The organism is Pseudomonas sp. TZ252 (assembly GCF_056110345.1).
In genome coordinates, this window is sequence record NZ_CM148566.1 from 1,565,618 (window position 1) to 1,621,438 (window position 55,821).

The following is a 55,821-nucleotide window of genomic DNA, read 5'->3' on the forward strand; positions in this document are numbered from 1 at the left end:
TGGAGACGCTTCAAACCCGCGTTTCCTCTTGCCTTTCATCCGGCGCTGAGCTTGGATGTGAACTCTGACTGGAGAAAAACCATGATCCGCCGAATCCTGCTGCTCGGCCTGCTCCTCAGCCTCGCAGCCTGCGAAACCACCCAGCTCGACCGCGACTTCGACAGCTCCCGCGACTTCGCCGCCTACCGTAGCTGGAGCTGGTCGCAACCCGCCTTCGAATACCGCCCCGACGACCCACGCATCAAGAGCGACCTCACCGAGCAACGCATCCGCGAAGCCGTCGCCCAGCAGCTCGACCAGCGCGGCCTGCGTCCGGCCCAGGGCAACGCCAGGGGCGACGTCACGGTGCGCGCCTACCTGATCGTCGACGATCGCCAGGACCAGATCACCACCAACTACGGCGGCGGTTACTGGGGCGGCTACTGGGGAGGATACTGGGGCGGCCCGGCGATGGCCGAGACGCGCACCGTGAATTACAAGGTTGCCACCCTCCAGGTCGACCTGTTCGACGGCAAGGACGGCAAGCTGGTCTGGCGCGGCAGCGGCGAGCAGATCATGCGCACCAGCCCGCCGAGCCCGGCCGAGCGCGAGCAGGCGATCCGCGAGACGGTGCAGAAAGTCATGTCGCAATACCCGCCGCGCTGACATGCAGCTCAGCCACCGCCCGGCGGAGACCGGCGACCTGGAGACGGTCGCCGGCTTCCCCCAGGACCGCGACGAACTCTTCTATTGCTACCCCAAGGCGATCTGGCCGTTCAGCGTCGCCCAGCTGGCCGCTGCCATCGCCGAACGCCGCGGCAGCACCGTGGCCGTGCACGACGGACAGGTGCTCGGCTTCGCCAACTTCTACCAGTGGCAGCACGGCGACTTCTGCGCCCTCGGCAACATGATGGTGGCGCCCGCCGCGCGCGGTCTGGGCGTGGCCCGCTACCTGATCGGGGTCATGGAAAACCTCGCCCGCGAACAGTACAAAGCGCGCCTGATGAAGATTTCCTGCTTCAACGCCAACGCCGCCGGGCTGCTGCTCTATACCCAGCTCGGCTACCAGCCGCGCGCCATCGCCGAACGCCACGATCCGGACGGCCGGCGCGTGGCGCTGATCCAGATGGACAAGCCCCTTGAACCCTGACACCCACGCCCAGCGCGTCCTCATCATCGTCTCCAGCGGCCCGAGCACCCCGGCCCGCTGCGCCGCGCCCTTCCACACCGCCACCCTGCTGGCCTGCATGGACGCCGAGGTGACCCTGTTCCTCAGCGGCGAAGGCGTGCAGTTGGCCCGCCGCGCCGTCGCCGACCAGTTGCGCGCGCTGGACGGCGGCGAGCCGCTGCGCCACTTCATCCGCCAGGCCCGCGAGGCCGGCGCGCGCCTGCTGATGTGCCGCCAACCCGGGGTGAACATCGACGAAAGCGAACTGATCGAGGAACTCGACGAAATCTCCAGCGGCGGCGAACTGGCACGGCTGATCCTCGAATCCGAGCGGGTGCTGACCCTATGAGCGCGAACCTGCACGGCCTGGAGTTCCCCGACGGGCTGTTCTACGCCCCGGACTACAACCTGTGGCTGCGCGAGGAAGTCGACGGCAGCCTGACCCTGGGCCTGAGCGCCTACGGCTGCGCGCTGTATGGCGAAATCTTCGCCTTCACCCCCAAGCGCGACGGCTGGCACATCGAACGCGACCGCAGCTTCGGCGTGGTCGAGTTCGCCAAGGCTGCCTCCTCGGCCCGCAGCCCGTTGGCCGGGACCCTGCTGGCGAGCAACCCGGCGGTGGTCAAGCGCCCGGCGCTGATCAACCGGGATTGCTACGGCGAGGGCTGGATGGTACGGCTGCAACCGGACGACTGGGCCTCGGCGCGGAGCGCGTTTCTCCAGGGAGACGCGGCGCGGGAGGCATTCGCCGAGCGCATGCGCCTGGATGGGTTCGATCCGCAGCATCCAGGGGTGCAGGCGCTGGACGTCTGAGACTCCCGGGTTTTACCCGCACCCCGCTCGCGGAAGGCGGATAACGCCGCTGGCGTTATTCGCCCTACCCCAGCTCTCCATCGCCGCCAATCTCCCGCATATCCCCGGAGTCCGCCATGTCCTCACCCCAACCGCCCCGCTTCGACGGCCAACGCTGGAGCAACGCCGACGACGACCGCATCGAGGTGCTGCCTGCCGACCCCGCCTGGCCACAACACTTCGCCGCCGAAGCCGAGGCCATCCGCACGGCGCTGGCGCTGCCCGGGCTGGGCATCGAGCATGTCGGCAGCACCGCGGTGCCCGGGCTCGACGCCAAGCCGATCATCGACATCCTCCTGCTGCCGCCGCCCGGCCACGATCCGCAGCGGCTGGTAGCCCCGCTGGAGGGCCTCGGCTACCAGTTCTGGCGCGAGAACCCGAACACCCAGCGGATGTTCTTCGTCAAAGGCATGCCGCCCTTCGGCCATGGCCGCACCCACCATGTCCATGTCATGCCCCTGGCCCAGGCCGACCGCTACCTGCTGTTCCGCGACTGGCTGCGCAACCACCCCGACGACGCCCGCCTCTACGCCGAAACCAAGCACGCCCTGGCCCGCCGCTACCCCACCGACCGCGAGGCCTATACCCGTGGCAAGGACGAGGTCGTCGCAAGGATTCTCGGCCGGGCGCTGGCGGCGACGCGGCACCCAATGATACAGGGTGGCCTGGTAAGGGGAGAACGCGAAATGCACGCCAGGGAACTGCGTGAAACGCTGGTCGCCGGCGCGGAATCGACGCCAGGCGGCCCCGCCGATACAGCCTATTTCGAGTCGCTGCGCAGCCGGGTAAGCAAGCCCCAGGACTGAGGCGGATAGCGTGCTTCGCTCACTACTGCGACTGTGCGAGCGCGGCTTCCACCAACCTCTCGATCACCTCCCCCACCCTCCCCGGCTCGCCAACCTCCACCCAGCGCAAATGCGCGAACCGCGGATCCTCGCGCAGGCCGGTGTATTTGCGGCGGTTGCCTGCGAAGGTGGTCCATGACCAGAGCAGGATCGAATCCCTGGAGCAGAACGCCATCCGCAGCGATTCACGGTTGCCGTGGGACAGGCGGGTGCGCAGCAGGCCCCGGGCCAGGGTGCGGCGAAGGACCCGGGAGAACACCGTCCAGCGCCCGAAATTCAGCCATACCACGTGGGTGGCGCGGCCCCAGAGCAACTCGCGGACGGCGCTGTAGTTGCCGTCGGCGACCCAGCGCGGCGCCGTCGTCGCCCGCTCCACGGCGTGCTCGAAGCGTTCGTGGGGCACGGCTTGCCAGCCGGGGCCCCAGTAGAGTCGGTCGAGTTCGACATGCGTACAACCCAGCCTGGCGGCCAGCGCGGCGGAGAAGGTCGTCTTCCCGGCCCCGCTGGTGCCGACCACCACCACACGCAGCGGCGCGCCTCGCTCGGCCTCGACGCAGGTCATGCCTTGACCGCGACCAGCGTGTAGCACATCGGGATCGCCAGCGGTCCGTCCTCGTAGAGGTCGTAGAGTTCCTCGCGGTTCGAGTGCGGGTACTCCTTGAAGTGACTCAGGCGCAGGCCGGCGCCGAGCAGCCCGCCGAGGATGTCGCCGAGCGGGTGGACGTACCAGTAGCTGGCGATGCCGGTATCGCTGCCGCTGCCTTCGTAGACGATGGCCTCCCGGGATACGTGGGGCGTGTCGGTGAAGTAGTCGTTGCGCAGTTCGAACGGTCGCTCCGACTCGGGTTCGAGCATCTCCAGGAACGGGTGGGTCTCATAGATCGCCAATTGCCCGCCCGGCTTCAGCAGGCCGCTCACCGAGGCGAAGAAGCGCGCGATGTCGGGCATCCAGTTGAGCACACCGATGGTGATCAGCAGCAGGTCGAACTGACCGTTCAGCTCGGCCGGCAGCTCGTAGGCATTGGCTTCGACGAAACGCGGCTGATGCGGCGAGCGCTCGGCCAGTTGCCGCGCCTGGGCGAGGAAGGCGGCGGACTGGTCGATCCCCACCGCCCGCGCGACGCCGAAGGCGTACAGCGAAAGCACTTCCCGGCCGTTGTTGCAGCCGACCTGGACCGCCGCCTTGCCGGCCAGGTCCAGATTGCGCAGCACGCCAGCCAGGGTCTCGTCCAGGCAACTGAAGCCGGTTTCCTGTACCGCCAGCGACAATTCCTGCCAGCCGCTGCCACGCAGGTGGCTGTCGGCAGACGCGTCCCAGGCGCGTCGGTTGCTTTCCACCGCGTGTTCAAGATCCGTCATGCGAAAACCTCAGAAGTGTTCCCAGGAAGGCCAGCCGAGTCGCGAACCCGCAGCCCACTCAATCGCGGAATTGCAGCCCGATATGGGCTCGGCAGTCGCGTCGTTCCAGGCTGCCTTCCTGGAAAGCGCCGCAGGCGCGGTTTCTCAGAGGCAGCGTCTGTTCCACCACGGTCACCCGCACCTCGTTCGCCGGTTGGCGCTGCTCGGCGGGTCGCGGCGCCTGACGCCGGCCGTTCAGGTTGTCGGCCCCGCCTGGCGGGATGGGCCGGCGCGTCGCGGCGATCCGCCTGCATGCTCAATAGAGACCGGTGGCGCTGCCCCGCTCGAACAGCGGCACCTGGTTGGCCAGGATCATGTTGTAGCTGAGCATGAACGGCACCCCGCCGCCGCTTTCGGCGATCTGGCTTACCCAGCCGATGGGGTTGTTGAACAGCGATTCGTCGGGGCTGAGCACGCCGACGGCGGCGCTGTCCGGGTCGCCGTCCCAGGTCACGTCGCCCCAGTGCCAGCCGAGGCCACGCACGTACTGCGCGCCGATCAGCGCGCCGAGGGCGAAGACCGCCTCGTCGTCGAGGCTGCGCCCCTGCTCCCTCGCATCGCGCACGTAGTCGGTGACGGCGGCGACGATCTGCGCCGGCGTCTCGTCCGCGGCGACGCCAAGCAAGGCGAGCCCCTGTGCCTGCAGCTCCGCCAGTTGCTGTTGCAGGTCCGTTGAAAGCGGATTGATCTCGGCCATCCCTGTTCTCCCGAGGCAAGCGTGCGCACCCGTCCGTCGGGCGCGCCATGAAGCGCGTTATCTTACGGCTTCGCGGCGACGAAAGCGCCCTCCCCAGCCAAACGTAGCGCAGCCGCTAATCGCCTCTTCCCGGAAATGCTGCCTTCGGCTCTACTGGCGAATTTGAGCCATCCATACCCGAGACAGCCCCATGACGCTGATCGCCGCCGCCCAGAGCTGCGCCCACCCCGCCGACCTGCCACGCAACCTCGACGACCACCTGCGCCTGATGCGTATCGCCCAGGCACGGGGCGTGCGCCTGCTGGTGTTTCCCGAACTGTCGCTCACCGGCTACGAACCCAGCGCTGCCGCCGCCCTCGCCCAGCCGGCGGACACGCCCCTGCTGCAACCGCTGCGCCAGCTCGCCGAGCAGGCACGGATGACCACGGTGGTCGGCCTGCCGCTGCGCTCGCCGAAGCATGCCAAGCCGCTGATCGCCGCCCTGATCCTCGGCGCCGACGGCAGCCTCGGCGTCTATGCCAAGCAGCACCTGCACGCGGGCGAGGAACGCCACTTCTCAGCCGGCGACGGCGGCCCCCCTGCTGGAGATCGACGGCCTGCCGATGGCGTTGGCGGTCTGCGCCGACTTCAGCCAACCCAGCCACCCGGCCCACGCCGCCCGTGCCGGCGCTCGCCTCTACATCGCCAGCGCGCTGATCGGAGAAAACGGCTACCCGGCCGACTCGGCCCTACTGGCCGGTTATGCCCGCGAGCACGGAATGGGCGTGCTGCTGGCCAACCATGGCGGGCCGACGGGTGGCTGGAAGGCGGCGGGCAGGAGTGCGTTTTGGAATGAGCGGGGAGCGCTGGTCAGGGAGACGACGGGGACGGGTGAGACGCTGCTTCTGCTGGAACGGACCGAGATAGACGCTTGATCCTGTGAGACACGATGGCCGCCGAAAGCGAGCGGAGAATTGGCGGAAGGCAGTGGGAGTCGAACCCACCCAGGAACGGCTGCCGTCCCCCACCGGATTTGAAGTCCGGCCACGCCACCGGGCGTGATTGCCTTCCTCTTTGATTTGCAAGAGGTTTTCCTCGAGACGGGAGCTTATCAGGCCGGGGTCCGAAGAAGAAATGCCGGATGTCATGGAAAGTCGTTCGCATGGCCGGGCGAGCAGAGCGTAGCCCAGCCTCGGAGCACTTCACAGGCGTTTCAGGCAATGGCAGTAGACGAAGTGCTGGACCCGGCCGGCGGGAGTGACGTGGTGTTCGTCGCGGTGCTCGGTGAGCTGGAAGGCGGAGCCGAACTCGGCGTGCAGTTCGTCGGCGTCGTAGCGCATGACTGGCAGGCCGCTGCATTCGGTCGGGCCGTCGGCGGCGAAGGTGGCGACGATCACGTGGCCGCCGTGGCGGACCGCCTTCATCACCTGGCGCACGTAGGCGCGGCGGGCTTCGGCAGTGGTAAGGAAGTGGAACACGGCGCGGTCATGCCAGACATCGTAGGTGGCTTCCGGCAGGTCGACGCCGGTAATGTCGCCGGCGATCCAGCGCACCTCTTCGCCGCGCGCGCCGAGGCGGTTGCGGGCGACACGCAGGGCGGCGTCGGAAAGGTCGAGCACCGTCAGGTCGCCGAAGCCTTCGGCGAGCAGGCCGTCGACCAGGGTCGAGGCGCCGCCGCCGACATCGATGATCGCCGCCTCGCGGGGCGCGCCGATGCGTCGGATCAGGTCGAGAGACAGCGTGGCCTCGGCCTGGAACCAGCTCACCGCGTCGGACGGCTTGCTCTCGTATACCCGTTGCCAGTGCTCTCGTTCGGACATGACGACCTTCTCCGTGTTGCGCTGCGACCCATTACCCACCAAGGGCGTTAACGGCACATTAACGCCATAGGCGGTGTTGCGACAGGGCCGCTCCTCAACCGTAGGCACCGCGCAGTGACATCACGCCGCGCCTTCGCGCCGCCTGGCGGATCAGCAGTTCGCCCACGGCCAGGGCCAGCGCCACGCCGCCGACGATCTTGCCGGCGTAGGCCCAGTCCATCGGCGCGCCGGGGGTGACGACGAACAGGCAGATGCCGGCCAGCACATGCAGCGCGACGAACAGCGCCCAGAGACTGGCCAGGCGGTCGCCCAGCGGCATCCGGTAGGGCCGTGGACGCGGGTCGGCGCGGCGCAGGCGGACGAAGGCCAGGCACATCAGCACATAGGGCATCATGAAAACCATGGCGAAGATCGACAGCAGGGTCCAGAACAGTTCCTCGGCAGTGTGCGCCACCAGGCCGTAGAGCAGCAGCAGGACGATGCTCACCGCCGAGGCCAGCACCGCCGAGCCGATCGGCGTGCCGTGGCGCGAATGGACCACGCCGAACAGCGCCGGCAGCTCGCCGGCCTTGGCCGCTTCCACCGCGGCACGGTTGGTGCCCATGCTCCAGGTGACCATGTTGGTGAAGAGGGTGAACAGGACGAAGGCGCCGACCAGGTCGGCGAGCATCCCGCCGGCGCCGTCGTGGCCGTAGATGTTGTAGAGGGTATGGGCGAAGATCCGGGTGACGTCGGTTTCCTCGGCCGGTACCGCGGCCAGCACGCCGAGGGTGCCGAAGATGTTGAAGGCGCCGACGATCAGCCCGGAGATCAGCACCGCGCGCGGGATGTCGCGGCGCGCGTTGCGCATCTCCGCGGCGCTGCAACAGGCCAGCTCGGTCCCCATGATGCCATAGACCATCACTCCCAGCGCGGCCATCTGGCCCGGCGAGGACGGGACGATGGAGTCCAGGCTGAAGTCGTTGGCGAAGCCATGGTTCCAGCCGAAGTGCAGGCCGCCGACGCCCAGGGCGAGCACCGCGAGCAGCTTGAGCAGCGCGCCGAGGTTCGGCAGCCACTTGCCCAGGCGCAGCGCGACCACGTTGAACGCCGCGGTGAGCAGCGCCAGGGCTATGCCGATAGCGATCTTGCCCCAGAGGCTCAGCTCGGGGAAATAGAAGGCGCCGAGCATGCTGCCGAACAGGGTGTAGACCGAAGGCATCCACAGTGCGTTGTTGACCCAGTACATCCATGACACCCGGGCCCCCCAGCGGAAGCCGAAGGCGCTGCGCACCCAGTGGTAGACGCCGCCGTTGGCGGGGAAGGCGGTGCCCAGCTCGGAGGTCATCATGGCCATCGGCAGGAACAGCAGGACCAGCACGTAGAGCCACCAGAACAGGCTCGACGGACCGAGGGAGGAAGCCAGGGCGATCTGGTCCATGAAGAGCATCGCCGAGACCGTGTAGAGCACCACATCGCGCAACCGCAGGACCTTGTTCTTGTTGTCGTCCATTGGGGTTCTCCTGAATGTTCGGGTGGGGCGCCGGCGGCGCCCCGGCGCTTACCGGTGACCGGCGCGGACAAGATCCTCCACGGTTTCCTCGATGCTCTCGCGCAGCACCCGGACCACGGTATCGACCTGTTCGCGGGTGAGGATCAGCGGCGGCGACATCACGTTCAGGTGGACGATCGGACGAACCAGCAGGCCGCGCTTCTGCGCCCGCAGGTGGACCCACTCGCCGATGTTCAGGCTTTCCGGAAACAGCGCCTTGCTCGCCTTGTCGGCGACGAACTCGACACAGGCCATGAAGCGCATCCCGCGCACGTCGCCGACGATGGGCAGGTCGCGGAGACTTTGCAGGCGCTCCTCGAAGTAGCGGCCGACCTCGTCGGCGTGGGCGAGCAAGCCCTCGCGCTCGATGATCTCGATGTTCTTCAGCGCCGCCGCGCAGGCCACCGGGTGGCCGGAGTAGGTGAAACCATGGCTGAAGCAGCGGCCCTTGTCCGGCTCGGCGATCACCTCCCAGATGCGCCGGGAGAAGATGCACGCGCCCAGCGGCTGGTAGCCGGAGGTGAGGCCCTTGGCGGTGAGGATGATGTCCGGCTGTACGCCGAACACCGCCTGGCTGGCGAAGAAGTGGCCGAGGCGGCCGAAGGAGGTCACCACTTCGTCGGAGATGTACAGCACGTCGTAGCGCTGGCACAGATCCCACATCCGCCGGTGGTAGCCCGCGGGCGGGACGATCACGCCGCCGGAGCCGAACACCGGCTCGGAGATGAACGCCCCCACCCGGTCGGCGCCCAGTTCGAGGATCTTGCGTTCGAACTCCGCCACCAGGCCATCGAGGAACTCGGCCTCGCCCACTCCTTCCGGAGCGCGGTAGTAGTAGGGACAGGCAAGGTGGTGGATGCGCTCGTCGAGGAAGTCGAACTCGGCCGGCCGGTCGGCGCTCTTGCCGCCCAGCGACATGCCGAGGAAGGTCGAGCCGTGGTAGGCGTTGATCCGCGTGATGACGTGCTTCTTGGCGCGCTTGCCGCGGCAGTTCTGGTAGTAGTGCATGAGGCGGATCGCGGTGTCCACGGCGGTGGAACCGCCGGTGGTGAGGAACACGTGGTCGAGGTCGCCGGGGGCCAGCTCGGCGAGCTTGCGGCAGAGTTCGATGGCGCGCGGGTTGGCCATGTCGCAGAAGGGATTGGAATAGGCCAGCAGGCGGGTCTGCTCGGCCACGGTGCGAGCCATTTCCTCGCGCCCCAGGCCGATGTTGGTGCACCACATGCCGCCCACCGCGTCGAGGTAGCGGTTGCCGGCGGTGTCGTAGATATAGGCGCCGTCGCCGGCGGCGATGTTCAGCGAGCCGTTGACGCGGTGGTCGTCGAACACGTGGTAGCCGTGCATGTAGTGGGCCTGGTCGGCACGGACCAGGTCGGCGTCGCCGAGGGGGGACGTGGCGTGCATTCTTGCGTTCATCGGGCTGTCGCTCTTCTCGGATGGATGCTCCGAGGGTGCAAGAGCACCGCGCGGCGGGCCATACCCCATTTTGGGGTAAGCGCTGGGTGCGGCCGACGCGGCTTGCTATCCTGCGGCGACAACGACAAGAACGAGCCGTACCGTCCATGCAGGCCATCGCCCCGAACGCGCTCGACCGCTGGCACGAACACCTGGCGCTGGCGATCCGGCGCCTGCGCCAACCCGACTTCCTCGCCGCGCTGGTCGACGCCATCCACCAACTGGTGCCGATCGAGTCGAGCATGATCAGCCTGGAACGCAAGGGCCACGCGCCCACCCTGCTCTACGAGCGCGGCATCGCCGAGCGCTTCCGCGAGGCGATCATCCGCCGCTACTTCTCCCGCGGCTACCTGCTCGACCCTTTCTGCCTGGCGGTGGAGGAAGGCCTTCCGGAAGGCTTCTACACCCTCGGCGAGATCGCCCCCGACGACTTCTTCCAGAGCGCCTACTACCAGACCTACTACCTCGGCGCCGGAGCGGTGGAGGACGTCTACTACATCCTCGACCTAGGCCCTACCGAGAAGCTCTCGATCTGTCTCTACAACGGCCTTTCGGCGAGCCGCTACAGCGACGCCCAGGTCGCCGCCCTCGCCGGCCTGGCGCCGCCGGTGCTGGAGCTGGCCCGGCAGTTCTGCGCCGGGCGCGCCGACCTCTCGCCGAACCCGCAGGCCGACCTCGCCCCGCGCCTTCAGGAAGTGCTGCGCGGCTTCGGTCGCGACGTGCTCACCGACCGCGAACGCGAGGCCTGCCACCTGCTGCTCAGCGGCCACTCGGCGAAATCCAGCGCGCGGCTGATGGACATCTCCCCGGAGACCGTGCGCATGCACCGGAAGAATCTCTACACCAAGCTGGAAGTCGGCTCGCAGTCGGAACTGTTCGCGCTGTTCATCGAGTGCCTGAGCCAGGGGCAGCGCGTCGGCCCCTGAGACTCAGGGCGAGACGCCGCCGAGCAACTGTTCGGCCAGCGCCGAACCCTCGCGCAGGCGACGGTCGTTGCCGATGCGGCGGGTCAGGCCGATGCGGTCGAAGTGCTCGAGGATCTGGATGCTGCGCTTGCGGCCGATGCCCAGGCGGTCGCGGAATTCCGCCGGGCGGATCAGCCCGGCGGGGTCGCGCACCTGCACGGCGATCTCGGCCAATTGACGCAGGGTGGCTTCCGGGTAGAACAGGTCGCGCACCACCTGCTGCAACTGGCCCAGGCGTGCCAGCTTGCGCAGCAGGTTGCGCATGACGGCTTCATCCTGGCGCAGCTCGCGGGCCAGGTCGCGGACCCAGGGCGGGTCGTAGCGGCCGGCTTCGAGCAGCGGCCAGAGGCGCGCGCGCAGTTGCTCCTCGCTATCGCTCAGGCGCACTTCGTGGCCGGGCAGGTGCAGCCAGGGCCCGCTGCTGTGCACATCGCCGCCGGCCAGGGCGGCGTCGAGCAGGGCGATGAACACCGGCCGCTCCAGCTGCGGCAGGGCGTAGCGACGCAGGCGGTCGCGGTCGGGACCGAGTTCGTCCGGTAGCTCTTCGTGGAAGCGCCGCAGGCCGGCGAGCAGTTGCTCGACCAGGGCGAACCAGCGCTCCCCGGCGAACAACCGGGGGCCGAGGCGGGTCTGCACCTCGACCACCTCTTCCGGCAGCCGCCAGTGCTCGCGCGGGCGGTTGAAGGATTGCACCAGGCGTTGCGGGTCGAGGCCGTTCTCGGCCGCGCCGAGCAAGGTCGGTAGCGCCTCCTCCAGGCTTTCCTGGCGCAGCGCCTGAAGCTGTGCCAGACGTGCCGGCGTTCGTCGGTTGCGCGCCGGCGCGGCGCCGTCGAGCACCCGCCCGCCGCCAAGGGTGCGCTGCGCCGACTGGTCGCGCAGCACCAGGCGGTCGCCATGCAGGGCCTGGATCGGCGCGTTCAGCACCAGTTGGGCGAAGGCGCGGTGGCCAGGCTCCAGTTGTTCGCCTTCGAGCAGGGCCAGGCGCCCGGTGACGTCCTGGGTGCCCAGGTGCAGGTGCACCGGGGTCCAGTGGGTGAAGTCGCGGAGTTCGTCGGGCAACAGGCGGAAGTCGATGTCGACCCGCGTGGTCGGCGCGTGCAGCGCGGCCTGCAGCAGCCAGTCGCCGCGCTGGATCTGTTCCAGCGCGAGGCGCTCGCCGGCGATGTTCAGGGCCACGCGCTGGCCGGCCCAGGCCTGTTGCGCGGGCCGGTTCTGCGCGTGCAGGCCGCGCACCCGCACCGGCCGTCCGGCGTTGCCGAGGAGCAGTTCGTCGCCCACCGCGACCTGTCCGGAGAAGGCCGTGCCGGTGACCACGATGCCGCTGCCGGCGACGCTGAAGGCCCGGTCCACCGCCAGGCGGAAGTATCCCTCGCGGCTACGCTCGCGGACTTCGCCGGCGAGCCCGCCGAGTGCTTCGCGCAACGCCTCGACGCCCTCCCCGGTGCTGCTGGAGAGCGGGAAGATCGGTGAGCGCGCCAGCGGACCGGAGGCCAGCAGGTGTTCGACCTGGGTCCGCACCTGCTGCACCCGCTGCGGCTCGACCCGGTCGATCTTGGTCAGCGCCACCAGCGCCCGGCGGATACCGAGCAGTTCGACGATCGCCAGGTGCTCGCGGGTCTGCGGCATCAAGCCGTCGTCGGCGGCCACCACCAGCAGCACGCAATCGATGCCGCTGGCGCCGGCCAGCATGTTGTGGACGAAGCGCTCGTGGCCGGGCACGTCGATGAAGCCGGTGGGGCTGCCGTCGCCAAGGTCGGCGTAGAGATAGCCCAGGTCGATGGTGATCCCGCGTTGGCGCTCGGCCGGGCGGCGGTCGCCCTCGATGCCGGTGAGGGCGCGCAGCAGCGAGGTCTTGCCGTGGTCGATGTGCCCGGCGGTGCCGACGATCACGACAGCTCGCTCCGCAGTCGCGGCAACTGGGCGAGGAACGCCGGCTCGTCGTCGAGCTGGCGCAGATCGAGCCAGAGGGCGTCGTCGTCGAGCCGACCGATCACCGGCAGCGGCAGCCCGCGCAGGGCTTCCTCGAGGTTGCGCAGGGCGCGTCCGCGCAGGCGCCTGGGCTGCCGCGGACGCAGGCACAGCGCGGCGCTGGCCAGCCGCGCCACCGGCTGCGCGCCGCTGCCGATCATGCCCAGGGCGTCGACCACAGCGACCTCCCAGCCCTCGCCGAGCGCCTCGCCCAGCGCCGGCGCCAGACGCTCGGCCTGGGCGCGGATCTCCGCCGCCGGGCGGCTGAGCAGGCGCAGGGTGGTCAGGCGTTCGGCGAGGCGGTCCGGATCGCGGTACAGGCCGAGCACCGCCTCGAGGGCGGCGAGGGTCAGCTTGTCGACGCGCAGGGCGCGCTTGAGCGGGTTCTTCTTGATCCGCCCGATCAGTTCTCGATTGCCGAGGATCAGCCCGGCCTGGGGCCCGCCGAGCAATTTGTCGCCGCTGAAGGTAACGATGTCGGCGCCGTCGGCCAGGGCTTCCTGCACCGTCGGTTCCTTGGGCAAGCCCCAGCGGGTCAGGTCCACCAGGGTGCCGCTGCCGAGGTCTTCCAGCAGCGGCAGGCCGTGGCCATGGGCGATGGCCGCCAGTTGCGCGGTGGGCACGCTGGCGGTGAAGCCCTGGACGCTGTAGTTGCTGGTATGCACGCGCATCAGCAGGCCGCTGCGCGGGCCGATGGCGGCTTCGTAGTCCCTGGCGTGGGTGCGGTTGGTGGTGCCCACCTCGTGCAAGCGCACGCCGGCGCGGGCCATGATGTCGGGAATGCGGAAGGCACCGCCGATCTCGATCAGCTCGCCGCGCGAGATGATCCCTTCCTTGCGCGCCCCCAGGCTGTTCAGCGCCAGCAGCACCGCCGCCGCGTTGTTGTTGACCACGGTGACTGCCTCAGCGCCGGTGAGTTCGCGGATCAGCCCGGCGATCAGGTCGTCGCGGTCGCCGCGCTTGCCGCTGGCCAGGTCGAACTCCAGGTTCAGCGGGTAGCGCGCGGCCAGGGTGATCGCCTCGATGGCCTCGTCCGGCAGCAGGGCGCGGCCGAGGTTGGTATGCAACACCGTGCCGGTCAGGTTGAACACCCGCCGCACGCGGCTGGCATGCTGCGCGGCGAGGCGTTCGCCGGCGCGCCCGGCGAGCACCGCCTCGCTCAGTTCGATCTCGGCGAGGGCACCGCGTCGGGCCGGTTCGCGCAGTTCGTCGAGCAGGTCGCGGAGGGTCGCCAGCAACGCCTCGCGGCCGTAGCGCTGGTGCAGGGGAGCGGCCGCCGCGCTGCGCAGCAGGCGGTCGACCGAAGGCAAGCGAACGGAACTCATGGAGAAACCTTATCCACAGGGTAGGGTCACCGACACGCCCATCATAGACGCGTCGGCGCATGCCCGCAGCGTCTTCGGCTATTCGCCGCCGGGGGCCAGCAACAGGTTCGGCGAACGCCGCAGGTAGCCGTCCTCGGCCAGGCGCATGTCCAGCGCCAGGCTGGCCAGGTCGTCGGCAAGGGCATCGGCGTGGCGGTCGAACTCCAGGTAGAACTGCTTCAGGTAGCCCTGGCAACTGGGGCAGGTCTCGGCGCGCAGCACGGCTTTTTCCGCCGGCTGCCCGTCATGCTCCAGGGACAGGTAGGCCAGGTGCTTGCTTTCCTCGCAGTGGCTGCACTTGATCCGCACGTAGTGCCATTCGCAGGCGCACAGCGAGCAGCTCAGGTAGCGCAGACCGGTTTCCTTGCCGCCCTGGCGGATCATCCCGGCCATCGGCGGCGAGCCGCAGGCGGGGCACAGGGTCCGGCTCTCGGTCTCGACCACCGCGCCCTCCTCCAGTCCCAGCAGCCAATGGCTCCAGGCTACCTGCAGGGCGGCGCCGAGGAACGGCACCAGGGCCGCCGGCAGGAGGTCGAACTGACCGCTGAGCAAGGCGATGGCCCAGGCCTTGCGCTGGCCTTCGTCGGCTTCGCGCAATTGTTCGAGTGCCGCGCCGACGGCGGCGTTGGCCGGTGCCGGGTAGCCCGCGAGCAGGGCATCCAGCCAGGGCAGCCAGGCGCCTTCGCGCACCAGCAGGTCGTAGGCCAGCGGCGGCATGCCGTGCTCGCGGCTCTTGCGCAGGCGCTCGGGGTCGAGCGGGGCCAGGGCCGGCGGGTTGTCCAGCAGCGCCTGCTGGAGCCGGCAGAGACCGGCGACCAGCCGCAGGTAGTCGCCCATCGGGTGCCCCTCGGCCAGTTGCAGCAGACGCTCGCCGCGGCGGGCGAACAGGTCGCGCGACGGCTGGTGCAGGTGCGGGGGAATGTTGGCGGCGGCTTCGATCTGCCCCGGCTGAAGAATGGTGCGTGACACGGGAACTCCTCGGGTCTGCGCCGGCGGGCCGGTGGGCCGCGCCGCAACGATCGGGCGCCCGGAGGGGCGCGGAATGAATGCAAAGGCCCCATCGCTGGGGCCTCCGGTCGGGCGATGGCGACACTATACGCGTCAGTGCTCCTCGCCCTTGCCGACTTCCTTCAGCCAGCCGTTATGGTGCTTGCGCGCCCAGGCGCGGCTGACCTTGCCGTAGAGCATCGCGCCCATCGAACCCTTGACCCAGATGCCGGCGTAGATATGCACGATGATGCTGGCGATCAGGACGAAGGCGGCGAAGGCGTGCAGGAGCGCCGACAGGCGGATCGCCTCGATGCCGAACCAGGCGCTGAAGTACTGGCGCCAGATCACGATGCCGGTGACCAGCAGGGTCAGCATGCTCAGCAGCAGCACCCAGAACAACAGCTTCTGCCCGGCGTTGTAGCGGCCGACTTCCGGGAGGTTCTCCTCGCGGTTGCTGACCACGTCGCGCCACTGCTTGAGCCACTGGATATCGCTCTTCTGCACCCGGTTGTGGTGGGCGAAGCGCACCACCAGGCCGAGGAAGAAGACGAACATCGCCAGCCCCAGGAAGGGGTGCAGGATACGCGTCCAGGGACCGCCGCCGAACAGGTTGGTCAGCCAGAACAGCGCCGGGTGGAACAGCGCCAGCCCGGACAACCCGGCCATGAAGAACAGGATCGCCACGGCCCAGTGGTTGCTGCGCTCGTTGGCGTTGTAGCGCTGGATTTCATTTTTCATTTCCGACTCCTCGAGAGCGCCGCCGCTGCCGCCGGGTCGCGGAGGACCGGCGGCAACGCCCGCGCGCAGGCTCAACGACGCTCGTGCGGGTCAAAGGTGTGTACCGACGGATCGACCTGGTGCACCGGTGCCTCGGCTTGCCCGTGGTCTTCCTCGTCGTCCGCGCGGTTGGGACCGACGCGCACATAGTGGAAGAACCCGGCGAGCACCGTGGCGCCCATGGCCAGCAGCGCCAGCGGCTTGGTCACGCCCTTCCACAGGCTGACCAGCGGGCTGACGCTCGGCTGGTCGGCCAGGCCGGCATAGAGCGACGGCTTGTCGGCGTGGTGCAGCACGTACATCACGTGGGTGCCGCCCACCCCTTCGGGGTCGTACAGGCCGGCGTTCTCGTAACCGCGGCTCTTCAGGTCGACGATGCGTTCGGCGGCGTGTTCCTTCATGTCCTCCTTGCTGCCGAAGACGATGGCGCCGGTCGGGCAGGTCTTCACGCAGGCCGGCTCCATGCCCACCGAGACGCGGTCGGAACACAGGCTGCACTTGTAGGCCTTGTGGTCCTTCTGCGAGATCCGTGGGATGTCGAACGGGCAACCGGTGATGCAGTAGCCGCAACCGATGCACTTGTCCTGGTTGAAGTCGACGATGCCGTTGGCGTACTTCACGATCGCCCCCGGGCTCGGGCAGGCCTTCAGGCAGCCCGGCTCGGCGCAGTGCATGCAGCCATCCTTGCGGATCAGCCACTCGAGGTTGCCGGCCTCGTTCTCGTGCTCGGTGAAACGCATCACCGTCCACGAGTCGGCCGTCAGGTCCATGGGGTTGTCGTAGGTGCCGTGGTTGTGGCCGACCTCGTCGCGCAGCTCGTTCCATTCCGAGCAGGCGACCTGGCAGGCCTTGCAACCGATGCACTTGGACACGTCGATCAGTTTCGCCACTTCCTCCTGGTTCCGCACCGAGGGCATCGGCGTGGTGGTCGCGGAGCGGGCGTGGATGTCCTGACTACTCATGTTTCACCTCACGCCTTTTCCACGTTGACCAGGAACGACTTGAACTCCGGCGTCTGGGTATTCCCGTCGCCCACGAAGGGGGTCAGGGTGTTGGCCAGGAAGCCGTTGCGCGCCATGCCGGCGAAGCCCCAGTGGATCGGGATGCCGACGTGGTGCACGGTCTTGCCGTCCACCTGCAGCGGGCGGATGCGCTTGGTCACCACCGCCACCGCCTTGATGTAGCCGCGGTTGGAGGAGACCTTGACCTTGTCGCCGGCATTGATGCCCAGCTCCTTGGCCAGCGCCTCGCCGATCTCGACGAACTGCTCGGGCTGGGTGATCGCATTCAGCCGGCAGTGCTTGGTCCAGTAGTGGAAGTGCTCGGTGAGCCGGTAGGTGGTCGCCGCGTAGGGGAACTCGTCGGCCGTGCCGAACAGTTCCATGTCGTTCTTGAACACCCGTGCCGCCGGGTTGCTGATCGCCTTGCGGTTGTCGCGGTGCAAGGGGTTCACCCCGATCGGCGTCTCGAACGGCTCGTAGTGCTCGGGGAACGGGCCTTCGGCCATCTTGTCGACGGCGAACAGGCGAGCCACCCCTTCGGGGTTCATGATGAACGGGTTCATCCCGGCTTCCGGCGGTACGTCGGCCTTGTAGTCGGGCACGTCGGTGCCGCCCCAGGACTTGCCGTTCCACCACACCAGGCGCTTCTTCTCCGGGTCCCACGGCTTGCCGCTGACGTCGGCCGAGGCGCGGTTGTAGAGAATCCGCCGGTTCGCCGGCCAGGCCCAGGCCCAGCCGAGGGTCTGGCCCATGCCGTAGGGGTCGCTGTTGTCGCGGCGGCCCATCTGGTTGCCCTGCTGGGTCCAGGAGCCGGCGAAGATCCAGCAGCCGCTCGCCGTGCTGCCGTCGTCGCGCAGCAGGGCGAAACCCGGCAACTGCTCGCCGGCCTTGGCCAGGATCATGCCGTTGGCCGGGTCGACCAGGTCGCTCAGGGCCTTGCCGTTGAACTCCCGGGCCAGTTCGTCCGGGCCCGGTTCGTCGGGCTTGAGGTAGGACCAGTCGAGGCCGAGGATCGGGTCGGGGAAGGCCCCGCCGTCCTTGCGGTACATCTCGCGCAGGCGGTGGAACAGCCCGGCCATGATGGCGATGTCCGGACGCGCCTGGCCCGGCGGCTCGGCGCCCTTCCAGTGCCACTGCAACCAGCGGCCGCTGTTGACGATCGAGCCGTCTTCCTCGGCGAAGCAGGAGGTGGGCAGGCGGAACACCGTGGTCTTGATGCTGGCGGTGTCGACGTCGTTGTACTCGCCGACGTTGCGCCAGAACTCCGAGGTCTCGGTCACCAGCGGGTCCATCACCACCATCCACTTCAGGCGCGCCAGCGCGGCGCCGACCTTGGCCTTGTTGGGGAACGAGGCGATGGGGTTGAAGCCCTGGCAGAAGTAACCGTTGACCTTGCCCTGGTACATCATGTCGAAGTAGCGCAGCACGTCGTAGCCGGCGCCCGGCATGTCGAGCTTGGGCAGCCAGTCGTAGCACCAGTTGTTTTCCTTGGTCGCCGACTTGCCGAACCAGGCCTTCATCAGGCTGACGTGGAACTTGCCGTAGTTCTGCCAGTAGGACAGCTGTCCCGGGCGCAGCGGCTTGGCCGTGCGCTTGGCGATGTAGGCGTCGTAGTCCTGCTCGGCGTCCATCGCCAGGGTCAGGTAGCCCGGCAGCGAGTTGGACAGCAGGCCGAGGTCAGTCAGGCCCTGGATGTTGGAGTGGCCGCGCAGGGCGTTCATGCCGCCGCCGGGCATGCCGATGTTGCCCAGCAGCAGCTGGACCATCGCGCCGGTGCGGATCATCTGCGCGCCTACCGAGTGCTGGGTCCAGCCCAGGGCGTACATGATGGTCATGACCTTGCCCGGCTTGGAGGTCTCGGCGATTTCCGCCCAGATCTTGAGCATCATGTCCTTCGGCGTACCGCAGATGTTGCTCACCACGTCCGGGGTGTAGCGGCTGTAGTGCTGCTTGAGCAGGTTGAACACGCAGCGCGGGTGGGTCAGGGTCGGGTCGACCTTGGCATAGCCGTCCTCACCGATCTCGTAGCCCCAGGAGGACTTGTCCGGGTAGGTCCGCTTCTCGGCGTCGTAGCCGTTGAACAGGCCGTCCTCGAAGCTGAAGCCTTCCTTCACGATGAACGAGACATCGGTGTAGTTGCGCACGTATTCGTGCTGGATCTTGTCGTTTTCCAGCAGGTAGTTGATCAGGCCGCCGAGGAAGGCGATGTCGGTGCCGGTCCGGATCGGCGCGTAGTAGTCGGCGACCGAGGCGGAACGGGTGAAACGCGGATCGACCACCAGCAGCCGCGCCTTGTTGTGCGCCTTGGCTTCGGTGACCCATTTGAATCCGCACGGGTGGGCTTCGGCGGCGTTGCCGCCCATGATCAGCACCAGATCGGCATTCTTGATGTCGGTCCAGTGGTTGGTCATGGCTCCACGGCCAAACGTCGGGGCAAGACTTGCCACCGTCGGGCCGTGTCAGACACGCGCCTGGTTGTCGAATCCCAGGATGCCGAGGGAGCGCATCACCTTGTGGGTGATGTAGCCGGCCTCGTTGGACGAGGCGGACGCGGCGAGGAAGCCGGTGGTCAACCAGCGGTTGACGGTCTGGCCCTGCTCGTTCTTCTCGACGAAGTTGGCGTCGCGGTCTTCCTTCATCAGCTTGGCGATGCGCTCGAGGGCTTCGTCCCACTCGATGCGCTTCCACTCGCTGGAGCCGGCCTCGCGCACTTCCGGATACTTCAGGCGGTTCGGGCTGTGGATGTAGTCCAGCAGGCCGGCGCCTTTCGGGCAGAGGGTGCCGCGGTTGACCGGATGGTCGGCGTCGCCCTCGATATGGATGATGTTCTGCGCGACGTTCTTGGCGCCGTCGCCCTGGCTGTACATGATCAGGCCGCAACCGACCGAACAGTAGGTACAGGTGTTGCGGGTCTCGACCGTGTGCGCCAGCTTGAAGTGGCGGACCTGGTCGGCGAAGGCCTCCGTGGGGGCCATCCCGAGCGCCGCAAGGCTCGATCCTCCAAGGCCTATACCGCAGACCTTGAAGAATTGCCGACGGTTCATATCCATCGTGCATCTCCTGCATCAGGCAAAGGACACCCGGGACATGGCCGGATGTCTCTGGTTAAAAGATAGCCAGCCTGGCGAGGTACGCCAGCCGGGCATGGCTACGGGGCAGCGAACCCTACACGAACGCTGGTTTTTTCTGCCTTGACCGGAGTCATTACACGGCGGCGCAAACCTTGTCCAGCAAGGTGCGCGGAATCGGGACAGGTCCGAACGCCGCGAGGCGCGCGAACAGGAGGTGATATCCAGGTGCCATTAGACCAAAGACTAATGCCGGGTCGCCTAGGGCTGCGGCGACCCGGCGAGCGGATCAGAGTCCGACGTTCCTGAGGCGATTGGCATGCTGCCGATAGACCTGGGTCGGGTCGCTCTCGAACAGGCTGACCAGGCCGAGCAACTGGTTGACTTCGTCCAGATGGTCCATCCGGTAGTTGTCCTTCACCACGCTGCCCAGGTGGCTGGAGCATTGGCCGACCAGACCGTCGTTGGCCTCGCCGAACAGCAGCCCGGTCACCGCCAGGCCGGCGGAGCTCGGGTCGAGCGCATTGGTCAGGGAGCCGGTGCCGCTCATCGAGTAGTAGCGCACCCCGGCTACCGTCTCCGCGCCCTGGCCACAGGCGCTGGCCGGGATCGCCTGCGGGAAGCGCTGGTTGAACCGCGCGGTGCCGGGAGTGTTGAGACTGTTCAGGGCAGCCAGCGCGTCGCCCTTGACCCACTCGCCGCCGTCGACGATGTCGACCACCGAGAACAGCGCCTCCACCGCCGAGGCGATCACCTCGGTGCCGATCGGCCCGAGGAACTCGCTGAAGCCGGTCACCGCGTCGGCTACCGGCGTGCCCTTGTGCGGCGTGCCCATGGTGGTGACCGAGGCCACCAGTTGCGGCGCCACCCCGGCGACGTAGCGCACGGTCATGCCGCCCTGGCTGTGGCCGATCAGGTTGACTTTCTCCGCGCCGGTCAGGGCCAGGACTTCCTCCACCTGCGCCAGTAGCTGTTCGCCGCGCACCTCGTTGCTGTTCACCGGCGACTGCGAGGTGGCGAAGACCTTCGCGCCGTCCTTCTCCAGGGCCGGCACGATAGCGTGCCAGTAGTCCACCGGGCCGACGCTCTTGAAGCCGAACAGACCGTGGGACAGCACGATGGGATAGCGCGTGCGGGTGTAGTCGGTCGCAGCGTGCACGGGAAGGCTGGCGGCCAGCGCTACCAGCGCCGCCGCGAGGAACGTCTTGTTCTTGTTCATCGTCGAGACTCCGTTCGGATTGGACAGGCAGTTGGCAAGGCACGTGCTGGGCGGGCCGGAACCCCAGCCTGACAGCGCCGCCAAAGGCGTCGAGCCGTGCTTAAGTTGGGCTCCCGGCGCACGCCATTACCCCGGGTAACAGCGCCGCCGTTCCCATTCCGCCCGCCGCGCCGCAAGTGCTGTCGGAGAGCTTTCGATGCCTGTCACCCGGGGCCACAGCGGTGCAGCGCAGCGAGCACCTATCCGATCAGCCAGTCCGCCGGCTTGACCGAAATGCCTGGCGGTTCCGGCAAGCGGGCCGCATTCGGCGGCGGCGCAACTTCCTATGGTGAAGCGTCCCTGGCTACCGGAACCGCGCCATGCGCAACCCCTACCCGCCGCTCGCCGCCGCTCCCTATCCGCACCTGCTGGCCCCGCTGGACCTGGGCTTCACCCGTCTGCGCAACCGCGTGGTGATGGGTTCGATGCACACCGGGCTGGAGGATCGTCTGTGGGACTTCGGCAAGCTCGCTGCCTACTACCGCGAGCGTGCCCGGGGCGGCGTCGGGCTGATCGTCACCGGCGGCTTCGCGCCCTGCCGCGAAGGTTGGCTGCTGCCCTTCGGCAGCAGCCTCACCAGCGCCCTGGAGGTGCCCGCCCATCGTCGCCTGACCCAGGCAGTGCATGCCGAGGGCGGCAAGATCCTGCTGCAGATCCTCCACGCCGGGCGCTATGGCTACCACCCGATGGCGGTGTCCGCCTCGCCGTTGAAGTCGCCGATCAGTTGGTTCACCCCGCGCGAGCTCTCCGAGCGCGGCATCCGCAAGACCATCCGCGCCTTCGTCCGTTGCGCGCGGCTGGCCAAGGCCTCCGCCTACGACGGCGTGGAGGTGATGGGCAGCGAAGGCTACCTGCTCAACCAGTTCCTCTGCCCGCGCACCAATCGCCGCGACGACCAGTGGGGCGGCCCGCTGGAAAACCGCATGCGCCTGGCGCTGGAGATCGTCCGCGGCATCCGGCGGATCGTCGGCCAACGCTTCATCCTCTGCTATCGCCTGTCGCTGCTCGACCTGGTCGAGGGCGGCAATACCTGGGACGAGGTGCGGCGCATCGCCCTGGCCCTGGAGGAAGCCGGAATCACCCTGCTCAACACCGGCATCGGCTGGCACGAGTCGCGCGTGCCGACCATCGTCACCTCGGTGCCGCGCGCGGCCTTCGCCGAGGTCAGCGCACGGCTGCGCCACGAGCTGAAGGTGCCGGTGATCGCCAGTAACCGGATCAACACCCCCGAGGTCGCCGAATCCCTGCTCGCCACCGACAAGGCCGACCTGGTGTCGATGGCCCGGCCGCTGCTGGCCGACCCGCAGTTCGTGGCCAAGGCCGGCGCCGGCCGGGCCGAGGAGATCAACACCTGCATCGCCTGCAACCAGGCCTGCCTCGATCATGCCTTCGCCAACCGCCGCGCCACCTGCCTGGTCAACCCGCGGGCGGCCTTCGAGACCGAATTGCGCTACCGCAAGGCGCGCACGCAGAAGCGCATCGCGGTGATCGGCGCCGGCCCCGCCGGGCTCTCCGCCGCCTGCGTGGCCGCCGAGCGCGGGCATCGGGTCAGCCTGTTCGAGGCGAGCGGGGAAATCGGCGGACAGTTCAACCTGGCCAAGCGGATTCCCGGCAAGGAAGAGTTCCGCGAAACCCTGCGCTACTTCCGCGTGCGCCTGGAACGCCTCGGCGTCGACCTGCGCCTCGGCCACCGGGTGCGCCAGGGCGAGCTGGACGGTCAGTTCGACGACGTGGTGGTGGCCACCGGCATCCAGCCACGCCGGCCAAGGATCGACGGCATCGGCGGACCGACCGTACTCAGCTACGTGGACGTGCTGCGCGGCGCGCCGGTGGGCGCGCGGGTCGCCATCGTCGGCGCCGGCGGCATCGGCTTCGACGTCGCCGCCTTCCTCGTCGCCGCGCCCAGCGACGGCCAGCCGCGGGCGCTCGGCGAATGGCTCGCGGAATGGGGCGTGGACCTCGACAACAGCCAGCCCGGCGGCCTCCGCGAACCCGCTCCGACGCAGCCGGCGCGCCAGGTCTGGCTGCTCCAGCGCAAGCCCGGCGCCCCCGGCGCGCAGCTCGGCAAGACCAGCGGCTGGGTGCACCGCACGCACCTCAGGCACAACGCCGTGCGCATGCTCGGCGGGGTGGAGTACCTGAAGATCGACGAACGCGGCTTGTTGATCCGCGTCGACGGCGAGGAACGCTGGCTGGAGGTGGACAACGTGGTGATCTGCGCCGGCCAGGAGCCGCTGCGCGAGTTGCAGATCAGCCAGGCGGCGGAAAGCCTGCGCTTCCACCTGATCGGCGGGGCGCGGGTGGCGGGGGAACTGGATGCCAAGCGGGCAATTCGCGAGGGGGCCATGCTGGCGGCGCGCTTGTAGGGGGATAACGCCGTTGGCGGCATGGCGGCATGGCGGCCGTAGGGCGAACAACCGCTCGCGATTACCCGCCGGGCGGAATCCGAGGGCGTGCGATGAGGCCCCGCGTTTTCCTCCCCCGCCCCCGCTTGGTGCATACTGTGCGACTCCCCGTACCACTCCGGCCCGTCCCTCGCCATGCGCGGGACGCGCTCGCCGTCATCGTTCCAGGAGTCTTGCATGCCCACTCCACCCTGGTGGCTGTTCGTCCTGCCCCTGCTCGCCGGCGCCTGCCTGCCGCTGCAGGCGGGGATCAACGGCCAGTTGGCCAAGCAGGTGTCCAGCGTCCTCGCCGCGGCACTGATCTCGTTCTTCGTCGGCACCCTCGGGTTGCTCGCCCTGACCCTCTCGCAGCGCGAGTTTCCCGGCCTGGCGGCATTGCGCGGGCTGAGCTGGTGGCACTGGTGCGGCGGTTTCCTCGGCATGTTCTTCATCTTCATCGCCGCCTTCGCCGCACCGCGCATCGGCGCGCTGATGTTCATGGTGCTGGTGCTTGCCGGCCAGCTGGGCATGGCCATGAGCCTCGACCACTTCGGTTGGGCCGGCTTCCGCGAGGCACCGATCAGCGCGCTGAAGCTGGGCGGGTTGGCACTGATCGGCGCCGGCATCTGGATGATCCGCAAGGGCTGAGTGTGTCTTGCCGCGGACGCGTCGGCCGGCCTATAGTCGGCCTCGGCGTTCTCCACGCCTCCCGTCCGCGGAAAGGGCAGCGCCCAGGCGATCCACCCCACGCATCGCGCATGCGACTCCAGGCCTGATGGCGGACAAGGCTGCAGAGGAGATCGTATGTCCTTTTCCCGCACTCTCGGCGACGGCCGGATCAATCTCGAACAGCAACGCAAGCGCGCCAAGGAGCTGTTGCGCCAGTGGCGCCGCGACCCGGCCAGCCGTACAGGGCTTCCGGGGCAGGCGCCGCGCCTGGCCGACGCCCAGTGGCAGGTGGCGCGCGAACTGGGCTTCGCCAGTTGGCCGCGACTCAAGGCGCATGTCGACGCCATCGCCTTCGCCAGCCGCCACCCCGATCTGGTCGGCGGCGATGAGGCCGCGACCCTGCACCTGCGCTGCGGCAACGACATCGCCCACGGCCTGAAGCTCGCCGGCTTTCGCGGCGGCTTCCGGATGTTCGCCGACCCGCTGACCATGGGACCGGTGCCGAACCTGCCGTTGCCCGAGTTCCTCGCCCTGCGCAGCGACTACCTGAGCCGCGCCTTCGACCTCGACCCGGCCGACGCCCAGGCCCGCCAGCGCCAGGAATACGCCGGGCTCGAGCGGCTCGGCGAATACTCGCGGGTGGCGCTCTGGTGCGAGGCGGATGCCTACGACCAGTTGTTCCTGGTCCGGGTGCTGGCAGGAATGCAGACGCCGCCGGAGCACCTGGAACTGATCGAGATCGACCGCGTGCCAGGCGTCGAGCGCTTCGTCGGCATCGGCCAACTGGCGCCTGAGCTGCTCGCCTGGCTATGGACCCAGCGTCGCCCGCTGGACGCCGAAGCCCTGGCGCTGGCCCGCGCGGCCTGGGACGCCTACCGCGATCCGGCGCCACTGCGCTGGGCGCAACTGGCCGCCGCGCCGACCCCGGCGCTACCGTTGCTGGGGCCGGCGCTGCGTCGGCAACTGCATGAACTGCCGGCCCTGCGCGACGGCCTGTCGCTGAGCGAACGGCTGACCCTGGAGATCGTCCGCGACGGCGAGCGGCCGAGCGCCGGCCAGGTCTTCGCCGAGCTGACCGCACGGCGCGAGCCGCTGCCCTATCTCGGCGACCTGATGTTCCGCGTCCTGCTCCGCGCGCTGCTGGAAGAGCCCGGCGCGCTGCTGCGCACGCCGGCGCCGGAACTGCCCTGGGAACGCCAGCCGCTGGCCCTGACCGCTGCGGGCCGCGAGGTCCTGGCCGGGCGGCGCTACCGCCTCGACCTCGGCGCCCCCGAACGCTGGGTCGGCGGCGTATGCCTGCGCGCCGGCACCGCGCACTGGGCGCTGGACGAGCAGGACCGGCCGGTATGGCGGGAGGACCCTCGGCACTGACGCTCATCGCCCGGACGAGCGCAACGGGCGCGCAGCCACTATCATTGCGCGCCCGTTTTCCCCGCACCCGCCCGCCGATGAAGAAAATCCCGCTCGCCGCCGCCGACCCCGACCGCCTGGATACCTGGGTGAAATACCGCGAAGGCCTGTGCGGCGAGTGCAACGCGACCTGCTGCACGCTGCCGGTGGAAGTGCGCATCGACGACCTGATCCGCATGCGACTGGTCGACGAGTTCGAGCGCGAGGAGCCGGCCAAGCGAATCGCCAAGCGACTGGAAAAGGATGGCGTGATCGAGCACTTCAACCACAAGCGCGAGATCTTCACCCTCACCCGCATGGCCAACGGCGACTGCCTGTACCTCGACCGCAAGACCCGCCTGTGCACCATCTATGCCCGCCGCCCGGACACCTGCCGCAACCACCCGCGCATCGGCCCGCGTCCCGGCTACTGCGCCTACCGGCCGAGGTAGTCTCAGCCAGGCGGCGCCACGCCCTGGCATAACTGGTACTGTCCCACCGGCGGCCGGCAGCGCAAGCGCTGGCGCACCTCGTCGGGCAAGGCGCCGAACGAACGCGAGCGGATCGCCAGCAGGGCGTCGCGACGCAACCAGCCGGCCAGCTCGCTGTCCTCCGCCCGTTGCGCCCGCCCGCCGCTGTAGAACACTGCCGAGTACGGCCGCTTCGGCCAGAACACCAGCGGCCGCTCGCGCCAGCCGGCGTCGCTGGCCAGCAGCGCGGCGGTGGACTTCTGCTCGGCGCGCGAGCCCAGCAGCAGGGAGCCGAGGAACAGCGCGAACAGCAACGGCGTCAGCGCCAGGCAGGCCAGCCCGCCACGCCGCAGCCAGGCGCTGCGCGCCAGCGGCGCGCGCAGCAGGTCGGCGGCGAGCAACGCCAGGGCCGGCAGGCCGGGCAGCACGTAGGTCCAGAGGACGTTGCCGGCGAAGGTGAAGAACAGGCACGGCGCCAGTCCCCAGAACAGCCAGTAGCGCCTGCGCGAGGCGACGCCATCGACCACCTCCCCGCGCTGGCGCCAGCCCAGCCAGAGCAGCAGCGGCAACCAGAGGCTCCAGGGAAACGCGGCGGCCAGCAGGAACAGCCAGACGCTGCCGTAGGGATAGGCGTGGGCATTGCCGTAGCGGTCGCCGTCCCAGCCGGCGGTGACGAAGCGCTGCCAATGCTCGCCGAGCAGGAAGTACTCGAGGAAGCCCGGCGTCTTCAACTCCGCCAGCAGGTACCAGGGCGCCGCCACCAGGAGCATCAGCAGGCTTCCGCGGATCCATGGCAGGCCTCGCCAGAGCGCGCGCCAGCGCCACTCCAGCAAGGCCCACAGGCCGATCGGCAGTCCGGCGAGGATCAGCGTCAGCGGCCCTTTCGCCAGCAGCCCGAGGCCGAGGCCGAGGAACATCAGCCAGCCCTCGCGGCGCCGGATTCCCTCCGCGCCATGCAGGCCCAGCCAGAAGCCGCGCATGGCCAGGACCAGCGCCAGGGCCAGGGCCATGTCGGTCATTACCGCCCCGGAGGCGACGAAGAACAGCGCCGAACTGCCCAGCAGGACGCAGGCGATCCGCGCCTGCCGACGATCTTCGCGAGCCTGCCAGTCCCATACCAGCCACAGCACCAGCACGCCCAGCAACCAGTGCGGCAGGCGGCTGGCGAACTCGTTGGCGCCGAGCAGAAGCTGGCCGCCGGCGCTGAGCCAGAAGGCCAGCGGCGGCTTGCCCCAGAACGGCACGCCGACGTCGTACCAGGGCGTGATCCAGTCGCCCAGTTCGGCCATCTTCCGCGCCACCTCGCCATAGCGGGCCTCGGTGGTGTCCATCAGCGGATAGCTGCCCAGGCTCAGCAGGCGGATGACGAAGGCCAGGGCGAGCAGGAGCCAGGCCAGCGGCCAGCCGCGCAACGCCCTCACGGATTGGCCCCGCCGACCTGCGCCGGCAGGTAGCGGTCGATCAGGTAGAGCGGGCGGCGCCGCGCTTCCATGGTCATCCGCCCGAGGTATTCGCTGCACACGCCGATGGCCAGCAGTTGCAGGCCGCCGATCAGGAACAGCGCGGCGATCACCGGCCAGTGTTCGTGGATCTCCTGCTGGCCGAAGATCCCGGCGAGCAGGGTCGCCAGGGCCGCCAACAGGCTGAGCAGGCCGAGGTAGCCGGCGACCTTCAGCGGCGCGGTGGAAAACCCGGTGATGCCTTCCAGGGCGAAGTTCCACAGCCGCCAGTAGCGCCACTTGCTGTGGCCGGCGACGCGGGCGGCGCGGCTATAGGCGATATCGACCTGGCGGAAACCGACCCAGGCGAACAGTCCCTTCATGAAGCGATTGCCTTCCGGCAGCTCGCAAAGGGCATCGACCACCCGCCGGTCGAGCAGGCGGAAGTCGCCGACGTCGCGCGGGATCGGCACCTCGCTGAGGCGGTTGATCAGCCGGTAGAAGGCGCTCGCCGAGGCGCGCTTCAGCCAGCTTTCGCCGGCCCGGCTGCGGCGGCGCATGTTGACCATTTCGGCGCCGCCGATCCAGGCGTCGAGCATCTGCGGGATCAGTTCCGGGGGATCCTGCAGGTCGGCATCGATGACGATCACCGCGGCGCCGCGCGACAGCTTGAGCCCGGCGCTCATCGCCTGTTCCTTGCCGAAGTTGCGGGTGAAGCGGGCCACGCCCACCCGGCGGTCGGCGGCCTGTAGCTGGGCGAGGATCGCCGCGCTGCGGTCGGTGCTGCCGTCGTCGACGTAGAGCACCTCGCAATCGTCGCCAAGGTCGCCGAGCACGGCGCCCAGGCGCTGGTGGAAGGCCGGCAGCACCGCCTCCTCGTTGAACACCGGCACTACCACGCTGAGCAGGCAGGGGGCCTCGAGCTTCGACGCCAGGGAAGGTTCGATCATCATGAGAAGGTCCAGAGTCGATGAAGGTGATAGGTCGCCAACAGCAGTGCGCCGGTCGCGGCGAGCTGGGCCAGGCGGTAGTCGAGTCCGGCGAGGTCGCCGAGCAGCAACACCAGGACGGCGTTGCCGAGTACGCAAAGCAGGCTGACGGCGAAGAAGCGCGGCAGCGAACGGAACACCGGGCCACGGTGGCGGAAAGTCTTCCAGCGATGCCCCAGGTAGGCAGCCAGAGCCCCGCAGCCTGCTCCCGTCGCGGCGGCCACGGCGGCGCCGACGGCGAAGCCCTCGACCAGGAGGGTCAGCACCAGGTAATGAACGGCGGTGGCACCGGCGCCGACCGAGACGAAACGCCCCAGGAGCATGCATGGCTTCCTCTGGAAACAACCGACGCCGGCATTCTAGGAAGGTGCGCAAAGCCCCGCGGTTAGCGCTGCGCAAGCTTCCTGACAGGTTTTCGCAGGGTTCCCCGCGGCAGGCCTGGAAGCCGCGTCGGACAAGGAATACACGGCAGGCAGAGGTCTGTTACCGGATATGAAAAACGGGTTTTCCGCAGGCCTCGCCGCCGTCGCTATACTGCCCGGCCGATCCGGAGGACCCCATGAGCCTGTTGCGCGATGCCTGGCGCCACGCCCCGACCCACCACAGGGTCTGGGCGCTGGCCGGGCCGATGATTCTGTCGAACGTTTCCGTTCCCCTGGTGCACCTGGTGGACAGCACGGTGGTCGGCCACCTGCCGCACGCCTACCAGCTCGGCGCGGTAGCCGTGGGCGGCAGCCTGTACACCCTGATGGTCGGCGTGCTCGGCTTCCTGCGCATGGGCACCACCGGCTTCGCCGCCCAGGCCGCCGGCCGCGACGATGGCGGCGCGCTGCGCCTGATCCTCGCCCAGGGCCTGGGCATGGCGCTGCTCCTGGCCCTGCTGCTCGGCGCGCTGGCCCTGCCCCTGAGCGGCTGGGCCCTGCAACTGATGCAACCTTCGGCGGAACTGACCGGCGAGGCCCGCGCCTTCTTCCATACCCGCCTGCTCGGCCTGCCGGCGGCCCTGGCCAGCTACGCACTGGTCGGCTGGTTCCTCGGCACGCAGAACGCACGGGCGCCATTGGCGATCCTGTTGACCACCAACCTGAGCAACATCGCCCTGGTGCTCTGGTTCGTCCACGGCCTCGACTGGGGCGTGCAAGGCGCGGCCCGCGCCTCGGTGCTGGCGGAATGGAGCGGCGCCCTGCTCGGCCTGGCCCTGACCCGCCGCGACCTGGCCCGGCGCCCCGGGCGGGCGCAGTGGCAACGCCTGCGCCACTGGCTGTCCTGGCTGCCGCTGCTGATGGTCAACCGGGATATCTTCATCCGCAGCCTGGCCCTGCAACTGGTGTTTTTCCTGCTCACCGTACAGGGCACCCGCCTCGGCGACGCCACGGTAGCCGCCAACGCCCTGCTGCTCAACGGCCTGCTCCTGACGTCCTACGCCCTCGACGGTCTCGCCCACGCGGTGGAGGCGCTCTGCGGCCACGCCATCGGCGCCCGCGACCGAGCCGCCCTGCGCCGCGCGCTGGTGGTAGCCGGTGGTTGGTCGCTGCTGGCAAGCCTGGCGTTCGCCGCGCTGTTCGCCTTGTTCGGCCACCTGTTCATCGACCTGCAGAGCGACATCGCCGGCGTCCGCGAAGTCGCCTACGCCTATCTGCCGTACCTGGCCTGCCTGCCGCTGCTGGGGATGTGGAGCTATCTGCTCGACGGCCTGTTCATCGGCGCCACCCGCGCCCGCGAGATGCGTAACGCGATGCTCGTCGCGGTGGCCGCCAGCCTGCCCCTCGGCTGGCTGTTGCAGGGGCTGGGCAACCACGGGCTATGGCTGGCGTTCCTCGCCTTCATGCTGCTGCGCGGGCTGGTCCTGGCCGCCTACGGCTGGCGCCTGACCCGCCGCGATGGCTGGTTCGCCGCTCAGGGCGCCGACAGCGGACGATAGGCGAGCATCAGCGGGACGTCGGCGGCGTGCGCGACCTGTACCAGTTCGCTGGCCAGGCGCCCACCGGGAAACACCAGCACCAGGTCCGGCGCGGCATCGCCGAAGACGGCCTCGCCATACTCGCGCAGGGCGTTGTCGCTGCCACTGCGCTCCGGATAATCGTAGGCGCGCGAATCCGCGCCACGCTCGCGGCACCAGCGCTCGGCCTCGTCCGGCAGGCCGCTGCCGGCATGCAGCAGGTGGCCGAGCAGCGCCACCGGTTGCAGGCCGTGGCACTGGTCGAGCGCCAGGCGCAGGCGTTCGGCGTCCTTGAAATGGCGTCCGGCGCAGATCAGGAGGCGCATGCCGATCCCTCCCCTTGCCCTGGCTCGTCCGGCCGCTTCGCCATCGGATCGATGCCGCTGCGTTCGAGCAGCGGATAGGCCAGGGCGGTGACATGATGGTGGATGCGTCGGTAGTCGCGGAGAATGCGCTGGAACACGTCACCGGACTCCACCCAGGCACCACGATCGTCGCGCAGGCGACGGAAGCGCTCGCGACTGGCATCGGCCTCCAGTCGCTGCAGCAACTTCTTGCGCGCCACCAGGCGCAGCGCGGCGTCCAGGTCTTCGCGAAGGAACGCGCTGATCGCCAGGTGCAGGCTCTCCTCGATCGCCGCCTGCAACGGCAGCATGCGGCCCAGCTCGAACTCGCTGCCGGCGCGGCTGCGCCCGGCCCAGCGCATCGCCAGGGGCAGCAGGCTGTTGGCGACGAGATCGCCGATGTGCTCGATGTTGATGGCGAACAGGAGGATTTCCTGGGCACGATCGGCGTCGCTGTCGCCGAGGCCGTCCTGGCCGAGGTCTGCCAGGTAGGCGCGGATCGCCGCACTCAACTGGTCGAGGGCCTGGTCCTGGCGACGGATTTCCGCCGCCACCTTCGCCTCCGGTCGCTGCAACAGGCCGCTGGTGGCGCGCAGCATCAGACTGGCCATGTCGGCCAGCCGCAGGACTTCGCGAGTAGCGTTGGCCAGGCCGATGTTGGCCACCTCCAGCCCGGCTTCGTCGAGGTAGCGCGGCATGCCCGGCTCGTCGGACTGTGCCTCTTCCGGCAACAGGCGCGCGAGCAGCGCCGCAAGGGGTCCGGTGAAGCCGATCGCCAGCAGTGCCAGGGCCAGGTTGAAAGCACTGTGGAACCAGACCGCCGCCGCACCGCCGAGTGCGTTGGCCGGTTGCGCCAGCGCCGTCAGCCAGGGCAGCACCAGCAGGCAACCGAGCAGGCGCACCAGCAGGTTGCCCAACGGCAGGCGCCGCGCCACCCGGCTACCGGCCACCCCTAGCGCCGGCAAGGCGCCGCCGAGGTTGGCACCGAGCACCAGGGCCAGGGCGATGGGCAGCGAGACCAGTCCGGCCTGGGCCAGGGACGCCACCAGCAGTACCACCGCGACACTGGAATGGCAGGCCCAGGTCAGCAGCGCGGCGAGCAGCAGGGCGATCAGCGGATCGCCTTCTAGGCCGTGGATCACCGCGACAAAGGCTGGCGAGGCCTCGATCTGCTGCAGGGAATGGCCGAGCAACGCCAGCGCCAGGAGCATCAGGCCGAGTCCGATCAGGCACTGGCCAAGGCTCTCCAGGCGTGGACCGTCGCCCAGGCGGAACAGCAGCAGGCCGGACAGCAGGGCCAGCGGCGCCAGCAACGAGGTGTCGAAGCTGAGCAGTTGCACCACCAGGGTGGTGCCGACGTTGGCGCCGAGCATCACTGCCAGCGCCGGCGCCAGGCCCAGGGTGCCACTGGCAGTGAAGGACGCTGCCATCAGGCTGGTGGCGGTGCTGCTCTGCAGCAGGCCGGTGATGCCGAGCCCGGCGAGCAGGGCCAGCCAGCGGTTGCCCAGGTGGCGGCCGAGCCAGTTGCGCAGCACAGTGCCGAAACCGCGCAGCACGCCGCTGGAGACCATGTGCGTGCCCCACAACAGGAGGGCCACGGCACCGGCCAGGTTGATCAGGAGGATGGTTCCCAGCATGGCGGAACTCCCGGTTCGGAATGGATCGTGAAGGGAACGGGCTCATTGACCCATGGCCAGCCTGAGCGATGCACGGTTGAGCGCGCTCGAGCAGTCCAGCAGGTATTTCACTTCGACCTGGCTCAGGCGGCCGCTGGCGTATGCGCGCACGCTGACCACCATCAGCAGGTGCGCGGCCTTCGCCAGCAGCCGTGCTGCCAGGCCACAGAGCGCGCGGCGAGACGCGCCCAGGCATTTGCGTACGACGTTCATGGCTGCTTCCTCGGTGGAGGAGCGCGCCGCAGCGCGGCACGCCCTTGGGCTCAGAAACGCAAGGTCGCTCCCGAGACCAGCCATCGCTCGCGCTCGCCGCGCAGGTGGCCGCCGACCAGCAGATCGAGGTCCAGCCGTTCGCCCAGGTGCAGCCGCGGTCCGGCCTGCCAGCCGCTGTCGCCGGCCGACTCGCCGAAGCGTTCGGCGATCAGGGTCAACGGCTGGCCAACGCGGTATTCCATGCCCATGCCCCAGTTCCAGCGATGCCGGCGCTCGCCCTCGGCGTAGGCATGCCCCAGGCCGACCCCGGCGTTCAGGCGCAGGGCCTCGAACGGCTGGTAGCTCAGCGGCAGGTTGAAGCCGGCGCCTTCGAAGGCGTGCCGGCGGTCCAGGTAGAGATCCGCCGAGAGCGCGAAGGCCAACGCCAGGCCGAGGTCGTCGCGGGCCAGCAGCGGTGTCTTCAGCTCGGGGCTGAGGCGGCTGTGCCGATCGCCTGCGTCGCCCTCGCGCACCAGCGCCGCGCCGAGCTGCACCGATGGTAGGGCGGAGAAGGTGCAGGCTGGCGACAGCACCGACTGGTAGCGGTTGCCGTGGTGGCGTTCGCGCTGGTGCCAGGCGTCCAGGTTGCATTCGCCGACGGGGTCGATCTCGCCGTCGTCGACCCGGTAGGCGCCGCCCGCGGCGCGAGCCTCGGACAGCAGCGCCAGCAGCAGGACGCAGGCTAGCGCGGCGGCGACGAAGCCCAGGCGCCAGGACAGGGCGCGTCGCAGCGCGGCCGGCAGCGGTTGGAAAAGGGGCGCCCGCGGGCGCCGGTCGTGCAGGGTCATGATGCGTCTCTCCATGCGTGGGTCCGGTGTGCGTTGCGCGGCGCGGCGAGGCTTGCCGACGCGCCGGGAAAGGCCGGGACGAAGCCCGGCCGATCGCTCAGAACCACTGGCCGAAGCGGCGGATGTAGAGGGTCTTCATGGTCTGCGCGGTGACGCAGTAGCAGAGCAGCGTGCCCACCAGCCAGGGGAAGTACTCCCACGGCAGCGGCTGCAGGCCGACCATCGCCCCCAGCGGCGAGAACGGCACGTAGATGCCCAGCGCCATCACCAGCCCGGTCATCAGCATCACCGGCAGCGCCGCGGAGCTCTGGATGAAGGGAATCTTCTGGGTACGCAGCATGTGCACCACCAGGGTCTGCGAGAGCAGGCCCTCGATGAACCAGCCGGACTGGAACAGCGACTGCATTTCCGGGCTGTTGGCGGCGAACACGAACCACATCAGCGCGTAGGTGGTGATGTCGAAGATCGACGAGGTCGGGCCGATCCAGACCATGAAGCGGCCGATGTTCTTCGAGTCCCACTTGCGCGGCTTGGCGAGGAACTCCTTGTCCATCTTGTCCCACGGCAGCGACAGCTGGGAGATGTCGTACATCAGGTTCTGCAGCAGCAGGTGGATCGCCAGCATCGGCAGGAAGGGGATGAAGGCGCTGGCCACCAGTACCGAGAACACGTTGCCGAAGTTGGAGCTGGCAGTCATGTTCAGGTACTTCATGATGTTGCCGAAGGTCTCGCGGCCCTTGATAACGCCCTCCTCCAGGACCATCAGGCTTTTTTCCAGGAGGATGATGTCGGCCGATTCCTTGGCGATGTCGGTGCCGCTGTCCACCGAGATGCCGACATCGGCATCTCGCAGCGCGGGGGCGTCGTTGATGCCGTCGCCGAGGAAGCCAACGGTGTGTCCGTTGCCCTGCAGGGCCTTGAGCACCCGCGACTTCTGCAGCGGCGTCAGCTTGGCGAACACCGTGCGCTCCTCGGCCAGGCGTTGCAGGGTGGCATCGTCCATCAGGTCGATGTCGCGACCGAGCAGCGGCTCGCCGACGTCCAGGCCGACCTCGCGGCAGATCTTCGCGCTGACCACCGGGTTGTCGCCGGTGAGCACCTTCACCGCCACGCCGTTCTCGCGCAACGCGGCGATGGCCGGGCCGGCGGTTTCCTTCGGTGGATCGAGGAAGGTCAGCAGGCCGGCGATCACCAGGTCGCGCTCGTCGCTGGCGCCGTACTGGGCCTGGGACTCCGTGCGCGAGAGGCTGCGGGTGCCGAGCAGGAGCACGCGGAAGCCGTCGCGGTTGTATTGCTCGGCCAGCGCCAGCAGGGCCCGGCGGCGTTCCTCGTCGAGCGGCAGGTCGACACCGTCCTGGTGCACGCGGGTGGCGATCTCGAGCATTTCCTCGACCGCGCCCTTGCACACCAGCAGGTGTTCGCCGTCCTTGCCCTCGAGGATCACCGAGAGACGCCGACGGACGAAATCGAAGGGCAGTTCGTCGACCTTGCGCCAGGCATCCGACGGCGTGATGCGCGGGTTCTGTTCGACGAAGGCGACCACCGCGCGGTCCATCAGGTTCTTCATCCCGGACTGGTGGAAGCTGTTCAGCCAGGCCATTTGCAGGACCCGGTCGCAGCGCCGGCCGGCAACGTCGACGTGATGCTCGAGGATGATCCGGTCCTGGGTCAGGGTGCCGGTCTTGTCGGTGCAGAGCACGTCCATGGCGCCGAAGTTCTGGATCGCGTTGAGGCGCTTGACCACCACCTTGCGCCGCGACATCGCCACCGCGCCCTTGGCCAGGTTGGCGCTGACGATCATCGGCAGCATTTCCGGGGTCAGGCCGACCGCCACGGCGAGAGCGAACATGAACGCCTCGGTCCAGTCGCCCTTGGTGAAACCGTTGATCAGCAGCACGATCGGCACCATCACCAGCATGAAGCGGATCAGCAGCCAACTGACGCTGTTCACCCCACGGTCGAAGGCGGTCTGCGCCCGCGAACCGACGATGGAACGGGCCAGCGAACCGAAATAGGTGCGCGCACCGGTGGCAACCACCACCGCGGTGGCCGTGCCGCTGACCACGTTGGTGCCCATGAAGCAGATGTTCGGCAGTTCGAGCAGGTCCTGCTGGTCGGCGGCGATCCGCTTGGCGGACTTCTCGCGGACCGCGCCGAGGGTGTCGTATTTCTCCACCGGCAGCGCCTCGCCGGTGAGTACGGCCTGGCTGATGAACAGGTCGCGCGATTCGATCAGGCGGATGTCGGCGGGGATCATGTCGCCGGCGGACAGGCGCACGATGTCGCCGACCACCAGTTCGCCCATGGGGATTTCCCGCAGCTCGCCGCGCATCCCGCGCTCGTCGCGGCGCAGCACGGTGGCGGTGTTCCGCACCATGGCCTTGAGCGCCTCGGCGGCCTTGCCCGAACGGTATTCCTGCCAGAAGCGCATCAGGCCGCTGACCAGGACCATGCAGAGGACGATGATGACGCCGGTGAGATCGGTTTCCTCACCGTCCTGCAGGGGCAGCCAGAAGTCGGTGAAGAAGCTGATCGCAGAGAGCGTCATCAGCACGTAGATGAAGGGGTTGTTGAACGCCTGCAGCAGTTGCACCAGGACGTGTGGCGGACGGTCGTGGGCCACTTCGTTGGGGCCGTCGGCGTGCAGCCGGGCGGCGGCCTCGGCCTGGTCGAGGCCGTCCTGGCGACCGCGGACATTGGTGAGGGTGGTTTCCAGGCTGTTCTGCGCTTCGCGGGCGGCGCGCATGGACAGTCGGTCGTTGCGGCGCTCGGTGTCGAGCTGGGTATTGCGTTGGGTCGCTACGCTCATGACTCGGTCTCCTGTCGCGAGCTGCGCGACGGCGACACGAGTCGGTTGCCGGTCAGGTGACAGGCAAAGGCGTGCCGGGTCGCGATGTTCGCGATCGGTGGGAAGAATGTTCGGCTTGTCCGGGTGAGGCCCACTGCGCGCGGCCGCTCAGGCGGCACGCAGCAGGCCGACTTGGTGGTTCGTCCATGGCAGGCTCCTTGTGCGAAGGGTTAGGCAGGAGAAAGCGTCAGCCGCGCATCGGGCGGCGACCGCTCTCAGGGTTCTCTTCGACCTGCGTCTCCAGGCGGCGATACTCCAGGCGACCGCCGGCCGGGTCGACACGCCAGGCGAGGCTCGCAGGATGGCCGTGGCCGGGAAGGATCGCGCCGGGGGACTGCGCGGCGCGCACGCGCATCTTCGCCACGAAGGCGGATACGCCGGGGGATACCGAATTCTCGAAGTTCATGACTCACCTGTACCCGGCGTGCCGGACACGGGTGAGAAGCAGTGGGTCAGCCCAGGATGCCGCTCAACCGACCGACCCGTTGCGGGTTCCGTCGTGCGTTGGTTTGGGTCATCGCACCAGCCGGCATCTGCTGGGCCGGGCGACGACTACTGGGAATACTGTCCATGGCTCTCTTCGTAGGGGGAAAGAAAGTGCCCGGCTCTGCGGGCGGGGGTTTTATAGACCTCTTGCCAGACGAGGTCAACCGAAAAAGCCGTTTCGTTCAGGCTTCTATGGAACATCGGAAAATTCCCGCAGGAGTCCGGCGAAAAGACACCGGCCAAAAGCGCTCAGGCGGAGATCAGTCCCGCCAGCCGTCGCGCCAGCGCCGGCACTTCGGAGGCCGGGTCGAGGCGCAGGCGAAAACGGGTCTGCAGGATGTCCAGCAGTTCCTCGACGTCGCGCAGTTGGCGCTGCAGCGTCTCGCCGTTGCCGGCGCGCTGGCCGAACAGCCCGTCGGCCAGGGTCAGGCGCAGGTCGCCCTCGGTTATGGCGGCCTTCAGGCCCTGGCGGAACACGCTGTGCGGGTGGGTCGAGGTGTACCAGTTGCGCGGGATGTAATCGATCCACAACTGCGGGCGCAGGTCGAAGCGGTACAGCGGCAGCCAGCCGCTGCGACCGCGCACGGCGCTTTCGTAGAGACCGGCGTGCGGGTCGACCAGGCGCACGCAATGCACCTGTCCGGCGTCCGCCTCGTCGCCCGGCAAAGGCAGTGCTCGCGGCGGATTGGCCGAGCCGAAGCCGACATCCACCAGGAACTCGCCCTCCGCCAGGTACAGACGCAGCATCAGATGCGATTGCTGGGTCAGCGGCGCGTCCTCCGGGAGTCCCCAGCGTACCCGTGCCACCAGCAGTTCCAGCTCGTAGCCGAGGGCCAGCAGCAGGCGGGCGAACAGCGAGTTGAGTTCGAAGCAATAACCGCCGCGGCTGCCCTCGACGACCTTGGCGAAAACCTTGTCGGCGTCGATCTCGATGGGACGGTCGAGCAGCACGTCGAGGTTCTCGAAGGCGACCCGGCGCAGATGCGCGTCGATCAGTCGGTCGAGTCTCGCCAGACTCGGCGGACCGGGATCGTCGATGCCGATATGGTGCAGGTAGGCATGGGTCTGCTCGGGCGTCAGCGGGGTCATGGCGGGCTCCGGAAAATGGCCAGCTCGATTCTAGACGCATTCTCGGGGAATACCGGAAGCGCCGTCAGGCACAATGGCCCGGGGTCTGCTTGACTGTGCCCATCCCACCCCGAGGAGCGCCGCCATGGCCCAGGCAATCGTCGCCTACCTGCACTACCTGTCGATCTTCCTGCTGTTCGCCCTGCTGGTGTTGCAGCACCGCCTGCTGCGCCTGCCGCTGGACCTGGAGCGCGCCCGCAGCCTGGCGGCGATCGACCGCGGCTACGGCCTCTGCGCCCTGGCGGTACTGGCCAGCGGGCTGGCGCGGGTGCTGTGGTACGGCAAGGGCCTCGACTATTACCTGCACAATGGCCTGTTCCACGCCAAGGTCGGGCTATTCGTCCTCGCTGCCCTGGTCTCGCTGTTGCCGACCGTTACCTTCCTTGGCTGGCGCGGCGCCCTCAAGGCCGGCGAAGTGCCGGCGGTGACGCCGGCCCGGGGCCGGCGGGTGGTCCTGGCGGTGCGCCTGCAACTGCTCCTGCTGCTGGTCATTCCGTTGCTGGCTACGCTGATGGCGCGCGGCTTCGGCATGCGCGGCTGAGCCCTCAGTTCTGCATGGCCCGGCCATGCACGTCCATCGCCGCCTGGCGCAGCGCCTCGGAGCGGGTCGGATGCGGATGGCAGGTCAGCGCGAGGTCCTCCGCCGAGGCGCTGAACTCCATGGCCACGCAGGCTTCGCCGATCATCTCGCTGACGCCCGGCCCGATCATGTGCACGCCGAGCACCTGGTCGCTGCGGGCATCGGAGAGGATCTTGATGAAGCCTTCGCTCTCGTGGTTGATCTTCGCCCGGCTGTTGGCGCTGAACGGGAAGCGTCCGACCTTGTACTCGCGCCTCGCCGCCTGCAGCTGCTCCTCGCCGAGGCCGACGCTGGCCACTTCCGGCTGGGTGTAGATGACCGACGGAATCACCTCGGCGTTCATCTCCGCCGCATGCCCGGCGATCCGCTCGATGCAGACGATCGCCTCTTCCTCGGCCTTGTGCGCCAGCATCGGTCCCGAGGTCACGTCGCCGATCACCCAGACGCCCGGCGCCGCGCTGCGCTGTCCCTGGTTCTCCAACATGCCGCGACGATCGCTGGCCAGGCCGACCGTCTCCAGCCCCAGTCCTTCGGTATAGGGGCGCCGGCCGATGGCCACCAGCACGTAGTCCGCCTGCAGCGATTCCGTAGCGCCGCCGGCGGCCGGTTGCAGGTCGAGTTCGACGCCCTGCTCGCCACTGCGCGCGGCGACCACGCGGGTGCCGAGGCGAAACCGCATGCCCTGGCGGGTCAGGGCGCGCTGCAGGGTCCTTGCGGTTTCCCCATCCAGCCCCGGGCAGATCCGCTCGAGGTACTCCAGCACCGTGACCTGTGCGCCCAGCCGGCGCCAGACCGAACCAAGCTCCAGGCCGATCACGCCGGCGCCGATCACCACCAGGTGGCGAGGCACTTCGACCAACTCCAGGGCGCCGGTGGAGTCGAGGATGCGCTGGTTGTCCACAGGCACGCCGGGCAGCGGCGCCGGTTCCGAACCGGTGGCGATGACGATGTCGCGCGCCTCCAGTTGCGCGTGGCCGCCGTCGGCAAGGGCCACGCCGACCCGGCCCTCGCCTTGCAAGCGCGCCCAGCCCTTGATCCACTGCACCTTGTGCTTGCGGAAAAGGAATTCGACGCCACGGGTCAGGGCGGCGACGCTCTCGTCCTTCTGCTTCATCATCTGCGCCAGGTCCAGTTCCGGGCTGACCCGGATGCCGAGCCGGGCGAACTCGCCGCCGCTCGCCGCGGCGTATAGCTCCGAGGCGTGCAACAGGGCCTTGGACGGCATGCAGCCGACGTTCAGGCAAGTCCCGCCGAGGGTTTCGCGACCCTCCACGCAGGCCACCTTCAGGCCCAGCTGGCCGGCGCGAATGGCAGCGTTGTAGCCCCCCGGACCGGCGCCGATCACGATCACGTCATAGCTTTCCATCATCCTGCTCCTCGGTTGTCCCGCCACGGCCCCCTCAGCGTAGGCGACGCCGGCGCAAATAGAGGAAACGCCGCGTAGAGGGACCGAAAGCGATTGTATTTCGCTCGTCATGCAAAGCTTATATGATGACCGTAATTTTCCTGCAACCCTTTCCCACCACGACAGGAGCACTACCATGGAACAGCCCGGCCGCGAAGATCGCCTGAACGCCTGGATCGCCACCGAGCGGGCCGCCCGCGCCCGCCTCGGCGCCAGCGGAACCCTGGAGCTGGCGCAAGTCGCCGCGCTCTCCCCGCAGGAGTTCTTCGACCGCATCGGCAGCGGCCAACTGCCCTGTCCGCCCTACGGCGAACTGGTCGACTTCGTTCCCATCGAGTGGTCCGAAGGGCGCTTCCTGTTCCAGGGCACCCCGGACCGTCGCCACTACAATCCGCTGGGTAGCGTGCACGGCGGCTACGCCGCGTCGCTGCTGGACTCCTGCATGGGCTGCGCGATCCATACCCGGCTCCAGGCCGGCCAGGGCTATACCACCACCGACCTGCGGATCAGCTACCTGCGCGCGCTGACCGACAAGGTCGGCCCGGTGCGCGCCGAAGGCCGGGTGGTGCACCTCGGCCGCTCGACGGCGGTCGCCGAGGGCCGGTTGTACGATGTCGACGACCGTCTCTACGCCGTCGGCTCGACCACCTGCCTGGTCCTGCACATGGCCGGATGAACGCGGCTTCGCCAGGGAAGGCCGCCAGGCGTTAAGATGACGACCTGCATTCCAAGGTATCGAAGCCATGCGTTATCCCGAAGACCACAAGCAGAAGACCCGCCGGCGTATCGTCGAGGAGGCTGCCCGGCTGTTCCGCCAGGACGGCGTCGGCGCCACCGGGCTGCAACCGCTGATGAAGGCCCTGGGCCTGACCCATGGCGGCTTCTACGCGCACTTCAAGTCCAAGGACGACCTGGTGGAAACCGCGTTGCGGCATGCCGCGGCGCAACTCGACGAAATCACCGCGCCCCTGGCGGAGGCGGAACGACCGCTGGCGCTGCTGATAGAGCAGTACCTGTCGCCGCGTCACCGCGATAACCCCGGCGCCGGCTGCCCGTTGCCGACCCTGTCGGCGGAACTCGGCCAGCGCGGCACGCCGAGCCCGACCACCGACAGCATCGTGCGCAAGCGCCTGGCGATGATCGAAGCGGCCCTGGAGGGCGAGGACGCAGGCGAGCGCGCCGTGCTGCTGCTCGCTTCGCTGGTCGGCGCGCTGCAACTGTCGCGCAGCGTGCAGGATGAGGCGCTGTCGCAACGGATACTGGAAGCGACGCGCAAGAAGCTGCTGGAGCAGATGGAGCGCTAGGGCCTCAGCCGAGGTAGCGCTCGGCCGGCCGCTGCCGCGACAGATTGGGCGCGAGCCTGGCCCGCGCCGTCATCAGCGCCTGCCAATCGGCCGCATCCGGCAACGACGGGATGGTCACCGCTTCACGCCGATCGAAACCGACCAGCGCTGCCTCCACCAGATCCTCGACCTCCATCACCATCTCCGCGGGAATCCCGGCGATTCCGGCGCCGCTGCGCTCCCAGATCTCGGTACGGGTGACGCCGGGCAGCACCGCCTGGACGTAAACGCCGCTGCCGACCAGCTCGTGCTGCAGCGACTGGCTCAGGCTCAGCACGTAGGCCTTGGTCGCGCTATAGACGGCATTGAACAACTCCGGCGCCAGCGCCACCACCGAACCAAGGTTGACGATGGCGCCGCCGCCACGCCGGCGGAACCCCTCCGCCGCGCCGGCAGCCAGGCGGGTCAGGGCCACTACGTTGAGGGCGATCATCCGCTCCGCCCGGTCCATGTCGGCATCGGCCAGCGGACCGTTCATCGCCACGCCGGCGTTGTTCACCAGCAACGCGATCGAGGCGTCGTCGCGCAACCGTCGCTCGACCCGCAACCTATCGTCGCGCTCGGACAGGTCGGCGCGCAGGATCTCCACCCTGACCCCGTGGGCTTGGCGAAGTCGATCCGCCAGGGCTTCCAGGCGTTGCCGGTCGCGCGCCACCAGCAACAGGTCGTGGCCACGGCGGGCCAAGTGCTCGGCGTAGGTCGCGCCGATTCCGGAAGAGGCGCCGGTGACCAGGGCGACGCCATTGCCAATCTGTTCGTTCATGTGGGTTCTCGCTGGAAAAAAGCCTGACCGCTGACAGCGGCTGTTTATATTACACACTTAATATTATGACCATAATTAAAACCGTCAAGCCTTTATCCGTTCCAACGAGCAGGGAGGGATGAGGAAAACCTTCATGCAACCGTCACGGAGAACGCCAATAAAAGGTCAGGACCCACACCACCCCGACATGCCCTACCATGGCGTTGTCCATCGCGGGAGGATCATGCGTCATGTATCACGGTGAAAGACTCAATGCCTGGACCCACCTGATCGGTGCGGTCGCCGCCTGTACCGGCGCCGTCTGGCTGACGGTCCAGGCGAGCCTCAACGGCAGTCCGTGGAAGATCGTCGGGGTCGGCGTCTACGGCGTCACCCTGACGCTGCTCTACAGCATCTCGACCGCCTACCACAGCGTGCGCGGGCGAGCGAAGGTGGTGATGCGCAAGCTCGACCACCTGTCCATCTACCTGCTGATCGCCGGCAGCTACACGCCTTTCTGCCTGGTCACGCTGCGCGGTCCCTGGGGCTGGACGCTGTTCGGCATCGTCTGGGGCCTGGCGGTACTCGGCATGCTCCAGGAGATCAAGCCACGCTCCGAGGCGCGAGTGCTGTCGGTGGTGATCTACGCGGTGATGGGCTGGATCGTGCTGATCGCGGTGAAACCGCTGCTCGCCGCCCTCGGCAGCGCCGGCTTCACCTGGCTGGCGGCCGGCGGCGTGCTCTATACCGTAGGGATCGTCTTCTATGCCTATGACCACCGCTTCCGCCACTGGCATGGCATCTGGCACCTGTTCGTGATCGCCGGCAGCCTCCTCCACTTCGTGGCGATCTGGCGCTACGTACTCTAGGCGCGGTCCGGCGCGAAGCAGCGGGAGCTGGTCGCGCCGGAGGCTCAGCCCTTCTTCGTCCGCGACAGCGCGATGCACGCCACCACGATCAGCACGCCGCCGGCGATGGTCAGTGCGTCCGGCACCTCGCTCCAGAACAGCCAGCCCCAGCCGGCGTTGAAGACGATGCCGATATAGCGGGTCACCGCAACGATGGTCGCGCTCTCGTGACTGAAGGCGCGGGTTAGGAACACCTGGCCGAGTAGCGATACGACCCCGATGGCCAGCAGCAGCCTCCACTCGCGCAGCGTCGCCGGCACCACGAAGTCGTTCCACATCAGCGGGATGGCCACCAGGGTGGCCACCGCCAGGAAGTAGAAGACGATCTCGTAGGTATGGTGCCGCGCGCTCAGTTGGCGGATCGCCACCGAGGCACCGGCGGCGAACACCGCACTGAGCAAGCCGACCACGGCGTATACCGAGTAGCTGGAATAGCTGAACGGCTTGACGATCATCAGCGCGCCGAGCACCACCACCAGCAACAGCCAATAGACCGCCCGGGGAATCCGCTCGCCGAGGAACAGCGCGGAGAAGAGGATGACGAAGAACGGCGACATGTGCGCCAGGATGCTCGCGTCCGCCAGCGGGATGTGGGCGATGGCGTAGAAATAGCAGACCAGGTACAGCGCCCCCATCACCCCGCGCACCAGCAGCATCGGCACGCCCTGGCGCGATAGGGCGACACCGGCCTGGCGCATCAGCAGGTAGATCAGCAGGGTACCGATGGCGCTGCGGAAGAACACGATCTCGGCAGCCGGCAGGGTGGCGCTGGCTTCCTTGACCAGGGCGTTCATCACGCTGAAGGTGAAGGACGCCAGCACCGCCAGCAGCACCCCGCTCTTCAGCAGGTCGAGCACCATTGGCGATAGATGGCGTCCGCCTCCGGACGGCTGTCGATCGGATACAGGCTTGGATGGCACTGGCTCGCTCCTTGGCAATCGATGAATCGGGACACGGCGTTCTCGTAGCTCGCCAACAGGCTGCGCGCCTGCGGCATGGCTAGGTCGAAGTGGGCGGCCAGCGCGACGATCAGCGCCAGCTTGCGATAGTCCTCCAGCGGCACCCGCGGGAGCCGCCAGAGTCCGTCTTCGTCGCGACTGACGCGGCGGAACGGCACGGCGGAAAAGTCGAAGTGGCGACCCTGCTCGTCGGCCGGAGAGAACGGATCGACCAGCAAGGCCGCGTAGCGCACGAACAGCAGGTATTCCTGGCGCTCGGCGCCGGCCTCGGCGAAGCCGTCGATGGCCGCGCGCGGCAGCATCGTCTCGTGCACCGGGTAGTTGTCGTCGTTGAGGAACCGCAGCAGGTTCAACGGCTCGGCGCCCATCCGCCGCAACAGTTCGCTCAGCTCGCACCACAGCCGCCGCATGGCGCCGATGGCCCCGGGGGTGATAGGTCCCTCCGGGTAGAGCTTGTACATGAAACCGGGTGGCCCCTGCTCGGAAAGTATCCGGGCGAGGGCGAACTCGCCGAGAAAGAACGGACTGTGCACGTAGGTGGTGACGTTGCGGCCCTCCGCCGCTTCCGGCGTCGCCAGGGGTACCACCTCCACCCCGCTGCCGGCCAGGACTCGCCGCCAGGTCTCCCGCGCCGGGCAGTCCGGCCGGCTGGAACCCAGGTAGACCCTGCGCTTGACCGCCTTGGTCAGGGCCCGCAGCGGTTGTGTCTCGTCGATCACCTTGGTCGCCGCGTAGTAGCTGGACAGGCTCAGCACGGTCGCCTGGCACCCCGCCGGCAGGGCGCTGCGCACCAGCAGGTTGGCGCCGATGAAGGCGGACACCAGCAGCAGCGTGCGCACCCCGCCGAGTCGCTCCCAGGGCAACCCGCGGACCACGTCCAGGTAACTGTCGGCCGGCACGCAGAGCACCAGGGTCTGCCAATCGTCGCGAAGCTCAGCGGGGTCCTGGTGGAAGACGTCCAGCGCGGCGTTGCCGGACAGCCAGCGATGCTGCCCCTGCCCTTCCAGCTGCAGGCAGGCGCCGCGCGCCAGGGCCTCGGCGATCCGCTGGCTGCGCCGGCCGGGATGGTTCAGCGCGCCGAGGCGACCGGCACCGTGGCGGCGCAGGTCCAGCGCGACCTGGATCGCCACCGCGCCCAGACCGACCAGCAGGACGTTGCCCAGGCTCTCATCAGCGGCATTCATCGACCGGCCTTCTCCAGGATCAGGGTGTCGTATAGCGGCTGGCTGACCCGCTCCGCGCAAACCCGCCAGCCCTCCAGTTCGGCCGGTTCCACCGGGTAGTTGAACAGTCCCTTGATGCCGCTGCCGTGACGCAGCAGGACCTTGGCGTCGGCGCGCATGACCTGGCGGATCTGCGCCAGCACCGCGCTTTTCTGCTGCACCAGCGAAGCGATCAGGAAATGCGTGGCATCGCGGGAAAACGCCAGTTCCGCCGGCGGCAGCGAGGAAAACTGCATGCGCGCCTCCAGCCCCTGGCAGCGGGCGATCTCGCGGGCACAGCCCAGGGCCTCCTCGTCGATGTCCAGGCAGCACAAATGTGCGCCGACCTCCCGCGCCAGCACCAGGGCCGAGGTCGGCAGGGCACCGGAGCCGACGAACAGGACCCGTGCATCGGCATCTATCCCGGCGCTGTCGAGTTCGCCGCGGATGGATTCCAGCAGGCTACCCAGGTAGCGGCCCATCTCGCCGGGTTCATGCAGCACGCCCTGGCAAAGGTGCTTCTCCAGTTCGCAGAGGGCCTGCACCGCCGCGTCGCGCAGGCGCAGGCCGAGCGCCTGCAACGCAGGGTCGTCCGAATCGGCCTGCCACTGCGCCCGGCTGCAATCCTCCCCGATCAGTCCGCTCAGACGGTCGAGCTTGCGCCTGAGGATCTCGTAGCAGCCGCAACACTCGCGGGCATAGACGGTGAGCAGGCGAATCTCGCATTCCAGTTCGCGGAGGGTTTCCAGCAGCGGTGTGCGTCCTTGCATGGCATGGCTTCCTGGCGGCGGTAGAGGGCTCAGTAGTTCAGGGTCAGGCTCATGGTCAGGTTGCGCGGCTCGCCGGGGGCGACCCAGACGTTGTTATAGGAACGCTCGTAGTAGCGACGATCGAAGAGGTTGTTGACGTTCACCCCGAGGGTGGCATTGCTCGCCAGCGGATAGTGCGCGAGCAGGTCGACGGTGGTGTAGGCCGGCAGTTCGAAGCCGCTGTCGCTGCTGTCGCCGGCGCGCTCGCCGACATAGTTGAGCGCCGCGCCGGCGTCGGCGCCGTGCAGCCAGCCTTCGCGAAACTCGTAGACGCCCATCAGGCTGCCGCTGTGCTTCGGCACGTTGAGCAGGCGGCTGCCACGGGCGATGTTCTCGTCCTTGGTCACTTCGGCGTCGATATAGGCGTAGGCGCCGATCAGCCGCAACTGCTCGGTGAGCTGGCCGCTGAACTGCAGGTCGAAGCCCTGGCTGCGCGCCTCGCCGGCGGTCTGCTGGTAACCGGGATTGCTCGGGTCGGCGGTGAGCACGTTCTTCTTTTTCAGGTGGAACGCGGCGAGGGTCAAGCCCAGCCGGCCATCGAGCAGGTCGAGCTTCACCCCCGCCTCGTAGCCGCGCCCCTCCTCCGGGTCGAAGGCCTTGCCGGCCATGTCGGTACCGCCATTGGGCTTGAAGGATTTCGAGGCGTTGGCGAACAGGCCGACCTCCGGGGTCGCCTGGTACAGCACGCCGATGCGCGGGGTGGCGGCACGCTGGGTCTGCTGCGAGCTGGTGTCGCGGAAGCGGCCATTGTTCAGGCGCGTGGCGTTCATGTCCTGGCGGTAGCGGTCGAAGCGCACGCCGAGCAGGCCGCGCCATTTCTCGCTGAACTCGATCTGGTCCTGCAGGTTGAGGGCCATCGCGTCGACTTCCTCGTGGTTGCGGTCGTCGCGTCCGAAGGGTGGTTTCGGCTGGCCGTAGACCGGCCGGCGGATGTCGATGGCATAGGGGTTGCGCGACGGGATGCTACGCAGGATCAGTTCGTCGTTGTGGTAGCGCTCGTACTCGAGGCCCATCAGCAACTGGTGGCGAATCGAGCCGGTATGGAGGTCGCCGAGCAGGTCGAGCTGGGTGATGCTGTCGTGCCACTCGAAGTCGCGGTAGCGGTACTCCCGGCGCAGGCTGTAGCCGTCGGCGGCGAGGCTGGAGTTCTCCGAGGCGTAGCCGTCCAGGTGGCCATGCTTGTAGTGGCTGGCCAGGCGCAGGCTCCACTGCTCGTTGAAGTGATGGCGCAGGGTGGCCTGGAGGGTTTCGTTGTTGTTGTCGATCTTGCCGTCGTCCGGTTCGCCGAAGAACCGCGAGCGCGGCAGGCTGCCCAGGTGGTTGTGCGGCGCCACGGTGCCGCGGTCGAAGACCTGGCGGTTGCGCACCACCTCGGCTTCCACCAGCAACGAGGTGTCCGGGTCCAGTTGCCAGCTGAACGATGGCGCCACCAGCAGGCGCTGGCCGTCGGCGTAGTCGCGGAAGCCCTTGCTGTCCTCCACCGCCAGGTTCATCCGGTAGAGCAGGTCGCCCTCTTCGTCCAGCGGCGTGTTCAGGTCCAGGGTCGAGCGGTAGCGGTCCCAACTGCCGGCGCTGGCATGCAGGCGGGCGAAGCGCTCGGCCTGGGGCTTCTTGGTCACCAGGTTCACCGTGCCGCCGGGATCGCCGCGCCCGTAAAGGCTGGAGGCCGGTCCCTTGAGGATTTCCACGCGCTCGATGGTGGCGCTGTCCGGGGCGTTCATATAGCCGCGGTTGGCGCTGAAGCCGTCGCGGTAGAACTCCGAAGTGGTGAAGCCACGGACGTTGTACTCGAACATCGTCAGGCCGCCGAAGTTGTTCTGCCGCGAGACCCCGCCGGCGAAGTCCAGCGCCCGTTCGATACGAGCGCTGTCAAGGTCGTCGAGCACCTGGCGCGGCACCACGCTGATGGCTTGCGGGATGTCCTCTATACGGGTGTCGGTGCGCGTCGCGCTGGCCGTCCGATTGGCCCGGTAGCCCTGCACCGGGCCCTCCGCGCGCTCCGCTTCGGCGGTGACAGTGAGGACCTCAAGCTCTGCGGGACTTTCCGTTTCCGCCCAGAGCGCCGGACTGCTGCAACCGAGGCCGACACCGAGGACAAGCGACACACTGACTCTCATGGGAAATCGCACCAGAAAAGAAATGATATACTATAACGCTACCAGTTCGATTCCGGCCTCGCAATACAATGCCCGGCTCTATCTCGCGTCTCGCCGCCAGGCTGTGATACTCATCCCTCTTTTCCGACGACCAGCCCAGCCATGCCCAACTCCATCTCCAATTCCTCCCGCCTGCACAGCATCGACGCCCTGCGCGGCCTGGTGATGCTGTTCATGCTGCTCGACCATGTCCGCGAGACCTTTTTCCTGCACCGCCAGGTCGGCGACCCGATGGACGTCGCCAGCACCGAGCCGGCGCTGTTCCTCAGCCGTACCCTGGCGCACCTGTGCGCGCCGGTGTTCGTCTTCCTCACCGGCCTGTCGGCATTCCTCTACGGCGAGAAGCACCAGGGACGCCGGGCGGTCTCGGCGTTCCTGTTCAAGCGCGGGTTGTTCCTGGTGGCGCTGGAACTGACCCTGGTGAACTTCGCCTGGACCTTCCAGTTGCCGCCGACGGTGATCTACCTCCAGGTGATCTGGGCGATCGGCCTGAGCATGCTCGCCCTGGCCGCCCTGCTCTGGTTGCCGCGCCCTCTGCTCGCGGCGCTCGGCGTGCTGCTGGTGGCCGGCCACAACCTGCTCGATCCGCTGCATTTCGCTCCCGGCTCGGCCTGGCACCTGCCGTGGGCGGTGCTCCACGACCGCGGCTGGATCGAAGCGGGCGACGCCCTGCGCCTGCGCACCTCCTACCCCCTGCTGCCGTGGATCGGTGTGATCGCCCTGGGCTATGCCGCAGGCAACTGGTTCAGCGGCGCCACGCCGGCAACCACGCGCCGACGCTACCTCCTGGCGGGCGGTGGCGGGCTGCTGCTCGGCTTCATCCTGCTGCGCCTGCTCAACGGCTATGGCGAGAAACCCTGGGCCTTCGGCGAGACGCCGGCGATCACCCTGATGGGCTTCTTCAACGTCACCAAGTATCCGCCGTCGCTGCTGTTCCTCGCCCTCACCCTGGGAATCGGCCTGCTGCTCCTGGCCTGGTTCGAACGCCTGGACTGGAGCGGTCGCGGCAAGGCCCTGGTGGCGTTCGGCGGAGCGCCGATGTTCTTCTACCTGCTGCATCTCTACCTACTGAAGCTGCTGTACCTGCTGGCGCTGGCGATCTGGGGCGCCAACCGGGGCGACTACTTCGGTTTCTCCTCGGTGCCGGCGCTATGGCTGTGCAGCATCCTGCTGGCCGTGACGCTGTACCCGGCGGTGCACTGGTTCGCCGGTTTCAAGGCGCGGCGGCGGGATATCGCCTGGTTGAAATACTTCTGAGGCGCGGAGCATCCAGGAGCCGCTGGAAACGTCCGGCCCTTCCCCCCACGGGTAGGACGAATGCTGCGAAGCGTTATCCGCCGGACACAGCAGGCAACCACGCCGACGTCCACCGCCGGCAGGGAAGTAGAAATGAAGGGTTGCGCGGAACTCCCAGACAACGGAAACGAAACGGCCGGCGGGCGCCTCGCGCCCGCCGGCCATTGCCTGGTTCGCTTCCCGTCGCCGACGGGCTAGCCAGTCAGGACAGGTACGCCGAGCGGGTCAGCCCCAGGCGCAGCGCATCCAGGTACTGGTTGCGCTCGCGGGCGGTGAGCTTGGCCCCGGCGACCTTGTCGCGGTAGAGGGTCATCAGTTCCTCCGGCGACAGGTGCACGTAGCGCAGCATGTCCTCGATGGTGTCGTGGGTCTCGATGCCGGCGTGATAGATGCCGCCGTCTGCGCGCTGGTAGACGTTCACCGAGTCGGTGTCGCCGAACAGGTTGTGCATGTCGCCGAGGATCTCCTGGTAGGCGCCGACCAGGAACACCCCGATCAGGTAGTCCTCGCCCTCCTTCACCTCGTGCACCGGCAGGCTGGTCTCGATGCTCTGCTCGTCGACGTACTGGGTGATCTTGCCGTCGGAGTCGCAGGTCAGGTCCTGCAGTACCGCGCGCCGATCCGGCTCCTCGCCCAGGCGGTGCAGCGGCAGGATCGGCAGCACCTGGCCGATGGCCCAGGTATCCGGCAGGCTCTGGAACACCGAGAAGTTGCAGATGTACTTGTCGGCGAGCTTGTCGTTGAGTTCGTCGAGGACCTGCCGGTGGGAGCGCTGGCGGGCCTTGAGCTGGTTGTGCAGGCGCCGGCAGATAGCGAAGTAGCACTGCTCGGCGAGGGCTTTCTGCGCCAGGCTGATCTTGCCGTCGGCATACTGCGCGGCGGCGTCGCCGATGTAGTGGGTGGCGCGCCAGTAGGTCTCGGTGACCATCTCGGCATCGGTCGGGCCGAGCAGTTCGGCCAGCCAGCGAACGATCTCCGGCTGCTCGTCGAGATCGACGATCTTCGGCACGTCGTCGTTGTGCCGCTCGACGTCGGTGACCTGGGTGATCAGCACCGCATGGTGCGCGGTCAGCGCCCGGCCGCTCTCCGAGAAGATGTGCGGATGCGGCAGGCCCTGGGCGTCGCAGAACTCCTTGAGCATGCCGACCACCACGCCGGCATAGTCATCGATGTCGTAGTTGATCGAGCTGGCGTTGCGCGAATGGGTGCCGTCGTAGTCGACGCCGAGGCCGCCGCCAACGTCGATGTGATCCACCGGCAGGCCGAGCGCGCGCAGCTCGCCGTAGTAGCGGATGGCTTCCTTGAAGCCGTGCTGGTAGTCGGCCAGGTTGGCGATCTGCGAGCCCATGTGGAAATGCAGCAGGCGCACGCCCTGGTCGAGACCGGCCTGGCGGAAGCGCTCGACCACCGACAGGAGCTGGGCGGCGGAAAGGCCGAACTTGGCCTTCTCGCCACCGGTGTCTGCCCACTTCGACGAAGCCAGCGAGGACAGCCGCACGCGCAGGCCGACCTGGGGCTGCACGCCGACGTTGGCGGCCTCCTCGATCACCAGCTGCACCTCGGATTCCTTCTCGATCACGATGAACACGTTGTGCCCGAGCTTCTGCCCCATCAGCGCCAGCTTGATGAACTCGCGGTCCTTGTAGCCGTTGCAGACGATGGTGCCGCCCTTCGGGGCCAGCGCCAGCACCGCCATGAGTTCCGGCTTGGAGCCTGCCTCCAGGCCGATGGAGACGTTCTCGGTGGCGATGATGTTCTCCACCACCGCTTCCTGCTGGTTGACCTTGATCGGATACAGCGCGGTATAGCGGTTCTGGTATTCGAGGCGCTCGATGTTCGCGTCGAAGGCGCCGGTGAGCTTGCGCACGCGGTCCTGCAGGATATCCGGGAAGCGCACCAGCAGCGGCAGGCTCAGGCCCGCCTCGCGCAGTTGGCCGACCAGCTCGTAGAGATCGATGGGCGTCGAGTCGGCACCCTGCGGACGCACTTCGACATTGCCGCCATCGTTGATGGCGAAATAACCCGCACCCCAGTGGCGGATGCCGTATACGCCGCGGCTGTCGGCCACGGTCCAGTTGCTGCCATCGTCTTTGCGAGTCCGTCGAGCGGCCATGCGCGGTGATCTCCTCAATGTTCGGGGTCGGGCGGGCGCCGGGATCTCCGGATGGCCCTGGGCCGGCACGCCTGTGGTGGAGGCTAGCCGGAGGATGTGACGTTGCCGTGTTGACCGCCACACTGGGCGGTAGTTTAGGAAAGCCGAGGAAATCCGCTCATGCGGGTATCCGCAGTCTCCCATCTAGGGAAAGGGCTGGTGCGGCCTTCGCGGTGCCGGACCTGCCCGCTCTCTGCAGGGGAGAACGCGGTCAGCCGCCGGACTTCTTCGCCTTGAAACCGCGCTTGAGGAGTTCGTCGATCAGCAGTTCGACATGCTCGCCCTGGATCTCCACCACGCCGTCCTTGAGACTGCCGCCGGTGCCGCAGCGCCGCTTCAGCGCGCTGGCCAGCTCCTTGAGCGCATCGCCGGCGAGCGGCAGGCCACTGATGGTGGTCACCGTCTTGCCGCCGCGGCCCTTGGTCTCGCGGCGCACGCGCGCGATCCCGTCGCCGACAGGCGCTACGGCCTGCCCGCAGATGCAGGCGTCTTTGGGTTGCTGGCAGTCCGGGCAATGCCGGCCGCCATCCGTGGAATACACCAGCCCGCCGAGGGCGGACAGGGACGAAGCTTTTTTGACCACCGGGCGTTTCCCCCAGAATGGCCTCGACGGGCCAGGTCAACAACGATGGCCGGCGGGAGCCGACCGCGACGCCCCACTCAGGCAGGGGCTGCGCAGGGGCGGCATGGGGACCGCCCGAAAAGGTCGCGCAATTTAGCAGCATTGCGAGCAAATGCTAAGAGCGAAAATGCGCCATTGATCGGTGAAATGGCGACATCCGCGGCTCAGGCGTCCAGGTACAGGCGCAACGCCTGCAGGGAATCGGGGCAGTATGGCAAGCTGCGAGCCTCCTCCAGCGCCAGTTCGGGACGGATGAAGCGGGCCTCGGAGATTTCCTCCGCCTGCAGGCGCAAGGGCGCATCGGAGACGGCGGAAAACACCGCGCACCAGAGCCGGTTGCCCGGTTCGTCGAAGAAGAAGCGACCATGTTCGCGCAGGACCGCGTCGCGGATTCCCAGCTCTTCCTCCAGTTCGCGGGCGGCGGAGTCGGCGTAGGGCTCGCCGGCCTGGACCATGCCGCCGGCGGCGAGGTCCCAGTACCCGGGATAGACCGCCTTGCTCAGGGTCCGGCGCTGCACGCACAGCTCGCCGGCGGAGTTGAACAGCAGGATGAAGGTGCCGCGACCGATCAGCCCGCGCTCGCGCAGCTCCGCGCGCGGCAGGCTACCGAGCGGGCGGTCCTGCTCGTCGACCCAGGCGATGAGTTCGGCGTCGGAGGCGGCCCGGTGGGCCACCTCTTCGGCGCTGATCGGCGCGGCCATGGGTCAGCCCTGGGAAAGCAGCTGGCGCAGGTCGATCACCGCGGCGTTGGCGCGGGAAATGTAGTTGGCCATCACCAGCGAGTGGTTGGCCAGGATGCCGTAGCCGCTGCCGTTCAGCACCATCGGGCTCCACAACGGCTCCTGCGCGGCCTCCAGTTCGCGGATGATCTGCCGCACGCTGACCGTGGCGTTCTTCTTCGCCAGCACGTCGGCGAAGTCGACCTCGATGGCGCGCAGCAGGTGCGACAGCGCCCAGGCCTGGCCCCGGGCCTCGTAGAAGACGTTGTCGATCTGCAGCCAGGGGGTTTCCTGGACCACTTCCTCGACCTTGGGCGCCTCGCCCGGCTGTACCTCTTCGGGGTTCTTGATGTTGGTGTTCAGCTTGACCCGGCCGACGCTCGCCGACAGGCGCTGGGACAGCGAGCCCAGGCGGGTGGCGACGTCGCCCAGCCAGTTGTTCAGGTTGTCGGCACGGGCATAGAACTGCGCGTTGGGCTGGTTCGGGTCGGACAGGCGAGCCAGGTAGCGGTCCAGCGACTTGATGCCTTCCTGGTACTCCGACTCGGACGCCGGCAGCGCCCAGCTCTTGTTGTCGAAGTTGAAACGCGGCTCGGCGCGAGCCAGGTCGGCGTCCTCGGTGGACTGCGACTGCGAACGGGCGAAATCCTTGCGCAGCGCCCGGCTGATGTCGCGCACCTGGACCAGCACGCCATACTCCCAGCTGGGCATGTTGTCCATCCAGATGCCCGGCGGGAAGATGTCGTTGGAGATGTAGCCACCCGGCTTGGTCAGCAGGGTATCGACTACTTCCTTGAGGGTCTCCACCGTGGTGTAGCCGGTGACCATCTGCCGCCCGGCGCGCTCGGCGGCGGCCTGGGCGTCCTGCTGCACGGGGAACAGGTCGGGTTCCTGGCTCCAGTACCAGCCGACCAGCATCGCCACCAGCAGGTAGATGCCCAGCAGGCCTCCCACCACGCGCACCAGCCAGGGGCCGCCGAAGTAGGTACGCACATCATCCACGGAATTGTCCACGCGATCGCGCATGGTCCCACGACGCTTCTTCCAGTCCAGCATGGCAAGGGTCCTTAAAACAGCTCGATAGATGGGGGATTGGACCATGGCGAACGCGTTCCGTGCCAAGCGCCAACCCTTCCAGGACGCCGAAAACCTCGGCATCGTCGGCTTTCAGCGTAGTGGAAGCCGGTTTTGTGCCGGAATGCTCAGTGAGAATTTTCCGAAACAGGCATAAGCATGCCGTAGTCCGTCGCACAAAGGCACCCACCAACAGGTGGGGATGACATTTGGAAAAGAAAAGGCTCCTCTCGTCAGCCGCCCAACGGCCGCTGGCTTTCATGGCGATAGATGATAGCATAGAGCCATCATTCGCAGCGACGCTCTGCCGCGAAGACCACGAAAGAAGCGCGTCATGATGACCGAGCACGATGACCCGACCCTGGACCGCCTGAAGCACCACTTCGCCCAGCGAGTGATCAACCAGGCGCGCCAGGTTCTGGAGGTCTGGCAACGCCTGACCCGCGCGGAGTGGAACAGCGACGGCATGGAAGAACTGGCCGACGCCACCCTGCGCCTGCAGCGCTACGCCGAACGCTTCGAGCAAGCCGAGCATGCCCAGTTGGCCGGTGCCATCGACCGTACCCTGGACGTCGTCGAGGCCAACCGCGGCCGGCTTTCCAGCGAGTCGATCAGCGAACTCAACCAGTTGATGCAGCGCCTGTCGCGCACCGGCCTGCGGCATGGCGACCAGCTCGAGCACACCGTCCTGCCGCCGTTGCGCAAACCGGTCTACCTGGCACTGAAGGACCGCGAACGCGCCGAGCGCCTGGCCCAGCAACTGGAGTTCTTCGGTCTGCAGGCGCTGAGCTGCGAGACCGCCGACGCCTTCCGCGCCAGCATGCGCGAACGCTACCCGGCGGCGATCGTCATGGAAGTCGACTTCGCCGGCCCCGACATGGGCCTGCGACTGGCCAGCGAGGCCCAGGCCGGCCTCGAACACAAGCTGCCGGTGCTGTTCTTCAGCGACAGCGAGACCGACACACCGACCCGCCTGGCCGCGGCCCGCGCCGGCGGCCAGGAATTCTTCACCGGCACCCTGGACGCCTCCAGCGTGCTGGAAAAGATCGAGACCCTCAGCCGCCTGAGCTTCTACGAGCCCTACCGGGTACTGATCGTCGACGACTCCCGGGCCCAGGCGCTGCACACCGAGATGGTCCTCAACAGCGCCGGGATCATCACCCGCGCACTCACCGAGCCACTGTCGGTGATGGCCGAGCTGAGCGACTTCCAGCCCGACCTGATCATCCTCGACATGTACATGCCCGAATGCCTGGGCACCGAATTGGCCAAGGTGATCCGCCAGCACGAGCGCCACGTCAGCGTGCCGATCATCTACCTGTCCGCCGAGGACGACCTGGACAAGCAGCTGGACGCCATGAGCGAAGGCGGCGACGACTTCCTCACCAAGCCGATCCGCCCGCGCCACCTGATCGCCACCGTGCGCACCCGCGCCAGCCGCGCGCGCAGCCTGAAGGCGCGGATGGTGCGCGACAGCCTGACCGGCCTGTACAACCACACCCATACCCTGCAACTGCTCGAGGACGCCCGTCTGCGCGCACGTCGCGATGGCCGTCCGCTGAGCTTCGCGATGCTCGACATCGACCACTTCAAGCAGGTCAACGACCGTTTCGGCCACCCCATGGGCGACCGGGTGATCAAGGGCCTGGCGCTGTTCCTCAAGCAACGCCTGCGCAAGACCGACCACATCGGCCGCTATGGCGGCGAAGAGTTCGCCGTGGTCCTTCCGGACACCGACCTGGACGCCGCGCGCCTGGTGCTCGACGAGATTCGCCAGCGCTTCGCCGAGATCCACTACCCGGCGCAACCGACCGACCTGCGCTGCACCTTCAGTTGCGGCATCGCCGAGCTGACCCCGGACCTCGATATCAAGAGCATGGCCAAGCAGGCCGACGAAGCGCTGTACCGGGCCAAGCACGGCGGGCGCAACCGGATCGA

The 55,821-nt window shown here is 68.2% G+C and carries 50 protein-coding genes, 1 tRNA gene and 1 pseudogene (1 of these 52 running past the window's edge); 18 read left to right on the plus strand and 34 right to left on the minus strand.

Annotated features, from left to right (window positions below; all coding sequences use genetic code 11):
• The first annotated feature begins 81 nt into the window (after positions 1-81).
• The 5 genes from ACYAF3_RS07270 to ACYAF3_RS07290 all read left to right on the plus strand — a co-directional run bounded on the left by ACYAF3_RS07270 (position 82) and on the right by ACYAF3_RS07290 (position 2,805).
• Positions 82-645, plus strand: a complete 564-nt coding sequence (locus ACYAF3_RS07270; protein ID WP_003095282.1) for a DUF4136 domain-containing protein — start codon at positions 82-84, stop codon at positions 643-645.
• Position 646: 1 nt separating this feature from the next.
• Entirely contained in the window at positions 647-1,129 is a 483-nt protein-coding gene (locus tag ACYAF3_RS07275; RefSeq protein WP_003111411.1) for a GNAT family N-acetyltransferase, read from the plus strand.
• Positions 1,119-1,496, plus strand: coding sequence for a DsrE family protein (locus ACYAF3_RS07280; RefSeq protein WP_003095286.1), 378 nt, complete (start codon positions 1,119-1,121; stop codon positions 1,494-1,496). The genes ACYAF3_RS07275 and ACYAF3_RS07280 overlap by 11 nt, the downstream gene beginning before the upstream one ends.
• The gene (locus ACYAF3_RS07285) at positions 1,493-1,960 is read left to right on the plus strand and encodes a glycine cleavage system protein H (RefSeq protein ID WP_003121090.1); all 468 of its coding nucleotides are present in this window, start codon (positions 1,493-1,495) and stop codon (positions 1,958-1,960) included. The genes ACYAF3_RS07280 and ACYAF3_RS07285 overlap by 4 nt, the downstream gene beginning before the upstream one ends.
• A 116-nt stretch (positions 1,961-2,076) precedes the next feature.
• Positions 2,077-2,805 carry a GrpB family protein gene (locus tag ACYAF3_RS07290; protein WP_003146164.1) on the plus strand — a complete coding sequence of 243 codons (729 nt, stop codon included), beginning with the start codon at positions 2,077-2,079 and terminating at the stop codon, positions 2,803-2,805.
• Between the two features lie 22 nt (positions 2,806-2,827).
• Here ACYAF3_RS07290 and ACYAF3_RS07295 read toward each other — a convergent pair whose 3' ends face one another.
• The 3 genes from ACYAF3_RS07295 to ACYAF3_RS07305 form a co-directional block, all read right to left on the minus strand.
• Positions 2,828-3,433, minus strand: a complete 606-nt coding sequence (locus ACYAF3_RS07295; protein ID WP_196493974.1) for a P-loop NTPase family protein — start codon at positions 3,431-3,433, stop codon at positions 2,828-2,830.
• Complete coding sequence (locus ACYAF3_RS07300) at positions 3,403-4,203, minus strand: class I SAM-dependent methyltransferase (protein ID WP_003095295.1); 801 nt, start codon at positions 4,201-4,203, stop codon at positions 3,403-3,405. Before ACYAF3_RS07300 ends, ACYAF3_RS07295 begins: the two co-directional genes overlap by 31 nt.
• A 295-nt stretch (positions 4,204-4,498) precedes the next feature.
• Positions 4,499-4,867, minus strand: a complete 369-nt coding sequence (locus tag ACYAF3_RS07305) for a hypothetical protein (protein WP_003121092.1) — start codon at positions 4,865-4,867, stop codon at positions 4,499-4,501.
• A gap of 262 nt (positions 4,868-5,129) precedes the next feature.
• Between ACYAF3_RS07305 and ACYAF3_RS07310 the strand changes: the two are divergent.
• Positions 5,130-5,853 (plus strand): annotated as a pseudogene (locus ACYAF3_RS07310) (carbon-nitrogen hydrolase family protein).
• A 40-nt stretch (positions 5,854-5,893) separates the two neighbouring features.
• Here ACYAF3_RS07310 and ACYAF3_RS07315 read toward each other — a convergent pair.
• From ACYAF3_RS07315 to ACYAF3_RS07330, 4 genes are all read right to left on the minus strand, one after another.
• Positions 5,894-5,989: transfer RNA gene (locus ACYAF3_RS07315), tRNA-Sec, on the minus strand.
• A gap of 131 nt (positions 5,990-6,120) precedes the next feature.
• Positions 6,121-6,738: a class I SAM-dependent methyltransferase gene (locus ACYAF3_RS07320; protein WP_003095305.1), complete on the minus strand. Its 618-nt coding sequence runs from the start codon at positions 6,736-6,738 to the stop codon at positions 6,121-6,123.
• Positions 6,739-6,832: 94 nt separating this feature from the next.
• Positions 6,833-8,230 carry an APC family permease gene (locus ACYAF3_RS07325; protein ID WP_003102289.1) on the minus strand — a complete coding sequence of 466 codons (1,398 nt, stop codon included), beginning with the start codon at positions 8,228-8,230 and terminating at the stop codon, positions 6,833-6,835.
• Positions 8,231-8,278: 48 nt separating this feature from the next.
• A complete protein-coding gene (locus ACYAF3_RS07330) occupies positions 8,279-9,685 on the minus strand; it encodes an aminotransferase (RefSeq protein ID WP_023103552.1) in 1,407 nt (468 codons plus the stop codon).
• Between the two features lie 281 nt (positions 9,686-9,966).
• Between ACYAF3_RS07330 and ACYAF3_RS07335 the strand changes: the two genes are divergently transcribed.
• The gene (locus ACYAF3_RS07335; RefSeq protein ID WP_003123516.1) at positions 9,967-10,650 is read left to right on the plus strand and encodes a helix-turn-helix transcriptional regulator; all 684 of its coding nucleotides are present in this window, start codon (positions 9,967-9,969) and stop codon (positions 10,648-10,650) included.
• Positions 10,651-10,653: 3 nt separating this feature from the next.
• Here the strand turns inward: ACYAF3_RS07335 and selB are convergent, their stop codons facing one another.
• The 7 genes from selB to lipC form a co-directional block, all read right to left on the minus strand.
• Positions 10,654-12,579 (minus strand): selenocysteine-specific translation elongation factor, encoded by a 1,926-nt coding sequence (gene selB, locus ACYAF3_RS07340; RefSeq protein ID WP_003102294.1) that lies wholly within the window; start codon positions 12,577-12,579, stop codon positions 10,654-10,656.
• On the minus strand, positions 12,576-13,982 hold the full coding sequence (gene selA, locus ACYAF3_RS07345) for an L-seryl-tRNA(Sec) selenium transferase (RefSeq protein WP_003123517.1): 1,407 nt from the start codon (positions 13,980-13,982) through the stop codon (positions 12,576-12,578). The genes selB and selA overlap by 4 nt, the downstream gene beginning before the upstream one ends.
• 78 nt (positions 13,983-14,060) lie before the next feature.
• Positions 14,061-14,990, minus strand: coding sequence for a formate dehydrogenase accessory protein FdhE (gene fdhE, locus ACYAF3_RS07350; RefSeq protein WP_003116089.1), 930 nt, complete (start codon positions 14,988-14,990; stop codon positions 14,061-14,063).
• Between the two features lie 132 nt (positions 14,991-15,122).
• Entirely contained in the window at positions 15,123-15,749 is a 627-nt protein-coding gene (locus ACYAF3_RS07355) for a formate dehydrogenase subunit gamma (RefSeq protein ID WP_003095316.1), read from the minus strand.
• 71 nt (positions 15,750-15,820) lie between these two features.
• Positions 15,821-16,750: a formate dehydrogenase subunit beta gene (fdxH, locus tag ACYAF3_RS07360; RefSeq protein ID WP_003106793.1), complete on the minus strand. Its 930-nt coding sequence runs from the start codon at positions 16,748-16,750 to the stop codon at positions 15,821-15,823.
• 8 nt (positions 16,751-16,758) lie between these two features.
• Positions 16,759-19,839: a formate dehydrogenase-N subunit alpha gene (gene fdnG, locus ACYAF3_RS07365; protein WP_077446919.1), complete on the minus strand. Its 3,081-nt coding sequence runs from the start codon at positions 19,837-19,839 to the stop codon at positions 16,759-16,761.
• A 307-nt stretch (positions 19,840-20,146) separates the two neighbouring features.
• Positions 20,147-21,076, minus strand: a complete 930-nt coding sequence (lipC, locus tag ACYAF3_RS07370) for a lipase LipC (protein ID WP_003095318.1) — start codon at positions 21,074-21,076, stop codon at positions 20,147-20,149.
• Positions 21,077-21,435: 359 nt separating this feature from the next.
• Here lipC and ACYAF3_RS07375 point away from each other — a divergent pair, with 359 nt between their 5' ends.
• The 4 genes from ACYAF3_RS07375 (at position 21,436) to ACYAF3_RS07390 (ending at position 26,009) form a co-directional block, all read left to right on the plus strand.
• Complete coding sequence (locus ACYAF3_RS07375; RefSeq protein WP_128669354.1) at positions 21,436-23,481, plus strand: NADPH-dependent 2,4-dienoyl-CoA reductase; 2,046 nt, start codon at positions 21,436-21,438, stop codon at positions 23,479-23,481.
• A gap of 216 nt (positions 23,482-23,697) precedes the next feature.
• Entirely contained in the window at positions 23,698-24,147 is a 450-nt protein-coding gene (locus tag ACYAF3_RS07380; RefSeq protein WP_003095321.1) for a DMT family transporter, read from the plus strand.
• Positions 24,148-24,303: 156 nt separating this feature from the next.
• On the plus strand, positions 24,304-25,539 hold the full coding sequence (locus tag ACYAF3_RS07385) for a DUF1835 domain-containing protein (RefSeq protein ID WP_034086052.1): 1,236 nt from the start codon (positions 24,304-24,306) through the stop codon (positions 25,537-25,539).
• Positions 25,515-26,009: a YkgJ family cysteine cluster protein gene (locus tag ACYAF3_RS07390; protein WP_003123521.1), complete on the plus strand. Its 495-nt coding sequence runs from the start codon at positions 25,515-25,517 to the stop codon at positions 26,007-26,009. The genes ACYAF3_RS07385 and ACYAF3_RS07390 overlap by 25 nt, the downstream gene beginning before the upstream one ends.
• Positions 26,010-26,011: 2 nt before the next feature.
• On the opposite strand, the gene ACYAF3_RS07395 is transcribed toward ACYAF3_RS07390, so the two are convergent.
• The 3 genes from ACYAF3_RS07395 to ACYAF3_RS07405 are packed head-to-tail and all read right to left on the minus strand — an operon-like array spanning position 26,012 to position 28,778.
• The gene (locus ACYAF3_RS07395) at positions 26,012-27,448 is read right to left on the minus strand and encodes an ArnT family glycosyltransferase (RefSeq protein ID WP_016253943.1); all 1,437 of its coding nucleotides are present in this window, start codon (positions 27,446-27,448) and stop codon (positions 26,012-26,014) included.
• Positions 27,445-28,419: a glycosyltransferase family 2 protein gene (locus ACYAF3_RS07400; RefSeq protein WP_003116094.1), complete on the minus strand. Its 975-nt coding sequence runs from the start codon at positions 28,417-28,419 to the stop codon at positions 27,445-27,447. The genes ACYAF3_RS07395 and ACYAF3_RS07400 overlap by 4 nt, the downstream gene beginning before the upstream one ends.
• Positions 28,416-28,778 (minus strand): GtrA family protein, encoded by a 363-nt coding sequence (locus ACYAF3_RS07405; RefSeq protein ID WP_003116095.1) that lies wholly within the window; start codon positions 28,776-28,778, stop codon positions 28,416-28,418. The genes ACYAF3_RS07400 and ACYAF3_RS07405 overlap by 4 nt, the downstream gene beginning before the upstream one ends.
• A 236-nt stretch (positions 28,779-29,014) precedes the next feature.
• Between ACYAF3_RS07405 and ACYAF3_RS07410 the strand changes: the two genes are divergently transcribed.
• The gene (locus ACYAF3_RS07410; protein ID WP_003095327.1) at positions 29,015-30,376 is read left to right on the plus strand and encodes an MATE family efflux transporter; all 1,362 of its coding nucleotides are present in this window, start codon (positions 29,015-29,017) and stop codon (positions 30,374-30,376) included.
• Here the strand turns inward: ACYAF3_RS07410 and ACYAF3_RS07415 are convergent.
• The 7 genes from ACYAF3_RS07415 to ACYAF3_RS07445 all read right to left on the minus strand — a co-directional run bounded on the left by ACYAF3_RS07415 (position 30,352) and on the right by ACYAF3_RS07445 (position 37,877).
• Positions 30,352-30,720 (minus strand): SLOG family protein, encoded by a 369-nt coding sequence (locus ACYAF3_RS07415; RefSeq protein ID WP_003112341.1) that lies wholly within the window; start codon positions 30,718-30,720, stop codon positions 30,352-30,354. The genes ACYAF3_RS07410 and ACYAF3_RS07415 overlap by 25 nt on opposite strands.
• On the minus strand, positions 30,708-32,375 hold the full coding sequence (locus ACYAF3_RS07420) for a Na/Pi cotransporter family protein (RefSeq protein ID WP_003104322.1): 1,668 nt from the start codon (positions 32,373-32,375) through the stop codon (positions 30,708-30,710). Before ACYAF3_RS07420 ends, ACYAF3_RS07415 begins: the two co-directional genes overlap by 13 nt.
• Positions 32,376-32,417: 42 nt before the next feature.
• Positions 32,418-32,627 carry a hypothetical protein gene (locus ACYAF3_RS07425; protein WP_003104324.1) on the minus strand — a complete coding sequence of 70 codons (210 nt, stop codon included), beginning with the start codon at positions 32,625-32,627 and terminating at the stop codon, positions 32,418-32,420.
• A gap of 50 nt (positions 32,628-32,677) precedes the next feature.
• Positions 32,678-33,454, minus strand: coding sequence for a hypothetical protein (locus ACYAF3_RS07430; RefSeq protein ID WP_003112339.1), 777 nt, complete (start codon positions 33,452-33,454; stop codon positions 32,678-32,680).
• Positions 33,455-33,551: 97 nt separating this feature from the next.
• Positions 33,552-36,263, minus strand: coding sequence for a magnesium-translocating P-type ATPase (gene mgtA / locus ACYAF3_RS07435; protein WP_058876788.1), 2,712 nt, complete (start codon positions 36,261-36,263; stop codon positions 33,552-33,554).
• Positions 36,264-36,489: 226 nt separating this feature from the next.
• Entirely contained in the window at positions 36,490-36,708 is a 219-nt protein-coding gene (locus ACYAF3_RS07440; RefSeq protein ID WP_003095337.1) for a hypothetical protein, read from the minus strand.
• Positions 36,709-37,037: 329 nt separating this feature from the next.
• Positions 37,038-37,877: an arylamine N-acetyltransferase family protein gene (locus tag ACYAF3_RS07445; protein WP_033955704.1), complete on the minus strand. Its 840-nt coding sequence runs from the start codon at positions 37,875-37,877 to the stop codon at positions 37,038-37,040.
• A gap of 124 nt (positions 37,878-38,001) precedes the next feature.
• Between ACYAF3_RS07445 and ACYAF3_RS07450 the strand changes: the two genes are divergently transcribed.
• Complete coding sequence (locus ACYAF3_RS07450; RefSeq protein WP_003095342.1) at positions 38,002-38,457, plus strand: DUF2214 family protein; 456 nt, start codon at positions 38,002-38,004, stop codon at positions 38,455-38,457.
• A gap of 4 nt (positions 38,458-38,461) precedes the next feature.
• On the opposite strand, the gene lpdA is transcribed toward ACYAF3_RS07450, so the two are convergent.
• Positions 38,462-39,865: a dihydrolipoyl dehydrogenase gene (gene lpdA, locus ACYAF3_RS07455; protein ID WP_003095344.1), complete on the minus strand. Its 1,404-nt coding sequence runs from the start codon at positions 39,863-39,865 to the stop codon at positions 38,462-38,464.
• 172 nt (positions 39,866-40,037) lie between these two features.
• Here lpdA and ACYAF3_RS07460 point away from each other — a divergent pair, with 172 nt between their 5' ends.
• Positions 40,038-40,577 (plus strand): PaaI family thioesterase, encoded by a 540-nt coding sequence (locus ACYAF3_RS07460; RefSeq protein ID WP_003095346.1) that lies wholly within the window; start codon positions 40,038-40,040, stop codon positions 40,575-40,577.
• A gap of 67 nt (positions 40,578-40,644) precedes the next feature.
• The gene (locus tag ACYAF3_RS07465; protein WP_003112334.1) at positions 40,645-41,205 is read left to right on the plus strand and encodes a TetR/AcrR family transcriptional regulator; all 561 of its coding nucleotides are present in this window, start codon (positions 40,645-40,647) and stop codon (positions 41,203-41,205) included.
• Between the two features lie 4 nt (positions 41,206-41,209).
• On the opposite strand, the gene ACYAF3_RS07470 is transcribed toward ACYAF3_RS07465, so the two are convergent.
• The gene (locus ACYAF3_RS07470) at positions 41,210-42,007 is read right to left on the minus strand and encodes an SDR family NAD(P)-dependent oxidoreductase (RefSeq protein WP_128669355.1); all 798 of its coding nucleotides are present in this window, start codon (positions 42,005-42,007) and stop codon (positions 41,210-41,212) included.
• Positions 42,008-42,237: 230 nt separating this feature from the next.
• On the opposite strand from ACYAF3_RS07470, the gene trhA reads away from it, so the two are divergent.
• Entirely contained in the window at positions 42,238-42,855 is a 618-nt protein-coding gene (gene trhA, locus ACYAF3_RS07475) for a PAQR family membrane homeostasis protein TrhA (protein WP_003095352.1), read from the plus strand.
• 44 nt (positions 42,856-42,899) lie between these two features.
• On the opposite strand, the gene cntI is transcribed toward trhA, so the two are convergent.
• From cntI to cntO, 4 genes are read right to left on the minus strand one after another with little or no spacing between them, the layout of a single operon-like run.
• Complete coding sequence (gene cntI, locus ACYAF3_RS07480; protein ID WP_015647973.1) at positions 42,900-43,754, minus strand: pseudopaline transport inner membrane protein CntI; 855 nt, start codon at positions 43,752-43,754, stop codon at positions 42,900-42,902.
• Complete coding sequence (gene cntM, locus ACYAF3_RS07485) at positions 43,736-45,037, minus strand: pseudopaline biosynthesis dehydrogenase CntM (protein WP_003161329.1); 1,302 nt, start codon at positions 45,035-45,037, stop codon at positions 43,736-43,738. Before cntM ends, cntI begins: the two co-directional genes overlap by 19 nt.
• On the minus strand, positions 45,034-45,825 hold the full coding sequence (cntL, locus tag ACYAF3_RS07490) for a pseudopaline biosynthesis protein CntL (protein ID WP_003104339.1): 792 nt from the start codon (positions 45,823-45,825) through the stop codon (positions 45,034-45,036). The genes cntM and cntL overlap by 4 nt, the downstream gene beginning before the upstream one ends.
• Before the next feature lie 29 nt (positions 45,826-45,854).
• On the minus strand, positions 45,855-47,981 hold the full coding sequence (gene cntO, locus ACYAF3_RS07495) for a pseudopaline transport outer membrane protein CntO (protein ID WP_012614593.1): 2,127 nt from the start codon (positions 47,979-47,981) through the stop codon (positions 45,855-45,857).
• Between the two features lie 141 nt (positions 47,982-48,122).
• Here cntO and ACYAF3_RS07500 point away from each other — a divergent pair, with 141 nt between their 5' ends.
• Positions 48,123-49,277 carry an acetyltransferase domain-containing protein gene (locus ACYAF3_RS07500; protein ID WP_003116101.1) on the plus strand — a complete coding sequence of 385 codons (1,155 nt, stop codon included), beginning with the start codon at positions 48,123-48,125 and terminating at the stop codon, positions 49,275-49,277.
• 241 nt (positions 49,278-49,518) lie between these two features.
• On the opposite strand, the gene speA is transcribed toward ACYAF3_RS07500, so the two are convergent.
• The 4 genes from speA to ACYAF3_RS07520 all read right to left on the minus strand — a co-directional run bounded on the left by speA (position 49,519) and on the right by ACYAF3_RS07520 (position 53,865).
• Positions 49,519-51,429 (minus strand): arginine decarboxylase, encoded by a 1,911-nt coding sequence (gene speA, locus ACYAF3_RS07505; RefSeq protein WP_003121112.1) that lies wholly within the window; start codon positions 51,427-51,429, stop codon positions 49,519-49,521.
• Between the two features lie 250 nt (positions 51,430-51,679).
• The gene (locus ACYAF3_RS07510) at positions 51,680-52,051 is read right to left on the minus strand and encodes a translation initiation factor Sui1 (protein ID WP_003106225.1); all 372 of its coding nucleotides are present in this window, start codon (positions 52,049-52,051) and stop codon (positions 51,680-51,682) included.
• Between the two features lie 203 nt (positions 52,052-52,254).
• Positions 52,255-52,791, minus strand: coding sequence for an NUDIX hydrolase (locus ACYAF3_RS07515; protein ID WP_003095369.1), 537 nt, complete (start codon positions 52,789-52,791; stop codon positions 52,255-52,257).
• Positions 52,792-52,794: 3 nt separating this feature from the next.
• Positions 52,795-53,865, minus strand: coding sequence for a DUF2333 family protein (locus ACYAF3_RS07520; RefSeq protein ID WP_003106226.1), 1,071 nt, complete (start codon positions 53,863-53,865; stop codon positions 52,795-52,797).
• Between the two features lie 352 nt (positions 53,866-54,217).
• Here ACYAF3_RS07520 and gcbA point away from each other — a divergent pair, with 352 nt between their 5' ends.
• Positions 54,218-55,821: the 5' portion of a diguanylate cyclase GcbA gene (gene gcbA, locus ACYAF3_RS07525; protein WP_003106227.1), read on the plus strand. 25 nt of this gene lie beyond the right edge of the window; only the first 1,604 of its 1,629 coding nucleotides appear in the window; its start codon is at positions 54,218-54,220; its stop codon lies off the right edge, out of view.

Excerpts from the sequence above, each read along its gene's own strand:
- ACYAF3_RS07270 (WP_003095282.1), top strand. The coding sequence starts at position 82 with ATGATCCGCCGAATCCTGCTGCTCGGCCTGCTCCTCAGCCTCGCAGCC.
- ACYAF3_RS07275 (WP_003111411.1), top strand. The coding sequence starts at position 647 with ATGCAGCTCAGCCACCGCCCGGCGGAGACCGGCGACCTGGAGACGGTC.
- ACYAF3_RS07285 (WP_003121090.1), top strand. The coding sequence starts at position 1,493 with ATGAGCGCGAACCTGCACGGCCTGGAGTTCCCCGACGGGCTGTTCTAC.
- ACYAF3_RS07290 (WP_003146164.1), top strand. The coding sequence starts at position 2,077 with ATGTCCTCACCCCAACCGCCCCGCTTCGACGGCCAACGCTGGAGCAAC.
- ACYAF3_RS07300 (WP_003095295.1), bottom strand. The coding sequence starts at position 4,203 with ATGACGGATCTTGAACACGCGGTGGAAAGCAACCGACGCGCCTGGGAC.
- ACYAF3_RS07320 (WP_003095305.1), bottom strand. The coding sequence starts at position 6,738 with ATGTCCGAACGAGAGCACTGGCAACGGGTATACGAGAGCAAGCCGTCC.
- ACYAF3_RS07325 (WP_003102289.1), bottom strand. The coding sequence starts at position 8,230 with ATGGACGACAACAAGAACAAGGTCCTGCGGTTGCGCGATGTGGTGCTC.
- ACYAF3_RS07330 (WP_023103552.1), bottom strand. The coding sequence starts at position 9,685 with ATGAACGCAAGAATGCACGCCACGTCCCCCCTCGGCGACGCCGACCTG.
- ACYAF3_RS07335 (WP_003123516.1), top strand. The coding sequence starts at position 9,967 with ATGATCAGCCTGGAACGCAAGGGCCACGCGCCCACCCTGCTCTACGAG.
- selA (WP_003123517.1), bottom strand. The coding sequence starts at position 13,982 with ATGAGTTCCGTTCGCTTGCCTTCGGTCGACCGCCTGCTGCGCAGCGCG.
- ACYAF3_RS07355 (WP_003095316.1), bottom strand. The coding sequence starts at position 15,749 with ATGAAAAATGAAATCCAGCGCTACAACGCCAACGAGCGCAGCAACCAC.
- fdxH (WP_003106793.1), bottom strand. The coding sequence starts at position 16,750 with ATGAGTAGTCAGGACATCCACGCCCGCTCCGCGACCACCACGCCGATG.
- lipC (WP_003095318.1), bottom strand. The coding sequence starts at position 21,076 with ATGAACAAGAACAAGACGTTCCTCGCGGCGGCGCTGGTAGCGCTGGCC.
- ACYAF3_RS07375 (WP_128669354.1), top strand. The coding sequence starts at position 21,436 with ATGCGCAACCCCTACCCGCCGCTCGCCGCCGCTCCCTATCCGCACCTG.
- ACYAF3_RS07380 (WP_003095321.1), top strand. The coding sequence starts at position 23,698 with ATGCCCACTCCACCCTGGTGGCTGTTCGTCCTGCCCCTGCTCGCCGGC.
- ACYAF3_RS07385 (WP_034086052.1), top strand. The coding sequence starts at position 24,304 with ATGTCCTTTTCCCGCACTCTCGGCGACGGCCGGATCAATCTCGAACAG.
- ACYAF3_RS07390 (WP_003123521.1), top strand. The coding sequence starts at position 25,515 with ATGGCGGGAGGACCCTCGGCACTGACGCTCATCGCCCGGACGAGCGCA.
- ACYAF3_RS07400 (WP_003116094.1), bottom strand. The coding sequence starts at position 28,419 with ATGATGATCGAACCTTCCCTGGCGTCGAAGCTCGAGGCCCCCTGCCTG.
- ACYAF3_RS07405 (WP_003116095.1), bottom strand. The coding sequence starts at position 28,778 with ATGCTCCTGGGGCGTTTCGTCTCGGTCGGCGCCGGTGCCACCGCCGTT.
- ACYAF3_RS07410 (WP_003095327.1), top strand. The coding sequence starts at position 29,015 with ATGAGCCTGTTGCGCGATGCCTGGCGCCACGCCCCGACCCACCACAGG.
- ACYAF3_RS07415 (WP_003112341.1), bottom strand. The coding sequence starts at position 30,720 with ATGCGCCTCCTGATCTGCGCCGGACGCCATTTCAAGGACGCCGAACGC.
- ACYAF3_RS07420 (WP_003104322.1), bottom strand. The coding sequence starts at position 32,375 with ATGCTGGGAACCATCCTCCTGATCAACCTGGCCGGTGCCGTGGCCCTC.
- ACYAF3_RS07425 (WP_003104324.1), bottom strand. The coding sequence starts at position 32,627 with ATGAACGTCGTACGCAAATGCCTGGGCGCGTCTCGCCGCGCGCTCTGT.
- ACYAF3_RS07430 (WP_003112339.1), bottom strand. The coding sequence starts at position 33,454 with ATGACCCTGCACGACCGGCGCCCGCGGGCGCCCCTTTTCCAACCGCTG.
- mgtA (WP_058876788.1), bottom strand. The coding sequence starts at position 36,263 with ATGAGCGTAGCGACCCAACGCAATACCCAGCTCGACACCGAGCGCCGC.
- ACYAF3_RS07440 (WP_003095337.1), bottom strand. The coding sequence starts at position 36,708 with ATGAACTTCGAGAATTCGGTATCCCCCGGCGTATCCGCCTTCGTGGCG.
- ACYAF3_RS07445 (WP_033955704.1), bottom strand. The coding sequence starts at position 37,877 with ATGACCCCGCTGACGCCCGAGCAGACCCATGCCTACCTGCACCATATC.
- ACYAF3_RS07450 (WP_003095342.1), top strand. The coding sequence starts at position 38,002 with ATGGCCCAGGCAATCGTCGCCTACCTGCACTACCTGTCGATCTTCCTG.
- lpdA (WP_003095344.1), bottom strand. The coding sequence starts at position 39,865 with ATGATGGAAAGCTATGACGTGATCGTGATCGGCGCCGGTCCGGGGGGC.
- ACYAF3_RS07460 (WP_003095346.1), top strand. The coding sequence starts at position 40,038 with ATGGAACAGCCCGGCCGCGAAGATCGCCTGAACGCCTGGATCGCCACC.
- ACYAF3_RS07465 (WP_003112334.1), top strand. The coding sequence starts at position 40,645 with ATGCGTTATCCCGAAGACCACAAGCAGAAGACCCGCCGGCGTATCGTC.
- ACYAF3_RS07470 (WP_128669355.1), bottom strand. The coding sequence starts at position 42,007 with ATGAACGAACAGATTGGCAATGGCGTCGCCCTGGTCACCGGCGCCTCT.
- trhA (WP_003095352.1), top strand. The coding sequence starts at position 42,238 with ATGTATCACGGTGAAAGACTCAATGCCTGGACCCACCTGATCGGTGCG.
- cntI (WP_015647973.1), bottom strand. The coding sequence starts at position 43,754 with ATGGTGCTCGACCTGCTGAAGAGCGGGGTGCTGCTGGCGGTGCTGGCG.
- cntM (WP_003161329.1), bottom strand. The coding sequence starts at position 45,037 with ATGAATGCCGCTGATGAGAGCCTGGGCAACGTCCTGCTGGTCGGTCTG.
- cntL (WP_003104339.1), bottom strand. The coding sequence starts at position 45,825 with ATGCAAGGACGCACACCGCTGCTGGAAACCCTCCGCGAACTGGAATGC.
- cntO (WP_012614593.1), bottom strand. The coding sequence starts at position 47,981 with ATGAGAGTCAGTGTGTCGCTTGTCCTCGGTGTCGGCCTCGGTTGCAGC.
- ACYAF3_RS07500 (WP_003116101.1), top strand. The coding sequence starts at position 48,123 with ATGCCCAACTCCATCTCCAATTCCTCCCGCCTGCACAGCATCGACGCC.
- speA (WP_003121112.1), bottom strand. The coding sequence starts at position 51,429 with ATGGCCGCTCGACGGACTCGCAAAGACGATGGCAGCAACTGGACCGTG.
- ACYAF3_RS07515 (WP_003095369.1), bottom strand. The coding sequence starts at position 52,791 with ATGGCCGCGCCGATCAGCGCCGAAGAGGTGGCCCACCGGGCCGCCTCC.
- ACYAF3_RS07520 (WP_003106226.1), bottom strand. The coding sequence starts at position 53,865 with ATGCTGGACTGGAAGAAGCGTCGTGGGACCATGCGCGATCGCGTGGAC.